Genomic DNA, 57671 nt, shown 5'->3' with positions numbered 1-57671 from the left:
AAAAACATGAAGGATATTTGAAAGGAGATGAAAAAAAGATTTTTGATAAAGTTATGTCTTTAGTTAAATAAATTTATTGATTCTTTAAAACTTTAAAAAATGTATTAAACGAAGTTACAAATTCAATTATGTAGCTTCGTTTTTTTTTATTACTTTGCAGTTATTATTTCATTTCAATTACTACTTCATTAAAACCGATTATGTTTAAAATTTACAAGGTTACCTTATTAATTTTATTTTTTGGATTATTAAATAAAACTTATTCTCAAGAATCTGAAAGTTCTGAAAAAGATACTTTAAAAGTACCCTTAATTGAAATTAAACAAGCTGAATCAAATAATGAAATTGAAGTAACACCAACAATCACGTATTCAATTGCAAATGAATTTAGAGCAGGAGCGGGTAGTCAGTTTGATACAGATAATAATGAGTTAAAAAAAGAATATCTTGAGAATGTATTTAATACAAAATTTAATATCGGAAATTTTAATTTTGGTTTCAAAGCTGAACTAGATAAACCAAGGGAACAAGGTAGAGATACAATTGGAATATCAAGTTATTTTGTTGAGTTTACTAAAGATAATATTAAAGCAAGAGGTGGAAATTTTTATAATTTGATTGGAAGAGGTTTAGTTATGAATACTTACGAAAGCCGTCCAATAGGCTTTAACACTGAAACTCAAGGAGCAAAAGTAGATTATGAAGATGAAAATATTTCAGCGAGTTTATTTGGTGGCATCTTAAGTTATGCACCAATTATTCATAATTCAAGATTTGAAGATTATCTCTTAAGAGGTGGATCAGGAGAATACAGGCCTATATCTGAAATTGCTTTAGGTGGTTCTTATTTAGCAGTTTCAGCTTTGAAAAATAAATTTCTTCAAGTGCCTTATGAAACTTTTTTAAGAGAAGGATATTTGAAAGCAAATTATGATAATTTGTCTTGTTTTTTTAATTATGCTTACAAAAATTCTCCTTTGGATAGTTCTGCTATTTCAGATTTAAACGGAGCACCAATTAATGGTTATGGTATTTACGGCATGCTTGGTTATAATAATGAAGATTTTGGTTTAAACTTTGAATATAAAGATTACAGTTTTGATATAGTTCACCCTGACTTGCAACAGAATCCTCCGTTATCAACTAGGGTATTACCAATTCAACAACCACCAACATTAATACCTGAACATGACAAAGCATTATTAGCCAGAAATCCTCACCAACAGGAAGTAAATGATGAGGTAGGAATTATGGTTTCGGGAAGTTATAATGTAAATGAAAAATTGAGTTTTTCAGGAGTTTTCTCAGCTGGAAGTAGACATTTTGGATATAATCTTGTTAACAATATATTAGTTAAATCTGTTGCTGAATCTAGAATATTACCTTCATTTAGTGATTCAATCTATTCACCTTATTCAGAAATATTTTTGTCATCTGAGTTCAAATTAAACTCTGAATTAAGTTTTATAGGTGGAGTTCAATTGAAGAAAAATTACATTTATACTGAACCTGCTTCAACTCATCCATCTAAAACTGAAAAAAATGAATCAACAACTTTGATGTTGGCTTCTTTTATAGAGTTAAGTGAATCAACAGAACTTCATGCAATATTAGAATTACAACAAGCTTTTGAATCAAAGAAAAAAGCAGTGAAGGATACTGTAATTAATACAATTGAGTTTGATGGACATTTTAATAACATTTATTTAGTATTTGAATATACTGCAAGCTCAAAGTTATCTTTTAATAGTAGAATTGAATATTCAACAGTTAAAAATGAACAAAATCAACAATCTCTCTGGCCAGTTTTAGGCTTCACTTACAGAATTGGCAATACTCATAATTTTGGTTTACAATATGGTTCTGAAAGAGGAGGAGTAGTTTGTACTGGTGGAGTTTGTAGGACTGTAAACCCATTTACTGGATTTAGGGTTAACCTTACTAGCAAGTTATAAATTTTATTAATTCAATTTTTTATTAATGAATAAAAATTTTAGAGTAAGGTTAATTTAAACTTGAAAAGTTTTTTTATCTAGATTATTTATAAAATATGTTAAACAATGATTCAGAATCTTTATTAAATATTAGATTGAAAAAATCTAAAAACTCGTTTTTAGATATTGATACTACTTTACATAATTTTGCATTAATAAATTACTCATTACCAATAGAAAGACTCTTAAAAATTGTTCCTCAAGATAAATTCGATATTCAAGAATTTAACATTAATGGAAAGTTAATGGCTATGTTAAGTGTTGTACCTTTTTATGATTATAATTTTCATTTTAAAAACTTCTTCCCATTTTTTAAGTTTTGTTTTGGACAAACAAATTATAGAGTTTATGTTATTGATAAAGTTACAAAAGAACCATGTGTTTGGTTTTTTGGTACTACATTAGCTTCATATTTAGTTTTCATAGCAAAATTTCTTTGGAAAATTCCTTGGTATTATGCTAGTTATAAGATAAATTGCGAGTACGATTTTTCATTAAATAAATACAAAAATTTTTATTATAAAATTAAATCTGATTGGTGTAGTGCTGATATAGAAATAGAAGACACAGGTGTACCAATAAGACTTGAAGAGGGATTCATTTCTTTAATAGATCAAGAACTAATTTTAACACATCCAGTAAAAGGATACTATTATAGAAGTAATGGTGTTATGGGTACATATTCAGTTTGGCACGAAAAAATTGTTTCTACTATTGGTAAGCCAATAAATTTATATTTTTCAATGTTTGAGAAATTAGGTATTCTAACTCAACAAGAAATGCAAAACCCACATTCAATTTTTATTTGTCCTCAAACAAAATTTGAAGTTTTATTGCCACCTAAAATTGCTTGATAATTACTTTTAGTATTATTTATACAACATTTACTATTAAATTACTTTTTACATAATCAACAATAGAGCATTCAAGAACATCACCAATATCAACTTTCCCAACACCTTCAGGAGTGCCTGTAAAAATTAGATCACCAGATTTTAAAGTAAAAATATTAGATAAATATGATACTATAAATGGGATTTTAAAAATCATGTTTTTTGTATAACCAAATTGTTTTAATTCACCATTCAATTTTAGTGAAATCTTTAGGTTATTGTAATCTTGAATATCAATTTTATCAATAAAACTCCCAACAGAAGCTGACCCAAAAAATCCTTTAGAAATTGACCAAGGGTTACCCTCTTTTTTAGCATTATTCTGAATATCTCTTAATGTAAAATCAATTCCTATAGCAAAAGCATCAATAAAATCTAAAGCCTCTTTTTCAGAAATGTTTTCAGCATCTTTTGAAATCCTACAAACCAATTCAACTTCATAATGCATATCATTTGAAATTTCAGGAATAGAAATTTTATTTGTAATGTTATAACTAGTTGATGGCTTGATAAAAACTACAGGAGTTGATGGTAAATTAGAACCCATTTCTTTTGCATGAAGTGGATAATTTTTACCTAAACAATAAATTGTATTATTCATAAATATATTAGTGTATAATAAAAAAAAATACTAAGTTGCAACATTGAAATAAATTTTTCTTTTTATAAATTAAATAAACAAATCAAAATGAGAAAATTATTATTGATTGCCGTAATTGGGCTTATCAGTACTAGAGTTTTTGCTCAAGTAGAATACTATCAAATGCCTTTCTTGAATGCAGGAACGAATCCTGGAGGATTGAACAATGAATCAGAAAATCCTTATTCAGCACAAACACCAATAGCTGGTTGGACTGTTGTTCTTGATGGTGCAAATGGGGATCCTGTTTGGAGTCCTGAACAAACATTACCAATCTCATTTAAGTTTAACGGTGAAGTTGTAAATAAATACAAAGTATCATCTAATGGAGTTGTTACTTTTTCTACATCAACAACAGTTGCACCACCAGTTGAAAACACAACATTACCATCAGCATCTATTCCAGATAAATCTGTTTGTGTTTGGGGTATTTCTCAATCAAGAGAAGCAGTAAGTGGAACAACAACTTACGCTAGTACAATTCTTAAAAGAACATTTGGATCAAGCCCAAGAAGACAGCATTGGGTTTATTTTAATTTCTTTACAGATGATAATATACCTGAGGGTTGGACATATTGGGCAATTGTATTTGAAGAAACAACTAATAAAATATACATTGTTGATGTTAAAACATTATGTGTTACTGGAGGAGCACTTTGTTCAGAAAATTGTCAAATCACTGCCGGAGTTCAATTTGATTCTAAAAGAGCATTAATGGTTGATGGTTCACCAAAATTAGGCTCAAGAGCAAATAAAACAAATGACTTTACTCCTGGTGATAACTCTTATTGGATGTTTGCTCCTGGAGTTCAACCAGATTATGATATGTCAGGTATTAGTGTTAAAATGAAACCAGTTCTTTTTGTTACAGATAAAGAAACACCTGTAATTGGATATTTCCGCAACCTTGGAGCAAAGCCTGTGACTGAAGTTGAATTAAGTTATGCAATTGATGGCGGTGCACCTATTTCTAAAATAATCGGTGGATTAAATATTGCACCAATGGAATTTGCAACTTTAACTCATCCAACTAATTTTGCAATTACTGGATCTGGCTCTAAAGATATAGAAGTTTGGGTATCAAAAATAAATGGAAGTAGTGATGGCAATCCAGGTGATGACAAAGCAAGCCTTACATTGAATATTAAAGAAATGCCTCCTGAAAGAAAAATTTTACACGAAGTGTTTACTTCTTCAACTTGTCCTCCTTGTAATCCCGGTAACGCAAATTTAAAAAACGTTTTAAATGATCATAGCGATAGAGAATTTACTGTTGTTAAATATCAACAAGATTTTCCAGGAACTGGAGACCCTTACTGTACAAGTGAAACTGTTGCTCGTAGAAATTACTATAAGGTAAATGCTATCCCAAATATGCAAGTAAATGGTGGATGGAATGGTAATGCCCAATCTTATACTGAAGATCTTTTTCAACAATTTTCAGAAGGAGAAAATACATTAAAATTAAATGCAAATTTTTCAATGGTTGGAAATAAAGTTCATGTTGACGTTGATATGACTCCATTACAAGATTTAACAGGAACTCATACATTGCAAGTTTTAATTTGCGAAAAATTAACAACAAAAAATGTTAAAACAAATGGTGAAGTTGAATTTGAAGATGTAGTAAAGAAAATGTTACCAGATCAAAATGGAACTGCATTTACTGGATTAACAAAAGGTACAAAAGTTACTAAGAGTTTTGATTATGAATTTAAAGGTAGCTATAGATTATCAAAAGATGGAGCTTCAGCTAATAGAATTAAATTAGCTACTGAACATTCAGTAGAAAATTTTGAAAACTTAGAAGTTGTTGCATTCTTACAAAACAAAACTACCAATGAAGTAATCCAATCAAATTGGGGTGTTAAGGTTCCACCTGCTGGTATAAATGATAATACAGTTGAAAATCAATTTAATTTATTCCCAAATCCAGTTACTGATGCATTGAATATTGAATTTTATTCTAATACTAACAAAAGAGCAGAGTTTTCCATGTTTAATGTAAATGGAGAGAAAGTTTCAGAAGGATTGTTAAATACAAATGTAGGTCCTAATAAAGCAAATATATCAACTGATGGATTTTCAAGTGGGAATTACACAATTAGTTTAAAAGTTGGTGATAAAACATTTACAAAACAAATAGTTGTGGTAAAATAAAATTTTGGTGATTTAATAAAAAAGCGGGAAGATAATTCTTTCCGCTTTTTTTATATTTTATAGAAAACTATTTTACTTTGTCAATTCAATAAAATTCTTTGATACTTCATTCCAATTTACCACATTCCACCAACTGTTAACGTAATCAGTTCTTTTATTCTGATATTTTAAATAATAAGCATGTTCCCAAACATCAATTGCCAAAATAGGAGTTGTACCCCATTGTGAAAATTTATGTTGATTTTCTGCTTGAAGAATTATTAATCTGTTATCTTGTTTTCTGTAATGTAATATTGCCCAACCACCACCTTCAACAGTTGTTGCAGCAGAATTGAATTGTTTTTGAAAAATTTCAAATGAACCAAAATCCTCAATAATTTTATCCAACAAAACACCATTAGGTTTTCCACCACCACCATTATTTGAAGCTGCCATTATTCTCCAAAAAAGAGAATGCAAAAAATGTCCACCACCATGAAAAGCTGATTGTTTTGACCAATGTTGAATCATTGAGAAATCATTATTTACTCTTGCTTTTGCTAACTCACCTTCTGCTTTATTTAAGCCATCTACATATGCTTGATGATGTTTGTCATGATGTAATTTCATGGTAGTCTCATCAATAAATGGTTCTAATGCATTATAAGCATAAGGCAAAGCTGGTAATTCATGTTTAGTAGTTTTACCAGATGTTTGATTTGTATTGCCTTGAGGGGAATTACCTTGAGGTGTATCTAATAAAGCTGTAGCATTTTTATGTAAAATTGATGTACCAATAATTGTTGCTACTCCAGTTTTAGATAAAAAATCTCTTCTTGATTTTTTCATTTGTTTAAGTAATATATTAGTTTGTAATTTGAAAACTTCTTTCTGCAACTGCATATTTACCTTGGGTAATTTTTCCTTCAGAAGTCAATAATTCTAATTTAATTAAATGGACTCCTTTTCTTGTCCCAGCTAAAATTCTTGGCTTGTTATCATAAATAGTACCTAAATTCTTTCCATCAATACTAACTCTAATCTTAAAGTTAGAATCTGATAGTACAACATTTTTACATTGAAAATCTAAAAGAATATTATTACCTTCATTAATAGAAAATTGTTCTGAATTTGGTGAACAAATGAAAATAAATGGATCATTTAATGAAGTTGAATCAATAATTAAAGAGTCTTTAATTGATATAGAATTTTTTGCTTCAATTGTTTTTTTCTTATCTACAGTTTTAATTTCAACCCCAATTGAATCAGTTATATTAGACTCATTATTTTTAAGACTTTCACCCCAACTTCTGCAAATGAAAGCATTTAGAAAATGACTTCCACCATATATTTTTGGAATTACAATTGAATCAAGTAAATTAGTTTTTTGAATTAATTTACCATCAAAAATGATACACAAATAAGCACCATCTTTAGAATATACAACTCCTTTTGATTGTTCATTTTGAGATGGTAATCCTAATTCAATGCCAGCTGTTTCGAATCTTAAAACCAGATTGTTATATTTATCAAATTTTTTTTCTTTAATTTTCAATTTTACATCTAACAAATCGTTAGTTGATTCAAAAGGTAATAATATAGGTTCATCTAAAACAACATTATTTTTATTTGGTAATTCTTCTTTAGGTTCTTCCGAACAAGATTGCATTACAAATGTAAATAGTATTTGAGTTAAAATTAATGTAAAAATTTTCATAAAGTTGTATTTGTTCAAAAATAAATAATAATTGGTTAAATCAGAAATATTAGATTCAGTTTAAAAAGACAGGAAATAACTGAATTTGAATTAGTGTTTATAATAGATGGTTTTATTAATGTTATTTTAACTCATTAATATTTAAACCATTAAATATATTTTAAATCTTTTTATATTTATTGTTAAGTAAAGTAATCTGTAAAGGTTTAGAAAATTCCATTCAAAATAAAAATTTTAAGTTAGAAAATTATATTCCAGTAATTAAATCAGTTCCAATATTAATAGATATGATGCTCAAAAATTTAAATCAAAAGTTTACATTAACAAATGAAAAATAAAAAGTATTGTATTGGTTGTGGGGCATTATGTGAAAATTCTGATGTAAATTGTAAGAATTGTGGTGAAGAATTATTAACTAATAATGTTGAAATTTCTGATAATATTCAATTATCAAATGAAATAGTAAATGATAAATTAGAATCTGATTCAATTACTAAAAATGTTTCAAATGAATTTAAATCTAATGTACTATCAGTTAAAGACATTTTGTATTTATTTATTGGAATTACATTTTTAAGTTTCATTATTTATTTTGTTTCAACACCTAAGGAAGTGAAAGGTCCTAAACAAGAAATTGTTTCAGAAAGAGATAGTATTGATCCACATTCAAGTATTAATAAAAATCAGGGAACAGAATCAAAAGTTAATGCTACTCCAGGACAATTAAAGCTAATTGAAGATTTAAAAAAATCGTATTTAGGAAATCCAACTGACTCATTAAATTTAAAATTAGCTAATGCGTTATATGATGCTGGAATGTATAATGAGGCATTACAACAGTACAAAAATTATGTTTATAAAAATTCAGATAATTTAGATGCAAGAACAGATATGGCGTATTCTATGTATGAATCTGGTGACTTAGAAGGCTCATTAGAAGAGCATAGAGCAATAATTGCAAAGAATCCAAAGCACCAAATTGCTTGTTATCAATATGCTCTTTTACAAGTTGTAAACAAGAATAAAGATTCAACTTTATATTGGTTAAAAAAAGTGGTTGAAATTAATCCTAAATCTGTTCAAGGAACACGTGCAGCCCAGATTTTATCAGCATTAAAATAAAGTTTTAAATCTGATAAGGTTAACTATTTAATTGAATTTTAAACAAATTTGTTACTACTCTGTAAATTGGTTTATTAAAAATTAAATAAAAGAAAATTAGCCATTCTATAACAATAAAAATTAATTGATTTAGTTCAAAAATGTTAAAATTTTTGTAATATGTTAATGGCGCAATACAACACATCCAAAGCCAAGCATTTCTAAAGTTAATTTTGTTTGATAAGATTGAAATACACAAAGGTGTTATATAATACCAAACATGAACTTTAGCTGAAAATGAAATTTGAATTGTTAAAATAATTAAAATTCTATTTATTAAATCAATCAGAAAATCATTGTCAAGTTTGTAAATATTTTTTTTAAAAGTTATTAATAAAGTAATAACAATTGTTAAAATTGATAAGGTTAATCCTGTGAAATAATTTGAAGGTTTAATATGAAACAAATCTAAACAAAATTTTATTAAGTAATAAACCCCTCCATTAAATTCAAAATAATTTGTAAATTTCTTAAGTACATTTACAGTATTGATAAGTGATTCTAATTCTAATAATGGAATGCAAAGAAACAATGTTGAAACAATCAATACAATTGAAACTAACAGTTTTTTATTCTTATTGAATTTTATAAATAATGGAAAGAGAATAATTGGCAATATTCTAAATGAAACACCAAAAGATAAAAATAGAGCTGATAATGCTCTTTTATTCTTTGAAAAATAATACAAAAAAGCTAACATAGAAAATACCCAAAGCCCGTCAGTATGCCCTTGTCCACAAATTTCAATTATAACTAATGGATTCCATGCATAAAGAATTAGTAAATTATTTGGTTTCTTGATTTTATTTATAATCTTGTATAATAATACAATTGAAAGTAATTCAAATATAAAAAAAATGATTTTTAAAACAAAAAAACCTGACAATAAGTTACTTGAAAATAATTTTCCTATATAGTAACTAATTGCAAAAAAAAACTGAGTTAACGGAGGATAAACTGTATGAAAATTTGGATAAGCTTGATGGTTATACAGTTCATCTTGAAAGATTTTTAATCCTGAATCCGAAGGAACTAATTTGTATGGGTTTACATTATTTACAATTAATCTTCCATCCCATAAAAATCTATAAGCATCATCCGATAATGTTGGGTTCATTGGTAAAACAATTAACCTACTTACAATAGCTATAATAAAAACAAAATTTAAAGTTACATTTATTTTATTCTTGTTAATTATCCAAAAAACAAAATATAAAAAAATAGAACATGATATCATTAAGCTAGAATAGAGATAGAAATCCTTTAAAAGATTGTTGCTAAAATCTAAGCTGATTAAACAGAAAATTAACGTAATAGAATAAAATACTTGATATATATTAAAATTATATTTATTACTAAAAGACATTTATGAAATGATTAATTATGGAAAATTTGGTCATTAACAAAAGTTAAGTTATTTTTGCAACCCTGCCCGAAATATTGGTATGGGTTGAACTACGTTAATTAACAAAAATTATTAATTCTAATCTTTCTATCGTAATTACAATTATTTATTATTGTGGTTTGAAGAAGTTTAAGTATTACAGCTGCGTAGTTTGTTAAAAATAAGACTGTCATACATAAACTATTTAAATAGCAAAATAAATTGATTTAGTTACGAACAAATTTACAAAACTTTTATGCAGGAAACTAATTTAAAAGGCAGAGCACTCAAGTATTTAGTTCATAGTGGTTATACTCCAGAAGAGTATCTTGAGTTAATGAAAATTTACGAACAAAATGTTACTTTAGTTAATCAAAATGATGTAGTTAAAGGGCGTGTTGTATCTGTGGCTGATGGAAATGTAACTGTTGATATTGGTTATAAATCTGAGGCTACAATACCAAGAAGTGAATTTTTAAGTATGCCTGATATTAAAGCAGGTGATGAAGTTGAGGTTATGGTTGAAGCAACTGAAGATAACGATGGAAAATTAAAATTAAATCGTAGAAAAGTTGACTTTCTTCAAGTTTGGGAAAAAGTTCTTAAATTACACGAAACTCAAGAAGTTGTTAAAGTTACTCTTACTCGAAGAACTAAAGGTGGTTTAGTAGCAAATTTACTAGGTATTGATGCATTTTTACCAGGTTCACAAGTTGATGTTCGTCCTGTAAGAGATTTTGATGCATTGGTTGGGCGTGAGTTAGATGTTAGAGTTGTTAAGATAAATCATCCAAATGAGAATGTTGTAGTATCTCATAAAGTATTGCTTGAAGAAGAATTGGCAACACAAAGAGAGGAAATGCTTACAAAACTTGAGAAGGGAATGGTGTTGAAAGGTATTGTAAAGGCAATTGCTGATTTTGGTATATTCGTTGATTTAGGTGGTGTTGATGGATTAGTACACATAACAGATTTATCATGGGGACGTGTTAACCATCCATCAGAAGTAGTTCAATTAGATCAAGAGATTCAAGTAGTTGTTATTGAGTACGATAAAGAAACTAAACGTATATCTTTAGGTATCAAACAATTAATTGCTCATCCATGGGATGATATTGATTCTAAAATTACTATAGGACAAAAAGTAAATGGAAAAATTGTTTCATTAACAGATTATGGTGCTTTCATTGAAATAGAGAAAGGAATAGAAGGTCTGATTCATATTTCAGAAATGTCATGGACACAACATGTAAAGCATCCATCACAAATGTTTAATATGGGTCAAGAAGTAGAATGTGTTGTTTTAGCAATAGATAAAATAGAAAAGAAAATATCTTTAGGAATAAAACAACTTGAAGCAGATCCTTGGGAAATTTTATTACAAAAATATCCTATAGGTTCAATTCAAAAAGCAGTTGTTAAAAATCTAGCTAACTTTGGAGTATTTGCAGAACTTGAAACAGGAGTTGAAGGATTAGTTCATATTTCTGATTTAAGCTGGACAAAGAAACTTCGTCATCCAGGTGAAGTTGTAGCAAAAGGAGATGAATTAGAAGTTCTTATTTTAGGTGTAGATTCTGTTCAAAGAAGAATTGCTTTAGGTCATAAACAAGTTACACCAAATCCTTGGGAAGATTGTGTTGATGATTTTAAAATTGGAACAGATATGAAAGGAACTATTACAAGAATTATAGATAAAGGTGTAGTAGTTGAAATTAAACATGGAGTTGAAGGATATGTTCCAAATTCTCAATTAGCATTTGCTCCTGTTAGAAATGTCTCTCAATTCTTTAGAATTGGGGATATTCTTCCTTTAAAAATCATAGAGTTTGATGCTGAACAAAGAAAGATTATTTTATCAGCTGTTGATGCCTTAAGAAGTTTACCTGAAGACGAACAAGCTGCTTATTTTGTTGAACATCCAGTTCCTCAATCAGATTCAAATGCAAAAAGTGATATCCTTGTTGATTTAGGTGATGCTGCTGCCCCTTTAGAAAGTGAATTTGCTTTTGGTGATTTAGCTGATTTTAAACCAAACTATTCAGATTCTGATATTAATACTTCATTAAAAACTGATGATTTTATTGAAACAAATGTTATTAATGATGTGCCAATATTAAATGAAATTAATGAAGCTCCAAGTGTTGAAGAAATTTCTACTACTCTTAATAAAGAAGAAGTTATCGTAGAATCTCAGGCAGTTGTTCAAGAAGTTGTTAATTCAACTGAATCTGAAGTTGAAGTTGAATCAAATACAATTGTTGCTGAAGATTCTTCTAACAATGAAAAAAATCCTGATATAGAAGGATAAAATTGTTTAAAAAAAAAGCCCCTTGAATTATTTATTCATGGGGCTTTTTTTGCTTTAAAATTTGAAGACTTGAATCAAGGTGACTTAATTAGTAAATATTTAATAATTTTCAAAATAGAATTACAAAAAAAGTAAATCGAGATGAAAAAACAATAGCTGAGAGAATTGTTTGCTTATAGGAAGATAATATTTTAGGATGTAAAATTAATGATAGAAAATCAGTAAAAGTCTATACAAATTAAGCGGTTTTCTATATAATAATTTAACCCGCATATAGAATCAAATACTTGCTACTCGATAAGCTTATGTTATTCAAAAAACAAAATTTCCCAAAAATTAATTAGATTTGTATAAGATAATTATTTATTCCTTAAACTTAATTCAGGACATAACATTATCTACAATTTTTATTTGTAATTTTACCATATGAAAGCACTTATAACCGCTGGTGGAAGAGGTACTAGGCTTCGTCCAATTACTCATACTCAAAATAAACATTTAATCCCAATAGCTAATAAACCAATTTTACAGTATGCTATAGAAGCAGTTGTTAATTCTGGTATAACTGATATTGGAATTGTTGTTTCGCCTGAGAATGGTAATGAAGTTAAAAATTATTTTAAAAATGGTGAAGATTTTGGTTCTAAAATTACATATATCTGGCAAAATGAACCTTTGGGTTTAGCTCACGTTGTTAAGATATCTGAAGAATTTATAAATGGAGAATCATTTGTTTTTTATTTAGGTGATAACATAACTATTGGTGGAATAAATAGATTTGTAGAAATTTTTGAAAAGAATAAATCCGATTGTTTATTAACATTAGCAAAAGTTCCAGATCCAGAAAGATTTGGTGTACCTGAATTTGATGTAAACGGTAAAATAATTTCAATAATCGAAAAACCAACGATTCCAAAATCTGAGTTTGCAGTTAGTGGAATTTATCTTTACAATTCATCTATTTTTAAAGCTGTTAATTCAATTTTACCTTCAAAAAGAGGTGAGTTAGAAATTAGTGACGCTCATGATTGGTTATTAAAGAATAATTATAAAATCGATTACTCTGAAATAACAGGTTGGTGGAAAGATACAGGAATGCCACTTGATTTATTAGAAGCAAATAGGTTAGTGTTGAGTAAACAAGAAGAAAATATTTCAGGGGAGTTTGATCTTGAAAGTGATATTGCTGGTAATGTTGTTATTGAATTAGGTGCACAAGTTATAAATAGTAGAGTTAGAGGACCCGCAATAATTGGTAAGGGATCTAAAATTATTAACTCATATATTGGACCTTATAGTTCCATTGGTAAAGATTGTACATTAATTAATTGCGAAGTTGAATATTCAATTTTGATGGATAAAGTAAAAGTAACAGATATTAACATCAGAATTGAAGGAAGTATTCTTGCAAATGAAGTTGAAATTATTCATTCAGGTAGAAGACCAAAAGTGCAGAGGTTTATGCTTGGAGAAAGAAGTATTGTAGAACTAGTTTAATAATTAATAAGGATGGAGAATTTAAATAGAAGAAGTTTTTTTAAATGGTTAGGAGCGGGTTTAACAGCTTTCCTATCAGGTTTGTGGGGTTGTACTCAAGGCATTAGAGAAAGTCTTCTCACTGTATGGAATGAAAGGGGAGGGGCAAGCGAAGTGTTTAATGCAAAATCAGTTCCTCCAGCAATTCCATTTTCAATCCCCAATAATATTGGAATTAGATTTATTGTTTTTGGTGATTGGGGTATGGGAGATTATAATCAATTGAAAGTGGCTAAGGCAATGAGTTTAACAGCCAAACAATTTGGTTGTGATTATATAATTTCAACTGGTGATAACTTTTATCCAACAGGTGTTACTGGCATTGAAGATGAACAATGGACTAGAAAGTTTACAGATATTTATAAAAAAAATGGGTTGAACCAAGTATTTTATCCAGCTTTAGGTAATCATGATTATTATGGGAATGAAAGAGCTGAAATTGAATATTCTAAAATTAACCCTCAATGGTACTTACCAAATTATTATTATTCTAAATTATTTAATTCAAACGATGGTTCAAATGTAGAACTTTTTGTGATTGATTCGGATTTGGTAAATGCTGAAAATGATGAGTTTACATTAAAACAATCCAATTGGCTGGAACGTCAGTTAAAAGGAAGTAATGCAAAATGGAAAATTGTTGTTGGGCATCATCCAGTATATTCAAACGGTTTTCATAATACTTCTCAAATAATGATAAATACATTTGAAGCATTGTTTGTTAAGTATAATGTAAATTTATATATGTGTGGTCATAATCATGAAGTTCATTTATTAAAACCAAAGAAAGGAGTTACTTACTTGGTTAGCGGTGGTGGATGCACTCATCATAACACTACTTGGAAAGATGATACTGAATATGCTTTAACTAATTTAGGTTATGTTTGGATGAATTTTAATAAGGAATCAATTAATATTCAAATTCATGATTCTGTTGGTAGAGTAAAGTTTGCCCATAAAATAACTTAAAAAATATAATTCATAAATTTGTTAGTACTGAAACAAAATAATAAATTTTGTGTCAATCAATAATTATAAAAAATTTGTTCTATTTTATTAAATATTAAATAATCCAATTATATAATCCTCTTTAATATGCTAAGAAAATTTGGTTGTCTCACTTCAATTGTCTACATGTCAACTTTATTGATATTGAATGCACAAAGTATTCAAACTGATGAAGTTGATAGAAAATCTACTCTAAAAAAACTAGAGGAACAGAAAGATAGGTCATTAAATATTAGAAAACTTATGACAATAAAAGAATCTAATGAATATGAGGACGTAGGTTCTCGTGATTATTGGTTCTATAGTCAAAGAGCTTTCCCATATGAGGAAATACCTGCTGGAGCACATATTAATGCCATGAGAAATACTATTAATATGGAAAAGATTTTAGATGAAAAAAAACTTAAATATTCATTACAAGCAACTAATAACTGGGAGGAAATAGGACCAGTTAATCAGGGAGGAAGAATTCGTGGTTTTGCTATTCATCCAACTAAATCTGGTACTATTTATGCTGGTGGAATTTATGGTGGAGTTTGGAAAACAACTGATGGAGGAGATTCTTGGAAAACAAATTTCGATAAAATGGAATCATTAAATATCTCAGATATTGCAATCGATTTCACAAACCCTGATATTGTATATGCTTGTACTGGTGAATTCCCAATTTCAGTAGCTACTCCTAATACTTATTCAGGAACTGGAGTTTACAAAACAATAGATGGTGGTTTAAATTGGAAAAATATTGGATTATCTAATGTAAGTTCATCATCAAAAATTATTGTACACAAAACAAAACCAAATATTATTTATGTTGGTGGAGTTAATACAAATGCAGGTTTTTATAGATCTATTGATGCTGGATTAACTTGGTCAAAAATTGCAACTGGAATGCAAGTTCAAGATATGGCTGTTAATCCAACAAATAATGATGAAGTTTATATTACTAATAATGGTTCAATAAAAAAATCTGTAGATGCTGGTGTTACCTTTGTCACTTCAAGTTCAGGTGTTTCATCAGGTAATAGAAGTGCTATCACAGTTTGTGAGTCTAATCCAAATATTGTCTATGCTTTGATAGCTCATGCAAACGACACAGCTGATTACGCAGATGTTTATAAAAGTACAAATAAAGGTATTAACTGGACTAAAACTATAACATCTCCTAGAGAAAGTAATACTGGAGGTAGAGGATGGTTTAACGGACAAACATTTCATAATTTTTATATTGCTGTTTATCCGAATGATGAAAATATTCTTTTTGTTGGTGGTATTGATATTTATCGATCTACTAACGGAGGTACATCTTTTTCTAACATGACAGATTATTACAAACAAAGAGATGATCCAAATACTGTACATGCAGATCAAATGACAATGAAATTTGATCCAGATCAACCAGAGGTAATTTTTGCATCAAATGATGGTGGGTTATATGTTTCTGTTGATGGAGGTGATAAATATTCTTCAATTACAACTAAATTACCAATAACCCAATTTTATAGATTAGGTATTGATCAAACTAGAAACTTTCGAGTTTTTGGAGGTTCTCAAGATAATGGTTCGTGGGGAAGTGTTGGAACAACTTCATTCAATAAGAATTGGATTAATATGAGTGGTGGTGATGGTTTTTATACAGTTGTAGATCCTCAAGAACCAGATTTTATTTTTACTGAAACACCAAATGGTGAAGGAATTAGACGAGTTGAAATTGCTTCACCTAAAACAAATTCTACTGGTTTAACTGGAATCGATGATCAAGGTGAATGGGAATCTCCACTAGAAGTTTCGCCAGTTAACTTTGCTATTTATTCAGGTCAAAAGGCATTATGGAGGAGTGAAAGACAAGGTTTCAAAAAATTAAATTCTGGTAACTCAGGAACTATAACTGCTGTTGGACTTTCTCCAATAAATAAAGATTTAATTGCTGTAGCATCAAGAGGAGGTCAGGTAAGGGTATCAAGTGACTATGGTGAAAATTGGAAAACTTCAACTGGTACTCCTTCAAGATTTGCAAGAGATTTAGAATACGATCCTAATGAGTTAAATAGAATATATTACACTGTTTCTGGATATGGAAGTGGGCATGTTTTTAGAAGTGATGATGGTGGAACTAGTTTCAAAAATATTTCTGGGAATTTACCTGATGCTCCTGTAAGTACTATTCAAATAGATCCTAAAAATAATAATCATTTGTTTGTTGGTACCGATGTTGGCGTGTTTGTAAGTTTAGACGGAGGTGGATCTTGGCAACCTTTTAATGATGGTTTAGCAAGGTCACCAGTAACTGACTTAAAAATACATAATTTAAGTAGAAGTCTTATTGCTTGTACTCATGGAAGATCAATGTGGAAAGTTAGTATTGATAATATTGAACCACAAGTTTCTTTCATTTATCCAAATGGTGGTGAACAATTAAGCTCTCCAGGTAAAATGAATGTTAAAGTTTCAGGATTTAATACTCCTATTAAAATTTATATTTCTTATGATGGTGGGTTCTCATTTGACTTGGTTGGAGATAATATTCAACCAACAGGTGATTCAATATTGTTACCATTTACAAAAACAAAAAATGCAAAAATTAAAGTTGTAGAAATTAGCTCAAATAGAGAAATATTTTCTAATAATTTTACTATTAATGCAAAACCAAATTGTTTAAATGTAAGTACTAAATTACACCAGTTAGAAGCTATTGAAATAAGAAAAGATGAACTTTGGGGAACATACGAATCTTCAGATGGTAAAGATTCTATGTTTGTTTATTCAATGAGTAATTTTACTTTAATTAAAAGTTTTCAAATTTCAAACATTGATAATAAAATAATTGATTTAGCTTACAATTCAAGTAAAGACGAATTTTATGGTTTATCAAGCAAATCAGATTTTTCAAACTCAAAAATTTATAAGATTGATACAACAGGGAATCCTAGTTTAATTACTGGTGTAACATCAACTTCACTCAATGGAATTACATTCACTCCTCTTGGCTTAGCTATTACTTCCCCAGGTGAGAATGGTAAGATGTCCATTTTAAATCCTGTTGATGGGTCTGTATTGCAACCAGAAACTGCAATTAGCGGTTTGATTGGGAATAAAAGATTGTCTTTATCGTTTGATGGAAGTTCTTTTATACAAGGAGTAAAAGATAGGTTAAGCAATGCTATTTTTCCAAATGAGCTTCATCAGATTTATGCAAAGAACCCTCCACAGTTTAGGAAGTTTGTTCCATTTGTTATTACTGGAGGTGAATCTCCTGATGTTCTTGGGATTGCATATAATGAAGCAGATAAAAGTTATTTGATTTCCACATTAACTGGTTTGTATAAAGTTGGTTTAACTGATTATTTTGGTAGAGTTGATTTTACTTCAAAAAATGTGAATGCAGGAATTGTAAAAGTAAATTCTATCTCTCCTAATCCTACAAATAATTTTGCAAATTTAAATTTTGATTTGAAAATTTCTCAAAATATAAAAATTAATCTTTATGATAATCTTGGAGTAAAAGTTGCTGAACTATTAAATGATAAAATTGATTCTGGGGTAAAAGATTTAAAGTTCAATACAAGTAGTTATTCAAGTGGGTTATACTTTATTACAATAGAAACTGATTTGCAAAAAGTTGTAAGTTCTTTGGTAATTGTAAAATAAATTTTATAATAATACCAAAACAAAGCCCAATAATTATTTTTATTGGGCTTTATTTTTTAATTCAAAGAAAATGCTCTGCTGTGCCAACTTTCAAATGCTGGTTTTTCCCAAAACAACAATTCATTCGTATTCGAAATTACATTATCAAAAACCAAGGTTCTTGAATTAATAATATTTTCTTTAGCTAAAATTGAAAATTTAATTCTCGAAACTGATTGGATAACATTATTTTCATCTCTATAAAAAATGTTATCTGATGTATTAAAAAAATTGGTTTTTAATTCAGAATCTAAATTCATTATCAAATTCATCAAACTATCAATTGAGCAACCACTTGGATTTACAATTGAATCTTCTGTTGATACCAAAATAAACCTTTTATGTAAAATTTTAAAACTGCTTTTAAGTAATTTACCATGAGTATTCCAGCTATTTATGAAAATTTCTAATTTATTGTTGATATATTCAATTTCTGAAGTTGATAAATCATTATTAGTACCAAATATCCAAAGCCTTGAATCAATTGGAAAAGTATTTAACATTAAAAAAAAAATTAAAGTATTGATGAAGTAACATTACTAAATAAGAAGTTCTAGAGAAATATTTATTATTTCAAAATTATTATATTAAAACAAATAATACAACTTGTTAATTAAAAATTGAAATTTTTAAAAAATGAAAAATAAAAAAACATTTTCTCTTTTGTGATATTTGATTATCTTTGCATTCCAAAAAAATAGGTTAATGGTCAGATAGCTCAGTTGGTAGAGCAAAGGACTGAAAATCCTTGTGTCGGGGGTTCAAATCCCTCTCTGACCACAGAGTGTTAGGTTTTAAGCGGATTTCATAGATTGATGTATCACTTTAGGTGTCATTCTTCTTTTAAAGTCCGTTTTTTTATTTTATTTAAATTATTTTTAATTCTTAAGATTTAGAATTATGACAAATTAATTAGAGTTAAATAATTTCAATAGAAGTTTAAAATGAATTCAAGCTTAATTTGACATAAAAGGTTTTGTTTTCTAAAGAAATATAATTAGTATATTTACTACAATTTAATGACTTTTTGTTTTTGTTTAAGTATAGTTTCTAAATTGTTTGATTCTGCTAATTAGATTAATTTGTTCTTCTTCATTTCCTGTTTATTTTTCACAAATTTCTAATTTGGTAATCTGAGTTTTAATCAACTCCTGAATGATTTTGTGTTTCTCTACATCGGTAGAATACTTACCTGCCTTTTAATTGATTTTTTTGACCTTGTTTTACACTTTTTTTGTGTAAACATATTTTAGGACAAGACAACTCATCTTATTGAAATGGGTGTTGACACAAGTTTTATCCAAAAATTACTAGGTCATGCTCATATTCGTACAACTCAAATTTATACACAAGTAAGTAAAAAAATAATTCAAAATATCAAAAGCCCAATTGATATTATCTAAAATCTTGTATATAAATTATAAATTTAATTTTCTTCTTTGCTTCTCTATGAAAAATTAGTTGAAGATGTTTATTCATAATTGGTTGTATTAGCGTAAAAATATGACCCTCTTTATTAAAGTATTAACTCGGACTATTCCATTTTATATTTTCGGTCAATTTGTTTTATGCTGGTAAAATACAAATTCGTAATTGTTATATTTATTCTCTAATTGGATGGTTCAAATTATATAATAAAATAGGTACTATATTGTAGTGGTTTTTTGTCTGTTTTTCCATCAAATTTTCAATTGTCAAATTCATTGATTGATATTAATTTTAGATTGGCTTACCCAATTAGGTGCTTCATCAATTGTTTGTCTTAGTAACAAATTTAACTGAGCAGAATGATGTTGAATGTGCCTTATGTTATAAATCAAAATTTCTAGTATTGAATAATTTTTATTGTAACTAACCCAACTATCTAATAACTTATCAACAGTAAGAGTTGAAATAAGTTTTTTTGCTTTTTGTCTGCAATGTTCTAAATATAAAATCATTTCCAACTTTGTGTAAGTCCTATCAGGCTTTTTACCTGAATCAAACTCTGAGAATGAGAATGGTGATGGAGGTTTAAATTTATTTGGTTCAGTTGTCAAGTAATAATCAGTCCAAAATAAGCAATGGTAAGAAGTACGCCAAAAATTTAAGGAAGTGTCCCAATGTTGGTCTGGACACATTTTAATAGCATTTTCAAGCATATCAATACTTGCACCGAATTGATTCCAAATTGGTTCATTAATTGATGTTGATTTGTCCATATTTTAATTTTTATATTTTCGTTTTTGAGTAACATTCAAAATTTAAATTAACTTTTTGGAGTATTACATATTGAGTGAAATTAGAAGTAGATGTTTTCAAATTTGCATTAAAGTTTATAAGTATACCAATTGCTCAATTTAGTTCTTCATCCAAAATTTTACTAACCCTTTTAAGTGGTAGTATTATTATCCATCAATTGTTTGTTTTTAGTCAATTGTCCTATAGCAATAACTAAAATAAATACAACTAGCAAAACTAAACTTGCTTTTATGTTTCCTAAATTAAAACCTTCGGATTTTGACATATAGTCGCCCATTGTTGCACCAATTGGATGAGTCAAAATAATAGCGAACCAATACAAAAGTTCTCTTGATATTTTTGTCAAAAAGTAAAGTCCAACTACAACAGCAAGTAAGATTATTAATAGCAAAGTTCCACCGTCAAAACCTAATGGTGTGTTATGTGCAAGTAAATCACCAAATGCCGTACCTAATGTACTTGAAGTTAAAATTGCTATCCAATATAAAAATTCTGTTCGCTTATTCAGTCCATTTTCAATTGTGTTTGTTCTTGAATGATATTTCCAAATTCCAAAAGTTGCAATTAAAGTAATAATCAAAATTATTGTTCCAAATGTATAACCTTGATTTTCTGTAAACCCTAATTGTAAATGAAAAAAGGAACGACTTACGAAATCTGAAATTGTTGTTCCTAATGTGCTTGCCAAAGTTATAACTGTCCAATATATAATTGGTTTCTGACTTTTTGAGTAAATGGAAATTGTTAATGCAATTAGAAATAGTCCAAGTAATGCAATTGTCCCACCACCATAACCCAAACCAAAAGTTTGAGAAATTAAATCTCCTGCTGTTTCTCCCATTGTGTTTGCACTAATTATTAATGCCCAATAAAAGAGATTTATTTTAGGTAAATGTTTCATTTAAAAAGTCTTTAGATTTTCAATTATAAATCAAATCATTTTTTTAACTAATTAATATTAATTAAAATTCTATTTTTCAATCAATTTCTAAATTGAATATAAAGTAAAAATAATATATTGAAATATGAATTTAAACTTCCTATAAATGGCTTTAAATATAATATTTTTTAAAATCTATATTGTACTCTAAGTAAATTATAAGGTTAAAAAGGTATGAGTTAAAGCCACACCCCTCACCCCTCACCCCACAACAAAATACATATCAACTTCACCTTTTCCTTTGGTAGAAATTTTACCTCTGTATTCGCAATTAAATTCATTTTTTATTAAGGAATAAGTGCTACCAGAAATGTTAATTTTGCCTGATTCGCTATTAGCTTCCATACGGCTTGCGGTGTTAACAGTATCGCCCCAAATGTCGTATGCAAATTTCTTTACACCTACAATTCCAGCAACCACTTCACCAGAATTAATACCTATCCGAATTTGAAACAAACCATTACTTTTATTTACGTAATCTCTAATTTCAATAGCAGCTTTTACAACACGTAAAGCATGGTCATTAGAAATGTTTGGCAAACCACAAACAGCCATATAAGCATCGCCAATAGTTTTGATTTTTTCTAATCCATTTTTTTCAATAATGTCATCAAAAGCAGTAAAGTTTTTATGGATTTCAGCAACTAATTCAGAAGGAGAAAGCTGTTGGCTTATGCCAGTGAAATTTACGAAGTCAGTAAAGAGAACAGTAACATCATTGTATTGTTTTGCAACAGCAGAACCAGTTAATTTAATTTCTTCAACAACTTCTTCAGGTAGAATATTAAGTAATAAATCTTCACTTCTTTTTTTCTCAATCTTAACTTTATTACGTTGATTATAAAATACAATAGCAAAAACAATCATACTGAGCAACCCTAATAAAATAGAAATTAAGATAACACGTTGAGTAGTATCTTTTTTATCTTGCTCAGCTTTAGTAAAAGCTTCTTTTTTATCAAACTCATATTGCAAAGCTTTTTGAGTAATTTTTTTATCTTTCTCCAAATTAAAAGTAGAATCCTTAAAAGCAGAATAAAGTTCATAGCTCTCCAATGCACCTTTATAGTCTCCAAGCAAGGATTGAATCTCACTTAAAGTTCTCATAATTTCCTTATCCGAATATACAATTCCCAATTTTTTTGACAGTGAGATTGAACTATCAGTATATGCCTTTGCTTTAAGTAAAACAGCAGTTCTATTACCAGCAAAATGAGTTTTTAAGTAAGTTGAATTAGAATCTTTTGCAATAGATAAATAAACTTCACCTAAAATAAATTGACACCATGAATAACTAAATTTATCTCCAATTTCTTTAGAAAGTTTTAAAGAGTTGAAAAGATTTTCTAAAGATTTCGAATATTCTTTAAGTTCATTATAAGTCTGACCTAAATAACTTACACTTTCTAATTCATGAACTTTATATCCATTTAATTTGCTTTTTGCCAATGATTTATTGTAATATTCTAATGCCTTTGTATAATCTTTTAACTCAAAATATACATAACCTATAGAATTGAGGGAAATGTTTATTAAGAAATTTTCTTCAGTTTGCTCTAAATATTTGATAGCTTTAAAATAATATTCTAAAGCTTTTTGATAGTTTGCAATTTTAAAATATACATTCCCAATGTTTTGTAAAACACCAGCTATATCTTTTTTACTACCATACAATTCCCTTAATTTTAAAGACTTTAACCAAAAGTCTAATGCTTTTGGATAATCGTCAATTTCATAAGACGCAATTCCTAATTCATTAAGTGATTTTGATATTCCTATTTTATTGTCTAATTCAGTATAAAGCTCTAAAGCCTTTAAAGAATATTTGGTTAATAATTCGTTATCTGATTTTTGATAATATAGATACCCTAACCAAACATCTGCATTAGCAATTCCTGTTTTCCAGTTAAGTTTTTCGGCAAGAGATAATGCTTGCTTCCCATATTTTATACCATCATCAGGGTTGATAGGTGAATATGAATTACAAAGGTCTACTAAAAGGTTAACCTTATTAGTATCTTCTTTTACTTTTTGTAATTGGGTTAAGAGAGAATCAATTCTATGTTGTTCTAGCTTTTGAGACTGTGCTTGAATTGATACCCCAACTATAATAACTATGAAAATGGAAATAGATCTCATCGGAATTAAAAATAATTTCTATGAAAATAGCTACATGAATAATTTATTTAATAATTAATTTCATTTGGATATTTAATTTAATTTTTGAATTTGAATAATGGAAAATATAACTTACAGAGAAAAAATTTAATTTTATAAATTTATACAAATAAAAAAATACAATTTAATAATTTGTAAAATAATTCGTTTATCTAATAGTAAAGTTTAATAATATGATAATAAATTAACAGTTAAAATTGTACGAAAATTTAAAAATAGAGATTCAAGAAATAATATTGTGGATATTACCACCATCAAAAACATGGTATAAAAGGTATTATGATATTATATTTTCAAAGGAGTTAATTGGTGAAGGGAGGTGGGGCAAAGGTGATTTGATTTTTGGAGATAAGAATCAAATTGTTGATTTAAATGATGGTATGAAGCCAGTTGTGTCAATAGGTGAGGTATTATATTCTTATAATGAAAAAGAGACTTCGATTTCAATTTCAATACACGAACCAAGTGAAGATGGTATGGTAGAACTTCAAATTAGTGAAGAGTTCTTTGAATTTTTTTCAGATATAAATAAGAAAAATAATTTCATTGAAAAACATAAATGGACATTATCTAGTTGGGAGTTAGGGGAGAATTGTCCTGCTACAAATTCAAAGGTTAGGACTGTATTTATAGACGAAATTAAAAGCCATGCATTAGTTATAAGTTCTGAAAAAAAAATTCTATGGTTGCATAATAAACTTGATGGTATGAATTCAATTATCCCAATTTCATCATATTACAATGCTTTAATGATGAACAAACAAATCCAAGATCCTAATAAGGTATTACACCCTACATTGTTTTTTGTTGAAGTAAATAATTATACAGATTCGGATTTAATTATAGCATTAAATTCATATAATAAGCAACAAAGAAGATTTCCAGTAAACATGATTTCAGATTCATTTTTACCTATAAAACAAAAATCATTAATTAGTAAAATTAAAAATATATTTATAAAATAATATTTCTAACTTATTAATTTAAAGTGATTATTTTTGTCATAGTTTATATTAATGGATTATTCAATTCTATTAAAATCAATTATTCTTAATAATATACAATGAGACGTTTTGCCTTAATAACTTTGTTATGTATGATGATTCCAATTGCAATTCTCTTTGCATATTTAATGGTTGATAAAAACCAAAATATTATACCACCAATTGTTGAAACCCCAACATATTCTTCGATGTTTGAAGATGCAGTCAGGAAGAAAACTGGTGGTAAATTATATTCAAACCTGAATGAAATAGAAAAACAAACTGTATTAGTTTCGTTTATAAATATGCAAGGTAATGATCCTGTTAAAGAGGTTGCATTAAGTAAAATAAATGATTTAACTGATAAAGAATTTGCACTTAAAATATTAAAGCCAGTTATAAATAAATTAGATCCTAACTTATATGAAGTTGCAGTATCATCTGTTAATTCATTTGGAACATTTAATTCAAAAAAATATCTTGATTCATTATGGAATACAGTGTTTGCTGATCCTGCTTCAATTACCCCATTAGCTGGTTATACACAAAGTCAAATTATTGTTTCACCAAAAGATAAAGGATTAGAATTTAACTTTAACGAACAAAGTAGAAATAAGGCTGATTATGCAAATTCTAAGACTAATGAAATGACTCTTTTATTTCCTAAAAATCCTGATTATTTTTTAGCAATTCCAAATTTCGATGATGTTTTACAAAATTTCAAATCAAGTGGATTTTCTAATCAAATTGGCAATTCATCTGCTAAAGAGGACATTTGGGAATATCCTGTTTTTAAATCGATTAAAACATTAAGAGACAGAATTAATAAGGCATTTGGTCCTGCTTCATCATTATTCACATTAGAAGAACTTTTTAGAGATAATTTATTGTTAGCTAATTATAGTAATGATATATTAATTGCAACATATAAAGATAAAAATTTAGAATTTGCTGAAAATGTTATTAAAGCATTTGAAAAAATTGGTAAAAATTTTGGAATTAAAAGATATACAATTGGCGATGCTCAAATTTCTAGTATTGAATCAAGGATAGGAGGCAAGCCATTATGTTTTGGAAGTATAAAAGATTATTTTATTGTTGGAACAAGTATAAGTATTGTTGAAAATTCAGTTCGAACTTTTCAAACTAATAAATCTAATTCATTAGGGATTGATCCAACTTTTAAATATTGTTATTCAAATCTTGACCCAACTGGAGTTAAAGATGTTTTATTTTATTGGTTTAACCCAACAGACTATTTTAAAGTAATTGGATCAAGATCTCAGATGGCGGTTAGGCTTAATATATTAGCACGCATATTGAATAGAACTACTGATTTGCCTGCTAAATATTCATTACAGGGTGTGAACAATGATTTGATAAGCCTTAATTTTAACAATCAATCCCCGAATGATTTGTGGAGATATATTGTAGGTGAAAGAGCTTTAAATAGTAGATTTATTGACTCATTAAAGCAAGTAACAAATGTTAATTTTGAAACTGAAATATTACCTTATTTAACTTCAAGTAGTTGTCTTTCTTATGAAGGGGTTAATTATTTGAATTGGACTGACAATTATGATGCAACAAATTCAGCATATAATGTCACTCTTTCAATTCCATTAAGCCCAAGCACGCCAAAAAAGTTTTATGGTACACTTGCAAAATTCATTGGATCATTATCTTATGGTCAATTGATAGATAAATCTAATGGTGACCTTATAGAGTGGGTTTACAGTGATACAAGCAAGACTTATCAAAAACAAGATTCTTTACTAATTCATATGATGTTAACCCCTTGTTTTGCTGTAAAAAATAACATTTTAATGATTTCAACAAATCCTCAATTATTGGATAAAACTGTTAATAACATCAAGTTGAATCAAACCCAATTATCAACAAATACTTTCTTAACTGGAAAAGTTTTTATTCCAAAATTTGTAGCAAATTCTAAAGAATTTTTAAGTAAATATTTTGAAATAAACAACAGTTACACTAAGAAGGAAATTAAAGAACATATAGATCCATTGTGTAATGCATTAAATCTTTTTAATGCACTAGAAATAGAATTTAAGAATAATAATGGCTTAAAACAAGGTCACGGAAGATTATTTTAGTTTAATCAATAAAATTAATTTACTAATTCTGTTTGTTCAAAGTTATGAATGCTAATAAAAGTTATAAATTCCTTTGGCTTACAATTTCAGCAATTGTTGGTTTTGGTTTGATTTATTTTTTTAAAAAAATTGATTCAGTCCCTAAAGATTCTAAATTAATGTTAACTCCAAGTGTAATAAATGCTGATGGTAATTCATCTGCATTAATTGAGTATATAGTTACATCAAAATTTGGAAGGAAAATAAAATTTTCAGAGTTGAAAAATAGACCAAAATTTCAAATTGTTGAAGGTAAAGATTTAGTTAAAATATTTAGAATGAATGATTCACTTTCTTGGCGTTTGGTTTCTAATTATCAACAAGGAGAAGTAGTAATACGAGTTACATCTGAAGATTTTATAATTCCAAGTGAAGTTACTTTATCCATTGTTCCATCTTTAGCAAGCAGTTCTTCATCTTATCCAGAAGAATTAATACTTAATACTGAAAATGATAAAAAGTCATTTAAATATTGGTTTACAACATTAGCAAAAATGCAGTTTAAAAAAAAAGATGCTCAGTGGACTGCTTTAGATTGTGCTGGGTTAATAAGGTATTCATTTTGTGAGGCTTTAAAAAAACACGATAGTAAATGGTTTTCAGCAAGACAGAAAATTAGTGATGTAGAAATTCAAGATGTGGTAAAGTATAACTATCCAAACATACCAATATTAGGAACCAAAATTTTCCAAATTGATTGTAGAGATAATGAAGATTCAATCATTAGATATAAAGAAAACTGTTACTCAAATTTTGCTGATGCTTCAAGGTTAAAGGACAATAGTTTGAGCTTTATTACTAGATTAAAAAAAAAAGCACAAAAGGCTGATATAATTTTTTATCTAAATGATTCAGACCCAAAATGGCCTTACCATACAATGATATATTTGGGTAATGATGAAGTTATTTATCATAATGGTGGAGAAGGTAATGAAGGGCTAATCAAGCATTTAACACTAACACAACTTAGTAAACATCCAAACAAATTATGGCATCCAAATGAGGAGAATCCTAACTTTCTTGGTTTTTACAGATGGAAGATATTGTAGATATATATATCTATTTAGGTGAATTATTCTTTAATATTTATCTACTATAAATTTATTCTTGATATAAATTTTTGTCTTCATTAAAATCTTCAAATTTACCACCAATAACAGATCTCATTTCCTCAGCATATTTTCTTATCTCATCTTTATTGCCAGCATGAGGAGCAGTAAAAGTATCATGGAAATGCAATTCAGCCGAAATAGGACCAGAAGCCAACATTCTTAAGCCATGCTTAATTAAAGGGGTATCATCATTCCAGTAAATGTTTTTACTTGAATCAGTAGTAATTTCTTTTCCATAAACATCAGTGTAAACAATAGTAAAAGGCTGAACTAAAATATCACTACCTGCTATTGCGCTAAAAAGAAATGCCTTAAATTTACCAGTTTCTATTCCATCACCAATTTTACCTTCAGGACAAAAAACAACCCTAGCACCATGTTTAATTCTATGTCTCATTTCAACAGTTGATTCCATAGCAGACTTAATACTAGTTCTGTTAATAAAAATAGTTCCTCCAATTTGTGCAAACTGCCCAATAATAGCCAAGATTTAATATCATGTTTAGAAACGAAAACACCTCCAATTGAGGAAGCAAAAATTGGAATATCAAGATAAGATAAATGGTTGGAGATAAACACTCCTGCATTTTTGTCTAATTTACCAATATACTTGACTTTAATACCCATAATAAACAACCACATTGCAGGAAGTGCATGGGTAAAGAATTTTACAACAGATTGTTTTGCTCTTGCTCCAAAAATTAAAGAAACAACAATTGATAAAAAAAGAATTGGAAATGTTATTACCGCAGTAATACATAATAACGCGATTTTAATAATCGCAATAAATTGACGGTACAAAAAAGTTGGAAAGTTATTAGTTATGAGTAAAAAATTAAAACTTATTTTTGTAAAAATACAAATACTACATTTAACAATAATATTATTATGAAAAAAATACAACTTCTTAAAATTGCACATGCTCGTTCTGGAGATAAAGGAGATGCAGGGAATGTTGGAGTTATCGCACGCAAGCAGGAATGGTATCAAATTATTAAGGAAGCAGTTACAGAAGAGAAAGTTAAAAAACATTTTGAAGGAATTTGCCATGGGAAGGTTGAAAGGTTTGAATTACCTAATTTATGGGCACTTAATTTTCTACTTAATAATACTCTTGGTGGTGGTGGAACTGTATCATTAAAATTAGATGCTCAAGGTAAAACCCTATCATCTGCAATGTTAAGAATGATGATAGATGTTGAAGATAATTTTGAATTTTAAAAATTTATAAATTATTAAAGGTTTTACAAAATATATTTGAATTCGTTATTTGTAATAATTGTAGAGTTTTTAGGACTAATAAAAATAAAATACAAAAGTGGAAAATATAACTAAAGAAGCTATAGAATTTTTTATTTCAAATAATAATTTGATGTTTGGAGATTTCACTTTAAAAAGTGGAAGGAAGTCACCTTATTTTTTTAATACTGGTTCTTTATGTACTGGAGATCAGCTTTACAAAATGGGCAAATTATATGCTGATTTGTTAAAATCGATTTCTGATTTTAATGAAGCCACTGTAATATTTGGGTCTGCTTACAAAGGTATTCCTCTATCTGTTGCCACTGCAATTGCACTTCAAGGAAGTGACAGAGCTAGTTTGAGGGCTGTTAGCGATAGAAAAGAAGTTAAAACTCATGGTGATAATTCGGCTTTTATAGGCTTAATTAGCAATGGAGATAAAGCTGTAATTGTAGATGATGTAATTTCAAATGGATTAACTAAAATGGAAGCAATTGAAAAGTTGAAAGTTGTTGGATGTTCTACCTTAGGAATTATTATAGCTTTTGATAGATGTGAACCAATTGATTCAACTGGAAAAACTGCAAAGCAAAATTTAGAGGAACTTATTGGTGTGAAAGTTTATTCTTTAATGAATGTTTTTGACTTAATGAAATTCAAACCAGAAGTTTCAGATCTCATTGAAGAACATTTAAACAATTTTAAATTTTAACAGTGTTATCAAAATTAATAAGTAAACAATGAGAAATTTTTAATTTTAAATAGCATAATTTTAATTAAATATTATAGAATTTTACACCTTTAAATTATGATAAAAAATATCATTAAATATAGTTTGGTATTAATATTTTTTTTACCCCTATTAACATTAAATTTATTTTCCCAAAGAAATAGGTTTGATACTAGTAAAGTATATATTTATCCTCCAGAGTTATATCCAAGTAAAAACATAATTGAAATAATATCTGAAAATGGTATTAAAGAAATTCATCCAACATTTTATAGTTTGGTAAATTACAATGGTTTGGATGCAACAACTACTTTAACTAATGAAAAGTTAATAAATATCTCTAACTTACCTACAACAAATTGCTCTAATAAGATTAGACTTGGAGTAAATGTTAATACTGTTAAAGATCGAATAGGTATGGATCTAAAAGTTATAGATTGTAAAAATAGAATTTTTAGATTTAAAATCCCTTTAAACACAGTTTGGAATATTGATGTTAATAAATTACCTTCAATTGAAGCTGGTTACAAAAATTGCAATCAATTTCAGATTAGAACAGATCAAAGTGATGGTATTTTTCTAGATTCAGTAACTGTAGATGATGATAGAGTGGAATTTGCATTGCCAGTTTCTTTACCATATTTCATTAGAGGTGGGGTAAATTTTAACTATGAAGTTTGTTTTAATTCAGAAATTCCAGGAGTTTTTAAATTCCCAGTTATTACATGGATTAGAAGAAAATATAAATTTGAAAATTTAACAAATTATGCTGTTTCTGATACTGGGTTAGCTTTTTTTAGTCCTAAAAAGAATCCAGTTATTGATAGCGTTATTACAGTTCCTAATGTTGTAAAACCAAAAATTATAACTAAAATAGAAGATGAAAAAATAACAAATGACCCTACAAATTTCAGAACAATTTTAATTCCAAATGCAATTATTCCTGAAGCTGGAAAATTGAGTTTAGGTAATTATGATTTTCTTGGATTTACTACTGGATATAGTATAACAAGCAATGTGATGATTATTGCAGCAGGGCTTGTTCCAATGCCAGATGATTGGCAAGGACCTAAAGGTGATATGTTTGGTTCATATTCAATTGGTACTAAAATTGGATTTAAAATTGGTAGTAAATTTAATGTTGCAGGAGGTTATCAGTGGGCTAGAAGCATATTTGATAAGAGCATAACAAAGGATACAACTGATTCAAAAATTAGTTTGAACATTGGTTATTTAGCATTAAGTTATGGTACTGAAAATAGTAGATTCTCTGTTAACATTGGTGACTCTTATAACTACCATGAAACATACATTACCTATTTAGATAGTTCAAATAAATTAGTTCCTAAAATTGAAAGTTATACTAGAGAAACACCATTTTTATCTTTAGGTGGTGATTATAAAATTGGTTCAAATTGGAAAATATGTGGGGAGTTGAGTTACATGAAAAACTTGGATTTAATCCCAGTACTGTTTTCAATAAGATACTTCACAGATAAATATGGTTTCGATTTGGGATTGGGGTTTTTAGGTTTAACTTTAAATGGGGCAACTGCCCCTAAAATTCCTATTGCTCCGTTATTATCTATTGTCTATTTATTTTAACCTTTATTAATTTTTCAACATATCAAATTATTTTTATCAAATATTGTTTTTATAATAATCTTTTATTTGTTTTTACAAAATGATTTATTATCTCAAAGTTCTACTTGGTGGTATCCATTAGGTAATTTAGAAGGAACAAGAACAATAAATTCTCCAACTAAATCGCAGGTCGCAAATGATTTAACAATTAAGTGGAAATCGAGTAGATTAAGCAATTCAAAAGTTTTGTTATCAGGAAGTATAAAGGTTATAGATAATAATACACAACAAGTAATTGGACAAAATGGAGACACTATTGTTATACTAGATTATAGAGGTTATTTAAGTAAGATTGTTAATTACAAGGACTCTTTTCTTTTTGATAGATCTTTTACATATCGGTTGACTGGTTTATTTAATAGTAGATCAGAGTTACCAACCCCAATAAATAAGCCAGATTGTATTGGAATTGGAGTTGAACTTTACCAAAAAAAAGATATATTTTCTGAATCAAGACCAATGTGGTCTTTTATCGCTGATACGAATGGATCGCCATTATATAAAATACAAATTGATTCAACAAAAAATTCCAATTTTGATAACATGTTTGTTGGAATTTATCCAATGTTTGTATATACACCTAAAGGGTCTCAATTCCCAATTTCATTATCGGCTGTATCACAAGATAAATTTAAAAAAAGTGGAAATGATTCTATGATTAATGGTTTTAGATTGTTTACTTTAGATAAATTTTTTAACTCAAATTTTAGTGTTACTCAAAACTGGGAATATCCATTAGCATCTGCAACATATCCAATTACATCAAGTTTTCATATTAGTTTTTTAAACAAATTGTTTGTAGCTTTTCAAACTTCATCATATTCATTTTTACCTCCAATTTTAAAAAAACCTCCATTAGGAAAAGGTGATAGTACTTTTTCAAATGGTATGTATTCTATAGAATTACAATGTGATAGTGTGTTAAACAATAAACCAACATGGGGATTTATATCATCAAGAAAAGTTCCTAATATTGGAGATGAAAATGGGGAATCAATTAGTTATTTTATAAATTTATATAGTAATCCATCATCAATTAATGATACGCTAAAACCATATAAACTTATAACAAAAAATCATAACAATTTAAGTTCTGGTGATCCAAGCCTAATTTTAGTATCTGCTGAAAAAGATGATGGGAGCAATTTTGGATTCTTCAAAGATACTGATGCAAGAAATAAAATGTGGACAGTTGTTACTGGAAATGTTGATGGTACATTACCAGATTCTAAAAAAGATATTTTAAAATTTCCTAATAATAGAGGAGATGAAATAATAGCATCAATTTCAAATAAAAATAATGAAGATGAGTTAAATAATAAACTATATTTGTTTAGAAACAGTATAAAAGCAAAAGGATCAAATCCTGGATCATTCCATAATGTTGTTCAACAAAAATTCTCTGGTAAGCTGCATTGTTCATGTGATATTATTAAAGATGAATATGATAGAATGGAAATAATCACATCAGATAAAGATGTGTTAAATATCTTACAACTAAGGAACTATGATGACGATTCATGTCGTTATAATACTGATTTTCCCCAACCATTTAAATTGATTAAATCTTTTAAATTGGGAAGTACAATTAAAAATGTAATCGTTTCAGATTTAGATAATGATGGTGAAAATGATTTGATTGTAAACACCGAAACCAGTACTTTTTGTATTGGAAAAATTCCAAATGACAAGATTTTTTCTTATTTCAAATCTGAAAAAAATAATTATTGTTGGGGTGATAAGTTAACCTTAAAATGGAATAAAAATTATAGCCTTCCTGAAAGTGGATTTAAAATAAAGCTTAAAGGAAAAGATATAGATTCAACAATTGTTAGTAATTATTCTGTTAATAAATCTAACGATAGCATTAATTTAATTGTACCAGAAATTGAAGGTAATATTAAATATTTCATTCAAGATGAATTCCTTCCAAATCATGTAGATTCAACTATAGAAATACAGATATCTAGACCAAAAATTGAAAAAATTGTGTTTGATAAAAGTCAATATTTTGTTGGAGACAAATTAAAATATAATCTTGAATTAAGTTGTTTAGATTCTATTGTTTCAGAAGTTTCATTTGATAAAATAAATTGGAAATTAATTCCAAAAATAAATTCTAATAATAATAATGAGATTAATGTTGAATCACTTTTAGAACATAATTGCGGAAATGTAGAAAATTATTTTATATACTTTAAGTTATCAGATTCAAAAAGAAAAGCTCTTACTTATTTTGACAGTATTTTAGTTAAAACTTTAAAAAGAGAAATACTAATAGAGCCAAATTCAAATATAGAAACTCGAAAAAGATTTCTTAAATGGAATAAACAAGATTTTTCATGTGAATTTGTTAGTATTAGTATAAAAAATGATACATCTAAAACTTGGATTAAACTTAAAGATGCCCCTACAAATTTAGAAACAACTGAAATTTATTTAGATCAAAATTATATTGGTGATTATTCTTTGAAAATTTGTTGTGAGAATGTAACAACTGAATACTCAATTGTAAAAGCTCCGACTGGTCTTGATGGAGGAATTGAAACTAGTGATATGGTTGCACCTAACCCATTTAACCCATATAAAGATTATCAAGGATGTACAATTGTTTACACACCTAAATCTGATGGTGTTTTAAACTCAATCATATATGATGCGTCAGGAACGATAACTTATAAATTTAATTTTCAAGTACTTGCTAAAAATGGGAAAAAAATTGTATTAAATTGGATAGGAAAAAATTTATTTGGTGATTACGTCGCTGAAGGAACTTATATTTGTATTATAAAAGTAGGTGAAAATGAAAAAATTGTTTTGCCAATAATAGTTCAATCAAATTGAAAAATTCTAATTACATATTATCACTTTTCTATGAAGTAATTTTAGTTTTAATTTTATTGGTTTTTAATACTAATAATTTAAGTGCTCAGCATGCAATCCAATCAAGGTTAGGTGGTGGAGAACCAGTTAAAAAAGAACTTTCATCAAGTGTTAGTAGATCTTTGCTAAATGAAACAATAACTTTAAAATCTATTTTACCAGAGAATATTGTTGATGCAAAAATTTCTATTTATAATATGTTAGGTAATTTGATTGATGAACGTAACGTAATGGCTAATGAAAAGAATGAACTAACAGCTTCCTTTTCAACAAAGGGTTTTCCAAATGGTCCATATATAGTGATTCTTTTTGCTGATAATCAAAAGTCTGTTTCAAAAGTTATGATTTCTAGATAGTTTTCTAATTGATTTAACAAGCATTATTAACTAATAATTTCTTTTCAACAATGAAAATACCCGGTTTTTCATTTTGGGCTTTAGCAACCGGAGCCATAGTATTTTTACTTCTCATTGGTGTAGGAATGGAAACTCCTACTGCTATAATTATCTCATCAATTTGGTATATATTAGGTGTAGGTTCTGCTTATGCTATTTATAAGTACCACCATCCAGAATTAGATGTTGATGAGTTCTCATTTATTCCAAAAGGCTATAATGGTCCTGCACCTGAAGGTATGTGTGCAGTAACTTTTACAAACCAAGCAAGAGTCGCGTATATAACTAAAGGTGCTAACTTACGTGAAGCTGCTAAAAAGCAATTTTTTCCAATTCACTTTGGAGTGACTACAGTTACAAACTGCTTTGGAAATGGATTTTGTGGTACTTGTAGAATTACTCCAGATTCTAAAACATCAAAAAATTTAAGTGATGTTACTTGGAAAGAGAAATTTACTTTAGGTTCTGATGCTGGTAAAATTAGATTAGCTTGTCAATGTTATGTAAATAATGATTGTATTATCAGTAATAATATTGCGAAAGAATTTTCAGAAAGTCATAAATTTACAGTAATAAATGGAGCTCTAATTGGTCTGTTTTCATTAATAATGTTAGGTGTGCTTTTATGGATGGGTGGGGATATGATTAGTTTATTCTAAGTAAAAAAATATATTTAAAGAAAAATCCCGAATGTATAAATCAATCGGGATTTTTTGTTTAAAGTTTAATTGTACCGCGTACGAGAATCGAACTCGTGCTACCGCCGTGAGAGGGCGGCGTCCTAACCGCTAGACGAACGCGGCGATATATATATTATGTAGTTTTTTTAGATTCGATTTAAATTTTTTAAATATAGATATTAATTGTTGCCCCGTTAGGTTTCGAACCTAAACTCTTCTGATCCAGAGACAGACGTGTTGCCAATTACACTACAGGGCAAATTTAAACTTTGCATTTAAACAAAGTTAAGCAACAACTAATAATTTTCAAAAATTATTTTTCTTAAAAATGAAGGAAATAATTCCACTCACAATTTTTGCTTTTATCGCTGGATTTATCGATTCTATTGCAGGAGGTGGTGGCTTAATTCAATTACCAGCTCTTCTTGTTTTATGTCCTAATTATTCATTGCCACTAATTTTTGGTACAAATAAATTTTCTTCAATTTGGGGAACTCTTTTAGCTTCATATAAATATTCAAGGCATTTAAAAATAAAAATTAGTTTAATTCTTCCACCAGCAATAGCAGGTTTTGTTTTTTCCTTTATTGGAGCAAAAGCAGTTTCAATTTTATCAAAAGAATATTTACAACCGGTTATAATAATTCTACTTATAAATGTTGCAATATATACTTTCATAAAAAAAGATTTTGGTAAATTAAATATTCAAAAAAAATCACCAAAAGATGAAAAGATAATAATATTTCTATCAGGAGTAATTATTGGTTTTTATGATGGTTTTTTTGGACCTGGTACTGGAAGTTTTTTAATATTTATATTTGTTACTTTACTTGGATATGATTTTATTACATCTTCTAGTTCAGCAAAAATTATAAATTTATTTACAAATTTATCTGCGGTTTTGTTTTTTGCATTTTCGTCAAATATAAAGTATGACATAGCAATTCCAATGGCTATATCTAATGCTACAGGATCATTCTTTGGTTCACGATTAGCTGTGTTAAAAGGCAATTCATTTATTAGGATATTCTTTTTAATTATTATTTCAGCTTTAATTATAAAATTATTAATAGATACAATTATTAAATAAATTATTCAAAATACATTATGATTATCTATGAAGTCAATTTAATTGTACAGAAAAGTATTGCAACAGAATATAAAAGTTGGCTTAGTTTGCACATTAATCAAATATTACAAATTAATGGTTTTGTCTCTGCCAATTGGTATCAAATTGAATATGATGATGATTTAAATGAACACTGGTCAATTCAATACAAATTACATAACTTTTCAGATCTTCAAGATTATTTGGATAATTTTTCTAAACAATTTAGAGAAGATGGGCTAAAAAGGTTTGGAAATCAATTTACTTCAACTAGAAGAGTTTTAAAATTAATAGAAAAATTTAATTTACTAATGTAAAGTCAAAAACTCAATTTAGAACAATTTAAGACTTAGAAGAATATTTAAATAATAATAACCGAAATCAACTTTGTAAAATAGTTGATTTCGGTTTTTTTGTATAATAGTAAATCCAATTATTCAAAAAGAATCTATTATATAATATTAAAATAAAATTAATATCAGTTCTTTTTATAATCAAAGTAAAATTAATATCAAAAACAAATAATCAAAATAATAAATCACTCAATAACTCTTTTACTTCATTTACTAATTTGCTTTATATGTAAATTATCAAGTATTATAAGTTGCATCATAGTGAATTGTTCTTTTTCTATAAAGTATAAATGCAATTAACAAAATACAACAATAATTATTTAACAAAAAGTATGAAACAAAAGACCGCAAAAACCGTATTTACGGTTGCTTTACTTTCTTCTTTGTTTCTTTTACCAGTGTGTGGACAGTATTCTACTCCACAAAAAAATTCTCAGGTTAAAGGAAACTCTAGAACTAATTTGTTTATTGAAAACAAAGGTCAGTGGGGAAGTAAAGCATTGTTCTTAATACAAGAGCAGGGATTAGATATGTGGGTTACATCAAAAGGGATGGTTTATGATGTTTATGGAATTTCTAATTCAAATGGAAAAATTAAAAGAACTGGTGATGTAGTTGAAATGAATTTTTCAGGAAGTAATGAACCTAGAGTAAAAACTTTAACTCAAAAAGATTTCAAGTTTAATTACTTTATTGGAAATAATCAAACTAATTACATTAAAGATGTAAAAGTGTTTGAAGAAGTTCAGCTTCAAAATATGTATGAAAAAATTTCCTCAAGATATTATAGAGAAAATGGTAAAGTTAGATATGATATAATTTTAGATCCTGGTGCTGATCCATCTAAGATAAGAATGTCTTTCAAAGGTAATGAAAAAATTGGTTTACTAAATGACAAGTTAAATGTAATTACAAAACATGGTGTAATTTCTCAAGATGGTCTATTTGCTTATCAAGTTATTGATGGTCTAAATCAAAAAGTAAATTGTAAATATAAAATTAATAATGATGGAAGTATTGGTTTTAACATATCAAATTACAATCAAAACCTTCCTGTAATTATTGATCCACTTGTTTCCTCATCGTATATTGGTGGAGTTGGAAATGACTTTGCAAATTCTATTGCAACTGATGGTAACTACAATACATATGTATGTGGTACAACTTATTCTCCAAGTTTCCCAGTTACTTCAGGAAGCTACGATCAAACAAAAGATAATAATTATGATGTATTTGTTTCAAAATTTAACTCAATAGATGATAATTTAATTTATTCAACATTTATTGGTGGGAATAGTTCCGAATCTGGCTTAGGAATAGCTATAGATAATAATGGTGATGCATTTGTTACAGGTAACACAAGTTCAAACAATTTTCCTGTATCATTAACTGCTTATGATAAAACTCAAAATGGAGGATCTGATGCATTTATTGCTAAGTTAAACCCAAATGGAAATGAATTATTATACTCAAGTTACATTGGGGGTGCTAAAAATGATGAGGGGACTAGTATTTCAATTGATAAAAATAATTGTCCTTATGTTGCTGGTAAAACTGAATCTATAGATTTTCCAACTTTAAATGGATATGATAATTCATTCAATAGTGGTGGTGATGATGGATTCATTTCAAAATTTAGTAATACTGGTAACAATTTGATTTATTCAAGTTATTTAGGCGGATCTGATCGTGATGTAATTAGTTCAATTAAATTATTTGGAAATGAAGCAATTGTAACGGGATATACTTATTCAACTAATTTCCCAGTTTCTTCAACAAGTTATGATCAAACCTCAAATGGATATAGTGATGGATTCATTACAAAATTAAATGCTGCGGGCAACAATATAATTTATTCTACTTTATTTGGTGGTGAAGGATATGATGAAAGTAAATCATTAGTTTTAGATGGAAATGGGTCTGCTATTGTTTGTGGGAGAACATCTTCTTCAAACTTCCCAACTACCGCAGGTGCATTTGATAATTCTTTAAATGGTGCTGAAGATGCATTTATTTTAAGAATAAATGCTAACGGAACTTCTTTAATTTATTCTACATTTATTGGGGGTTTGAAAGATGAAGTTGCAAATGGAGTTAATTTAGATCAGAATGGAAATGTTTATATTGTAGGTCAAACAAATTCTGTTAATTTCCCTACAACTCCAGATTCTTACTTAAGTACCATACAAGGTGGAACAGATGGATTTATTATAAAGTTAGATTCAAATGCAACTGCTCTTAAATATGGAACATATTTTGGGGGAACTAAAGAAGATGTAATGACTTCTATTGCTTTGACTAATTGTGGTATTCCTAAAGTAATTGGTTTTACTACTTCAGATAATTTTCCAACTTCATTAAATGGTTATGATTTAACTTTTAATGGTGAATATGACGCATTTATTTCAACAGTAAATTTAAGTTCATTAAAATTACTAACACCTCAACCTGGAGAGCATTTATGCACTAATTCTTTTTATGAAATTAAATGGAAAAGTAGTAATGTCTCATTTGTAAAAATTGAATTATCAACTGATGAAGGAAGAACTTTCACTTCAGTTATTTCACCTAGTACAGCAGGAGATGATGGTGTATTCAAATGGAATATTCCAATTAGTCAATCTGGTGGAAATAATTTTAGAATTAGAATCAGTGATTTATGTGGGAGCAATTTAAGAGATACAAGCATAGCAAATATATTTATTGATGCTCCTATAAAAGTTGTTGCAAGCCCATTGGGACGTAATTCGTGTCAAGGTGAAACTATTAAGTTATTAGTGAGAGCAACTGGCATAGACTTGAAATACCAATGGAGAAGAAATGGTGTTAATATCGATGGGGCAACAGATTCAGTTTTTCAAATTAAGAATGCATCTATTAGTGATGAAGGTAAATATGATGTTATTGTTATAAATAATTGTGGAACCGATACTAGCAAAGTTGCAATTATAGGTGTAATGGTAACTCCAGTTATAACAAATATTCTAAAAGACGATAAAGTTTGTCTGGGTCAGCCAATGTCACTAAATATTAGTACTTCTGGTAGTGGATTGTCATATCAATGGAGAAAAAATGGAGTATTAATTTCTGGAGCAACTGATTCAGTTTATATAATTAAATCTGTAAAATTAAATGATGCTGGCAAGTATGATGTAATTGTTGGGAATGGTTGTGGAAGCTCAGTTACAAGTAATATAGCAAATATTATTACTGGAAATGCTAAAGTAGATGCACCTTCACTTATGGATTTTGGTAAAGTTTCAATTGATTTGAAATATAGAGATGTTGATGTAATTGTTAAAAATTCAAACATTGAAGCTATTAAATTTGAGAGAATTGAATCATTAACCGAACCATTTAGTGTTGTTTTAGTATCACCTCAAATACCTGCAATGATTGCACCAAATCAAATATTATTATTAAGGGTAAGATATACTTCAACTGGTGTTTCAGGGACTTTTAATGATACTTTAAAAGTTCATACATCATTACCTTGTAGTGGATTAATAAATGTACCACTTAAAATAACTGTGGGAGATTTGATAGATACTAATGGAACTCAAGGAGTTAGATTACAAATGCCTAAAATGACTATTAGCGTTAAACAAGCAACTCCAGTTGGAATTCCAATAGTTTACGCATCACCATCAGAAAAACCAGAAGGTGCTACTTCACTTGAAATGGATATTGCTTTTAATCCAAAAGTTATGATGCCTTCCGATTTGGAAATTGCTTCTACTTTTAAGGAAACATCAAAACCAGATAGTGCAATTGTACATGTTAAAATTTCTCCAGTACCAATGACTGGAACATTAGGAAAGATAAATATGTATCCATTGTTAACCTCAGATTCATCTTCAATGTTTAAAGTTGTTTCATATCAATGGGAGGGAGTAAATCCTGTTACAACTATTATTGATGGTGAGATTAAATTGAAGGATGTATGCACTCATGGAGGTATTCGCGATGTATTTATTCCAGATGGTGTTGGTCCAAAACTTTTGAAAATTGCACCTAATCCAGCTGTTCATAATTTGAACATTGATTTTATACCGACTGAATCTGGTGAAACTACAATTTCAATGTACAATTTACATGGATATGAAGTTGATAGAGTTAAAGATTTTGTTGATATGACTAATGGATCTAATACAGTAAGAAGTGTTCAGTTTAATGTTAGTAATTTATCAAGTGGAGTTTATATGATAATTGCAAGAAGTAGATCTGGTGCAACTCGTGATATGGTAACGGTTGTTAAGTAATTTTATCAAAAAAAATTAAAAAATAATAATGAAATATAAAAAACTTATACGCCGAACAACAACATTTGCAATATGTTTAACGGCATTTATTAATGAAGGACTTGCACAAAAACCTACATCGGTTTATCCAAAGTCAACAAATACTCAAACTCCTGTAAAAAATGAAAATGAAAAACAATGGAAATTAACTTCTAAAATTGAAGATGAAGAAAATGTTCAAAGTAGATTACATGGAGTTTCGTTAGGCATTCATGCAGGAATTAATGTAAATACACATAGTACAAATTTTAATTCTTTAAGTGGAGTTCCAAATTGTTGCACTAGCTATAATACTGGGTTACAAGGAAATGGAATAGCAGCTGGGATTGTAGTTGATTTGCCTATAACTGAACTTTTAGGAGTTCAAGTGAAAGGAACATATTCAGATCTTTCTGGAGAAACTACTATAAGAGAATTTATTGGTCAAAAGTGGATTGACAACAAACCAATGCCGGTTAACGTTAATCATAATTTGATTTCTGATATTAAAGTTATTTCAATTGACCCAATTTTGAATATTAGACCTTTTAAGTATCCACTTGATTTTAATGTAGGTTTGTCTTTTGGAAATGTAATCACTCATAATGCTATTCAAAGTGAAGTTATAGCTACTCCAAATTTTTTGTTTACAGATACAACTAGCTCAAGAAACAATTACTCTGGTGAAATTCCAAATGCAAACAATTTTTTTAGTGCTGGAATTTTAGGAGTAGGTTATGAAATTATGTTATCTGAAAATCTATTTATCCAACCAGAAATTCAATATTCACTTCCATTTACAAATGTTGCAAATGGTTTAGATTGGAATGCAGCTTCACTTAGATTTGGTAGTGCATTAAAGTTTTCATTTGGTGGGATTTCTCCATTAGATTTTGATGGTGATGGAATAACAAATGAAGAGGAATCACGTTATGGCACTAATCCAAAAGATATAGATAGTGATAATGATGGACTTAGTGATGGAGATGAAATTAAAAAATACTATACAAATCCAAGAAATCCAGACACAGACAATGATGGCTTGATTGATGGTAAAGAGGTTAATTTCTTTGGTACTATGCCAAAAAATGCTGATACAGATTCAGATGTATTGTTTGATGGTGACGAAATTAATATTTTTAAAACTGATCCAAAATCTGCAGATACAGATAATGATGGTTTAGATGATGGTAAAGAAATTCGAACATATCTAACAGATCCATTAAATCCAGATACAGATGGAGATGGTCTTACTGATGGTCAAGAAGTTACTAGAAAAACTGATCCAAAAAAAGTTGATACTGATGGTGATGGATTAGAAGATGGACGTGAAGTCTCTATTTTCGGAACTGATCCAACAAAAGTTGATACAGATGGAGATAAATTATCTGATGGACAAGAAGTAAATACTTTTAAATCTGATCCACTAAAAAAAGATACTGATGGTGATGGTGTAATTGATGGTGATGATTTGTGCCCATTAATTGTTGGAACAATTGCCAACCAAGGATGTGTTAACAAACCTGTTACTGAAAAAGAAATTAATCCATTAGATAAAAAAGGATCTAGGTTAAGCTTTAATGAAATATATTTTTTAGTTAACTCAGATAAATTTGATATGGAAAGACAAGGGACAATTAATGATTTAACAAAATTAGCTGAATTCTTAAAACAATGTGATCAACAAAAAGTTGTTATTGAAGGGCATACTTCTAAAGATGGTAAAGCAGAACAAAACCAATCATTAAGCGAAATGAGAGCAGAATCAGTTCGTAGATGGCTTATTGATCAAGGTATTGAAAATACTAAGATTCAGGGTATAATTGGTTATGGAAGTAGAAGACCAGCAGTTTCAGAACCAGACCCAAAATCAGCATCTACTAAATCAATGGACAAAGTAAAGCTAGATAATATCAGAAAGAAAAACAGAAGAATAACTGTTCAAGTTATTAAAGGATGTGATTAAGTTTAATATTATTAGGTTATAATTTTCCGATATTTTCTTTGCGGTCTTTATCGGAATCAAAAAGGAGAATTTTATAGGGGAGAGTTCCTTATATCAGTCTCCTTTTTTTATTTTAAAGCTAATTTTAAATTTGAATAAACTAAAATTAACTATTACTTTTGTTTTTTAAGAATGATTATCTTTCATTAGGTAATTAGCATGTATATTAAAACTAAATTATAATAATTGAATTCTTTTGTTGCATATATTGAGTCGCCAATAGGAATATTAGAAATTAAAGGGAATGTAACTTTAGTAAATTCTGTTCTTTTTGTAAATAATAAAGGTTTGGAAAGCGATGATTTACCATTTAACATTTTAGAATGTAAAAGGCAACTAAGAGAGTATTTTGATGGTTCGAGAAGAATTTTTACTATAAATGCTGAACAGAAGGGTAGCCCTTTTCAACAGATTGTATGGAGACAGCTACGTGAAATTCCTTACGGTAAAAAAATTAGTTATTTACAAATTGCAAAGCAAATTGCTAATGAAAAAATTGTTAGAGCTTTAGGGAATGCAAATGGAAAAAATAAGATATTTATATTAATTCCTTGTCATAGAGTTGTAGGAACAGATGGTTCATTAGTTGGTTACGCAGGGGAACTTTGGCGTAAAGATTGGCTATTAAAACATGAGGCAAGGTTTGCATTTGGTATGAATTCTTTGTTCGATTAAAAAATTAATTCTAGTATATTTTAGAAATTTAATTGTGAAATATAAACTATATTTAAAGTCCCAGTAAGATTTATATTTAAGTTCTTACTGGGATTTTAATATAAATCAAATTAAATTTTCTTAATCTATGATAAATATATTGTTAATTTTATTTTAAAATGTTTAAGTATTAATTACGAATTTAATTCTGTTAAGTGTACTTAATTTTGTGTTATAAATATTTAAGTTAAATCTAAAGTGATAGAAAAAAAAAATATTAAATCACGGGTTACTACAAGAAAAAGTAAGAATAAAGTAGCTGAAATCGATTTGAATAATACAACTTCTGATTCAAACTATCTTCATCCAAAAACTACATTATCAATCCGTAAAGCTAGAGTTCATAATTTAAAAGATATATCAATAGATATTCCAAAGAATAGATTAGTTGTTATAACTGGAGTATCAGGTTCTGGTAAATCATCCTTAGCTTTTAATACTATTTATGCTGAAGGACAAAGAAGATATGTAGAATCTTTATCTTCTTATGCAAGGCAGTTCTTATCAAGAATGACTAAACCTGATGTTGAAAGCATTACTGGGTTAGCTCCTGCAGTTGCCATAGAGCAAAAAACTTCTATAAAAAATGCTCGTTCAACTGTTGGTACAGCAACTGAAATATATGATTATTTAAGATTATTATTTGCAAGGATTGGTAGAACATATTGCAAAAATTGTAATATTGAAATAGTAAAAGATTCTCCAAGAACAGTACAAAGTTATATTCAAACATTAGTTCAAAATTCAAGGTTCTATATACTTTTTCCAATCGATATACTTTCTAATCTTACAATAGAACAAGAGTTCGAAAGGCTTAAAGCAAAAGGTTTTTTTAGAATTATTAAAAAAGGAGAAACGCAAATAATTGATTTAAATGAAGAAGAGAATATCAATATAAGTAGAGAAGATATTCTAGTTTTAGTAGATAGAATTGTTTTAGATTTAGAAGAATCAACTTTAACCAGAATTGCGGATGGAATTGAAATTGCATTTAGAGAAGGGGATGGAATAGCTATTATTGATACTTTAGATAAAGTTCTAAAAAGGTTTAGCACTAGGTTTGAATGTAGCAATTGTGGTTCTCTTTACAAAGAACCTACAATTCAAATGTTTAGTTTTAATAATGCAATTGGGGCATGTAAAAAATGTGAAGGTTATGGTAAAAGTTTTGGTGTTGATTATGATTTAGTTATTCCAGATAAAAGGAAATCAATAAGTGAAGATGCAATTCATCCAATCTCAATGCCTTCTTTATCTAAGTACAAAAACGAACTTCTCAAAATGTGTAGAAGAGAAGAAATCAATATTGATGAACCATTTTCATGGCTTACAAAGGGTGAGCTTGACTTAGTTATGAATGGAACAGAAGATTATATTGGTGTTACTCCATTAATGAAAAAATTAGATAAAGATTCTAGTTCAAATATGCAATCAAGATTCATGGCTGCTAAATATAGAGGTTTAACTACATGTAGTAATTGTGAAGGTTCTAGGTTATCTGAAGAAGCAAATCAAGTATTTATTAATAATTATAGAATTTCCGATGTTGCTCAAAATACAATAGAAAATGCAATCATTTGGTTCAACAAATTGAAAATCTCGAATACTGATCTTGAAATTTCTATTAGGATTATTGAAGAAATTTCAAAAAGATTAAGTTATTTAAATAACGTTGGAATAGGGTATTTAACTTTAGATAGATTAAGCCATACTCTTTCTGGAGGAGAATCGCAAAGGATAAATTTAGCAACATCTATTGGCTCTGCACTAGTAGGTGCTATGTACGTTCTAGATGAGCCATCTATAGGGCTTCATCCTAGAGATACCCATCGACTGATTGATACATTAAAAAAGCTTAGGGATATTGGGAATACTGTTATTGTTGTTGAACATGACTCTGATATAATTAGTAAAGCAGATTTTGTTATAGATATGGGACCAAAGGCTGGAGAGAAGGGGGGTGAAATTGTTTCATTTGGTACTCCACATGAGATTACAAATTCTGGTTCTTTAACAGGTGAGTATCTTAATAATAATAAAAAAGTTGGGTTACATGAAAAACGAAAAATTGAAAATCAACTTTTTATTTCATTAGAAAATGTTAATATAAATAATTTAAAAAATGTAAATGTAAAGTTCCCTTTAAATCAATTAGTTGTAATTACAGGTGTTTCTGGTTCTGGTAAATCATCATTAATTCATGGTGCTCTTTTCCCTGCAATTGCTTATCACATGGGGTTGCAAGGTAAAATGCCAAACTCTGTTGAAGTCATATATGGATATGAGAAATTGAAATCTGTAGAGATGATTGATCAAACTCCAATTGGTAGAACTTCAAGATCTAATCCAGCTACTTATGTTGGTGCTTTCGATGTAATTAGAGATATTTTTAGCAACACAAATTTTGCAAAAAGCAATGCATGGAAAAGTGGTTACTTCTCATTTAATGTACCAGGTGGTAGATGTGAAGTTTGTCAAGGTGAAGGAACTATAACAGTTGAAATGCAGTTTTTAGCAGATTTAAAATTACAATGTGAATCTTGTAAAGGTAAAAGATTTAAATCTGAAGTTCTAAAATGCGAGTTGAATGGAAAAAATATTGTTGATGTTTTGAACATGACTGTAAGTGAAGCTTTAATATTTTTTAAAGAATTTAAAAGAGTAGTTAATAGATTAAAACCCCTTGAAGATGTTGGTTTAGGGTATGTTAGGCTAGGTCAACCAGCAACAACATTGTCTGGTGGTGAAGCTCAAAGGGTTAAAATTGCAACTCAACTTGCAGATTCTTCAAGTAGTATTACAACAGGTATGTCATCAAATAACAAAACACTTTTTATATTAGATGAACCTACCACAGGATTACATTTTGATGATATAAATACATTAATGATTTCATTCTATTCACTTTTAAATGCAGGTCATTCCGTAGTAATTATTGAACATAATCTTGAAGTAATAAAAAATGCAGATTGGATTATTGACATTGGTCCGGAAGCAGGTGATAAAGGTGGTGAAATACTTTTTGAAGGTAAACCTGAAGATATTGTAAATTGTGAAAAAAGTTATACAGGACATTATTTAGAATTAAATTCCAATAAATTTAAAAATTAGATAATGAATATAAAATTATTTCCATTTTTGAAGCCTATAAAAAAAACATTTCACCCTCCTTCAGATAAATCAATTACTCATAGAGCATTATTTTTTGGTGCTGTTAATAAAGGTAGAACAATTATTAAATATCCTTTGATAAGTGGTGATACAAAATCAACAATAAATGTATTAAAAAAATTAGGAATTAAAATAATTTTAATTGGAAATTATTTAATTGTTGATAACAAAAATAATTTTGTAAGTCATGAAGAATACATTGAACTTGACTGTGGAAACAGCGGAACTACAGCTAGATTATTATGTGGATATATTTCTACTCGAAATGGAAATTTTGTTATTACAGGTGATGAGTCACTAACAACCAGACCAATGAAAAGAGTTGTGGATCCACTAAAGAAGTTAGGAATTAATATACGTTCAACAAATAATTCTTTACCAATTTATATTGAAAATTCTTCATTAACTAAATATGAAAATATATTATCAACATTCGATGTTTCTTCTGCTCAGGTATACACATCATTAGTATTAAGTTCATTATATACAAATTGTAAAATTCAAATATTTAGAACTAAGCCAATGAGAAATCATACTGAGCTAATGCTAAAGAATTTTGATATTAATGTAGAAAAGATAAAATCAGATAATGTTGAATATGATTTAATTTCACCAAAAATAATTAGTGGAAATTATAGTATTAATGTTTGTGGAGATCCTTCAAGTGCTGCATTTCTTATTGCTTTAGGTTTGTTAGTTAAAGGATCAGATATTTATATTGAAAATGTAAATGTAAACCCAACAAGAATAACTTTTGTAAATGTATTAATCAAAATGGGAGCAGATATATCTATTATTAACACATATGTTGTTAGTAATGAATTAATTGGAAGTATTCATGTTAAGTACACAGAAAATTTGAATGGAATTGTATTAAATGACTCAAATAAAGTTTCTGAAATGTTAGATGAGATTCCTATATTTTCTTTAATAGCAACTCAAGCAAAAGGTACAACTAAAATTGAAGATGTTGGAGAACTTAGATTTAAAGAAAGTGACAGAATTAAATCAATTGTTGAATTGTTTAAAAGCCTAGGAGTAACTATAATTGAACTAAGTAATGGGTTGAAAATTGAAGGAGATCAAACTATACTAGGTGGGGTAGTAGAATCTAACAATGATCATAGAATTGTGATGACTGCTGCAGTAGCAAGTTCAATTGCTATAAATGGAATCGAAATTAAAGATTCACATATTGCAGAAGTATCTTATCCAAATTTTTTTGATATATTTAAGAATTATGATTAAAAATGATCTGATTGATTTCTAAACAAAATATTAAAAGTTGTCAATGAACCATAACATCTAGTAATATAGCTTTGCAATTCAATTTTTTCTGATTCGGAAAATTTATCATGAGAATTAATTTTTTGTTCTAAAACCCTTAGATTATTTCTCATCATAACAATTTTATGAAAGAAAACTTCAATATCAATTTCTTTTGGTTTTAAATCTAAATTTGAGGATTGAATTATTAATTTACCATTTTCCCATCTTGAAAGTAATAAATCAGAAACAGATTCAACCTCAATTCCTAATCTTGAAATTATCGAATCAACAGTTTTGGAAATAATTAATTCAATTGGTTCTTTTAAAGATGTTATCTCTATCATTGTTGTGGCAGGTGTAATACCACTTGATTCTGGAGAAATAATTTTTCTTCCAAAATCAAATGTAACATCAGCAGTTAGTCTTGACAAACTTTCAACAATTCCTTCACCATATGTAGGATGAATTATTTTCATTCCAATTCTTAATTCTTCAATTTGCATAATACTAATTAAAATTTTAAAATAATAATTTCAACTTTACAAATTAACTTTCCCTAAGCATTACACCAACATCATTTATAAGTTTTGCATGGAATTCAGGTTCTTCGCTATTATAATATCCTCGAATATGACCTTTCTTATCCACTAGAACAAATTTCACAGAGTGAATAAAGTCATCACCATCAACTGCAGTAGAATCTTTTTCTAAAGTCATTTTAAAACCTTGTTTGGCAAGTTTCTGTGTTTCATCATAAGTCCCTCTAACAAAGAGCCAATTATCTTTAGCTCCCATTTTGTCAGCATAAGCTTTTAAAAGCTCTGGAGTGTCTGTTTCCGGGTCAACAGTTATAGAAACTAATTTTACATCACCTTTTGTTTTTGAGATAGACTTTTGTATTTCAGCCATTTTCTCAGACATAAGAATACAAGGACCATGACAAGTTGTAAAAATAAAATTTACAACCCAAACTTTACCCTTTAACTGATCAGGACCAATTGTACTTCCATTTCGTTCTTCAAAATTAAATTTAGGTAAAGCACCAAAATCGGTTAATTTATTTTCATTAGCAATTCTATCTTCTTGTACACTTTTAAGCCAAACAAATCCGGCCAAAGAAAGAGCAGCAATAAATGAGAAAAGAAATATAAATACTCCTTTTGAGTTAGTTTTTTGTTCAACAGTATTTTCCATAAAAGTTTAGACGAAAAAATAATTTATATATTTCACTTTCAAATCACTAAAATTGTACAAAAATTTGACAAAAAATATTTGACGAAAAATATTTGACAAAAAATATGGAATTATATGAGAATTTATGAATTTTTACAAAGTTAATAAAAACTATTAAACAACTATAATTCAAGAAGGATCAAGACTATTTAATTGAATTTTAATAATTTGTTCTAAGGTAAAAAAAAAATTTAATAAAATTCTTTAAATAAATTAGTCACTTTGTTATTTTTGCGGCTTATGTCAGAATACAACCAACAACTAGTATCAGTACCTCAACATATTGCTCAATTATCAGCATATACACCAGGGAAATCTCCAGAAGATATTGAAAGAGAATTTGGTATAAAAGGTACTATCAAATTAGCTTCAAATGAGAATCCTATAGGAGCTTCACCAAAAGCAATTAAAAAAATAAAAAATTCGCTTGCAAATCTAGAACTATATCCAGATGGTGGATTGTCATTAAGAAAAAAAATTGCTGATAAATATGTTATTAAATTCGAAAATGTAATTTGTGGTTCAGGAAGTGAATCTGTTTTATCTTGTGCTTTAAGAGCATTTTTAGATGAAGAAGATGAAATATTATCATCTTCGGGAACATTTATTGGTTTTCAAGTTTTAGCCAAAATGTCAGGGAAAAAAACTCATTTAATACCACAGAAAAATTATACATTTGACTTAAACGGAATTTATAAAAAAATAAATGATTCAACAAAAATTATCTATTTATGTAATCCTAATAATCCTACAGGCACAGCTTTTACAATAGATGAATTAGAGGGTTTTATGACAAAAGTGCCGAATAATATTTTAGTTATTTTAGATGAAGCATATTTTGAATATTCAAATGGTTGGCCAGATTACCCTGATTCTATGCATTACAGATGGGATAATGTTTTAACACTAAGATCTTTCTCAAAAGTATATGGTTTAGCTGGTATTAGAATTGGATATGGTATGGCACATTCTGATATTATAAGTAAACTTATGAAAGTGAAGTTACCATTCGAACCAAGCAGCCTTGCTAGTGCAGCTGGAATTGCTGCTTTAGATGATAATGAATTCTTGCAAAAGTCGATTGAACTTAATAGGTTATCTTTGAAATATTTTCATTTTCATTTTGAAAGATTAGGTTTAAAATACACTCCAAGCATTGCTAATTTTGTAATGATTGATTTCAATGTTTCAGAATTAGCACATAAAATTCATTTTGGATTATTGAAACAGGGAATAATAACAAGACCTTTAGATGCATTTGGTTTGCCACATTGTATAAGAATATCAACAGGCACATTAGAACAAAATGAGAAATGTATTGCTGCTTTAGAAGCAGTTTTGGAGCATGAGCATTTTCATTAAAAAAATGAAAAATATTTTCAAGTTTTATTTAAAGAATTTAAGTACGATTTGGAATAATTAAAAAGTTTTTTCTTCGTAAATTTTAATTGATAGTTTTATATATTTTATAATTTTAAATTAATATGTCTGTAAAAAAAACTCTTTCAACTAACACTCATTTAAGTTTTAATGAAACTGTTGAAAGGAATTTTATTCGTGCTGCTGAAACTACTAATTATCCCAAAGGGTTACTTGATCAAATTCGAGTGTGTAATTCAGTTTACATGGTTAGATTCCCAGTAAGAATTGGAAATGAAATAAAGGTTTTCACTGGTTGGCGTGCACAACATTCACATCATCGATTACCAACAAAAGGTGGAATAAGATATGCATCTTATGTAAACGAAGATGAAGTTGTTGCTTTAGCATCATTAATGACTTATAAATGTGCTATAGTTGATGTTCCTTTTGGAGGAGCGAAAGGTGGAATTGCAATGGACCCAAAAAATTATACTGTTGATGAGATAGAAAGAATTACACGTAGATACACAATGGAGCTTATTAAAAGGAATTGTATTGGTCCCGCAATAGATGTTCCAGCCCCAGATTATGGAACAGGTCCACGCGAAATGGCTTGGATGGCTGATACTTATCAGGCAGTTTGTCCTGGTCAAATTGATGCTTTAGCATGTGTTACAGGAAAGCCAGTTTCACAAGGTGGGATTAATGGCAGAACTCAAGCAACTGGAAGAGGACTATTTTTTGGAGTAAGAGAGGCTTTAGCAAGTAAAGAAAGTGCAAAATATTTTGGTTTAAATCAAGGATTAGATGGAAAGAAAATTATCGTTCAAGGACTTGGAAATGTAGGTTATTGGTCAGCTAAAAACTTACAAGAAGGTGGTGGAGTAATTGTTGGAATTGCTGAGTATGAAGGTGGAATATATGATAAAAATGGATTAGATATTGATGCAGTTTTTAATCATAGGAAAGATACAGGATCGATATTGAATTTTAAAAATGCAAAGAGTTTTAAAGTTGGATCATTGTTATTAGAACAAGAATGTGATATATTAGTTCCAGCAGCATTGGAGAATCAAATCACAGCTGAAAATGCTCATAAGATTAAAGCTAAAATGATTGCAGAAGGTGCTAACGGACCTGTCTCTGCTGAGGCTGAAGATATATTATTAAAAAGAGGAATATTTATAATTCCAGATGCATATTTAAATGCAGGTGGAGTTACTGTAAGTTATTTTGAATGGTTGAAAAATATATCTCATGTTGGTTTTGGTAGAATTGGCAAAAGACATGATGCTAATTCAAAATCAGCTATTGTAACAGCTGTTGAAAGGCTTACAAAAGGGACTTTAAGTCAGGCTGAAAGATCAGTTTTAAATCATGGTGCAGATGAATTTGATTTAGTTGATTCTGGCTTAGAGGAAACTATGATAAATGCATACAATGATTTATTTGAAACTTATGCATCAAGAAAGAAAGTTAAAGAATTAAGAACTGCTTCTTTTGTATTGGCTATAGACAGAATAGCACAGTCTTACATGGAGTTAGGTATTTTCCCTTAAAATTTATTTATTAATTAAAAAGCATTCAATAATTTCGATTTTGAATGCTTTTTTTTATAAATTTCAAGTTAATTAAAGTGGGATATTTCCATGTTTCTTTTGTGGGTTTGTATCCTTTTTATTCTCTAATATTTTTAAAGCATTAATTAAAATTTGTCGAGTTTTTGCAGGTTCAATTACATCATCTATGTATCCATGTTCAGCAGCTAAATAGGGATTTGCAAATTTATCCCTATATTCAATATCCCTCAATGAAAGAGCAAGTTCTGGGTTTTCTGATGAAGAAATTTCTTTTTTAAATAAAATTTCGGCAGCTCCTTTACTTCCCATTACTGCAATTTCAGCCGTAGGCCAAGCGTAATTAAAATCACCTCTAATATGTTTACTATTCATTACATCATAAGCACCACCATAAGCTTTTCTGGTTATAACTGTAATCTTTGGCACTGTTGCTTCACAAAATGCATAAAGTAATTTAGCACCATGTTTTATAATACCCTTCCATTCCTGATCTGTTCCAGGTAAAAAACCTGGTACATCTTCAAAAACAACTAAAGGGATATTGAAACAATCACAGAATCTTACAAACCTAGCCCCCTTAACTGAAGCATCTATATCTAAAACACCTGCCATTATTGAGGGTTGATTTGCAACAATTCCTATTGATCTTCCAGATATTCTTGCAAATCCAATTACAATATTTTGAGCAAAATCTGGTTGAATCTCAAAAAAACTTTTTTCATCTGAAACACGATTAATTACTTCTTTAATATCATATGGTTTATTAGGATTTTCTGGAACTATTGCGTTTAAAACGTAATCTTCATTTGAACTCTCAAAATCATAATTAATTAATGGTGTTACTTCCTTATTATTTTGTGGAATATAAGATAACATTTTTCTTATTGAAAGTAATGCAGTAACCTCGTCTTCAGCAGTTAAATGAGCTACTCCAGACTTTACTGAATGAGTTTCTGCTCCACCAAGTTCCTCCTGTGTAATCTCTTCATGAGTAACAGTTTTCACAACATTAGGACCAGTTACAAACATAAAACTAGTTTGTTTAGTCATCACAATAAAGTCAGTAATTGCTGGTGAATAAACTGCACCACCAGCACAAGGACCCAATATTGCACTAATCTGAGGAATAACTCCTGATGCTAAAGTATTTCTTAAGAAAATATCAGCATACCCACCTAACGATACCACACCTTCTTGAATTCTAGCACCACCACTATCATTTATCCCAATAACTGGAGCTCCAATCTTCATAGCTAAGTCCATTATTTTACAAATCTTTTTAGCATGTGATTGAGATAATGAACCTCCAAAAACTGTAAAATCCTGTGAGAAAACACAAACTAACCTTCCATTAATTTCACCTGTACCAGTTATAACTCCATCACCATAAGGGCGTTGTTTTTCTAAATCAAAATCATGGCTTCCATGCCTAACAAAAGCATCTATTTCAATAAATGAAGAATCGTCTAATAAAATTTCTAATCTTTCCTTAGCTGTTAATTTTCCTTTTTTATGTTGATCTAAAGTTCTTTTTTCTCCTCCACCTTGTTGAGATTCTTCCCTAATACGATTTAATTTTTCTATTGGTGTTTCAAGTGAAATATTATTATCCATAGTCTATAGTTTATGTTAAAAAATAATTTAAAAAAGATTGATTGTGAGGAGTAAAATACAAATTTTATGAATAATAATACAACATCAAAGTTTATAATTACATTTGAATTCTAATAAAATCCAAAAGCACCAGGGTAAATTCCAGCATTGAATTGGTAAACTAATTCACCAGAATTATTATATCTATAGATTTTACCTAATCCAGAAGCTAATGCATCAATTTGTGCAACATAAATTTCTCCGTTTGGTGAAATATCAATTGCAGTTGTATTTTTTATATTATTAACAAAATTAGAAATCTGTGAATTCTGTGAAAATAAATTTATAGCAAGAACACCATCAATTCCTAATATATAAGCTTTTTGATTTACACTATCAATACAAAAAGGATGTCTTAAACTTAAACTTTGTTTAAAAAACCAAGTTCTTTCTTTATCAAAAGTTAAACCATTATATTCAATGAATTCACTAGATGAATTATCTATTGAAACTGATTGGATATAAAATTTACCATTTGATTTTAGAAATATTAATTGAGTAGGATTTATACTCGTTGGAACATTTTTTATTAGAGATAAATCATTCAAATTATAAATTGAAAAAGTACTAGCATTTACTTCCTTTTGCCTCAAGTTTCCATAACCAGAATTTAATACTATTAGTTTGTTATATACAATTGCCATAGCTTCTGGTGCTGGTGGAGTATTTACTATTTTAGTAATTTCATATTTATTTAAATTAACTTCAACTAATAAATCACCATTATTACATGTAACAAAAACTATAGAATCGTTCTTTTTTAATATTCTATTTGGAAATGAATTTTTGGGAAAAGTTATTAAACCTTTTGTTAAACCATCTGGTAAACTTATTACTTGGAGAACCCCTGATCCAGCTACTGGTACAATACATTTATCATTAACTATACAGATATCATTAGCTAAATCTCCTAATTTTAAAAATGAATTCTTATAAGTGAAATAATTTTGGATAACTACGTTATCATTAGGATTATAATAAGTTAAACTTGCAATTTCTTTTCCTTTTGGTCCTTCATTTACTACTAGAACACCATTATTAAAATCTGTTGTAGGAATTAAATCATTGTTAAATAATGGGTCTTTTACACAACCTATTAAAATTATCGAAAAAATGATTAGGTGAAATATGTAATGTAATGAATGTTTTAATTTAATCATATTATTGAAAAATATCAGTTGTGAAAATAAGAAACATTTATTTAATTAGAAATCAATACTCATATTATAATTGCTAATTTTGTGTAATAACAAAAACATTATATATTAAATTTGATTCTTTTTAAAGATATAATTCCTAAAGGATTAATTGTAAGTTGCCAACTTGACAATAAAGAACCATTTTATACGCCACAACATTGTGCTTTGTTTGCTGTTGCAGCTGAAAAAGGAGGTGCAATAGCTGTTAGAGCTGATGGTGTTTTAAATATACAGGAAATTAGAGCTTCCTCCAAACTTCCTATTATTGGTTGTATTCGTGAAAAACAATTAGATGATCAAATTGTCTCTACTCCAAATGTGTCAGCTATAGATAAATTGATAAGATCTGGTTCAAATGTTATTGCAATTGATGCAACAAAAAGAATTCGACCAGATTTATCAACTGGTTCAAAATTTTTTAAAGATATTAGAGATTTATATCCAAAATTAATTTTGTTAGCTGATATATCTACATTCGAAGAAGGTGTGTTAGCAGCTGAAGCTGGTGCGAACGCAATATCAACAGTACTTTTCGGTAGAACGCCAGAAACAATTGAACTAGCTCATTCAACACAAGAATATTTTAAGTTAATAAATAAATTATCCATAACAGTTAAAGTACCAATTTTAGCAGAAGGGTTTATTTTCACAATTGAAGAAGCAGTGGAAGCTATTAAAAATGGTGCATATTCATGTATAGTAGGTGCTGCAATAACAAGACCAAGGATTATATCACAATTGTTTTCAGATTCAATTTCTAGAGTTATAAATTGATTTTATTATTATTTTAACTGCATAAAACAAGTTAACAATTATATGAGAAAAGATAATATCAAACGAATTGCATCAGGAATTATCATATCAAATCTCTTAGGGGTTCTTATGGTATGGCTTGGAATTGTTCTTGTAAAAAGTGAACAAATAGATAATAATTCAATTTATATTACTTTAGATTTTATTTTAACTCCAATAATCATGGGTTTAATAACTCCTTTTTTTTGGGAAAATAAAAATGAAGAAAATACTTTGAAAATAAAATTTTTTAAAGATATTGATTTGTTATTAATTACATTTTTAATTGCTATTGCCTTATGTTTTCTGATTTTAAAAGAAGGTGCTATTTGTTTGCTAATTGTTTCTCCAATAATATTAGCAATGATGATGTTAGGGCAATACTTTGGGAAAATAATTTTGATAAAAAGAAATAATAAAGTTAATGTTAGTTTTATTCTAATGTTCTTATTGCTATTTATTTATGATGCATTTGCAATTCATAATTTTCAAACATCAGTTTCAGATTCTATTATTATAAATTCACCTGTTGAAAAAGTTTGGAAGAATGTGGCAGCATATGATTCTATTAATGAACCATCAAAGTTTTGGATGTTTGATATTGGCTTACCTATGCCAATTGCAACCACCGTAACTGGATTTGCTCAAGGAGAAAAAAGAAATTGTATTTTCAGTAATGGAGCTGTTTTTAATGAATATATGGATGAATATATTCCAAATCAAAGACTTACTTTTAGGATTACTTCACAACCCAAAGACCCTGAAATTATTGGACATTTAGAAATTCAGAAGGGGCAATTTGTTTTAAAAGATAATGGAAATGGTTCCACAACATTAACAGGTACTAGTTGGTATAAATTAAGAGTATATCCTGCATGGTATTTTAATTATTGGGCTGAAAGTATAACAAGAAATGTTCATTTAAGAGCAATGGAACATATCAAAAATTTATCAGAAAAAAATGTACTTTAATCTAATTGTCAAACATTTTTCTTTTTTAAAAAATATTCCTTTAATTCCTTTGGTGTTTGACCTATTATTGATTTTATATAGTTTTATTTTTCGTAATAATATTTACAATTTAATTTCAAAATTAGAAACTGAGTTGTTAGAATGGAAAAATGTAAAAAGAGTACTACATAAATATGGAGGTTTACAATTCAACATAAATAATAAGGAATTGTGCCATCTACATGGGAATGGACTTGTTGATATGATAGTTAAAAATGATGATTATTTAGGAATACTGAATGATGGAATAGCAACAAAACATCATATTTTTAAAGATTCAAATTGGA

At 28.3% G+C, this 57671-nt stretch carries 45 protein-coding genes and 3 tRNA genes (2 of these 48 only partly in view); 32 read left to right on the top strand and 16 right to left on the bottom strand.

Translation table 11 applies throughout. The annotated features are described in order from the left end of the window. The 3 genes from IPP08_07555 to IPP08_07545 all read left to right on the top strand — a co-directional run. Positions 1–71, top strand: partial view of a TlpA family protein disulfide reductase gene (locus tag IPP08_07555; GenBank protein ID QQS65636.1) — the 3' end only. 379 nt of this gene lie to the left of the window's left edge; 71 of the gene's 450 nt are visible here — the last part of the coding sequence; the start codon falls outside the window, past its left edge; the stop codon is at positions 69–71. A 129-nt stretch (positions 72–200) separates the two neighbouring features. Continuing rightward, a complete protein-coding gene (locus IPP08_07550) occupies positions 201–1955 on the top strand; it encodes a hypothetical protein (GenBank protein QQS65635.1) in 1755 nt (584 codons plus the stop codon). Positions 1956–2050: 95 nt separating this feature from the next. Then, positions 2051–2848, top strand: a complete 798-nt coding sequence (locus tag IPP08_07545) for a DUF2071 domain-containing protein (protein ID QQS65634.1) — start codon at positions 2051–2053, stop codon at positions 2846–2848. 19 nt (positions 2849–2867) lie between these two features. Here the strand turns inward: IPP08_07545 and IPP08_07540 are convergent, their stop codons facing one another. Next, positions 2868–3488: a fumarylacetoacetate hydrolase family protein gene (locus tag IPP08_07540; GenBank protein QQS65633.1), complete on the bottom strand. Its 621-nt coding sequence runs from the start codon at positions 3486–3488 to the stop codon at positions 2868–2870. An 87-nt stretch (positions 3489–3575) separates the two neighbouring features. Between IPP08_07540 and IPP08_07535 the strand changes: the two genes are divergently transcribed. After that, positions 3576–5687, top strand: a complete 2112-nt coding sequence (locus tag IPP08_07535; protein QQS65632.1) for a T9SS type A sorting domain-containing protein — start codon at positions 3576–3578, stop codon at positions 5685–5687. Between the two features lie 72 nt (positions 5688–5759). Here the strand turns inward: IPP08_07535 and IPP08_07530 are convergent, their stop codons facing one another. Both IPP08_07530 and IPP08_07525 read right to left on the bottom strand, forming a co-directional pair. After that, entirely contained in the window at positions 5760–6569 is an 810-nt protein-coding gene (locus IPP08_07530; protein ID QQS65631.1) for a superoxide dismutase, read from the bottom strand. Beyond that, positions 6532–7383: a hypothetical protein gene (locus tag IPP08_07525; GenBank protein ID QQS65630.1), complete on the bottom strand. Its 852-nt coding sequence runs from the start codon at positions 7381–7383 to the stop codon at positions 6532–6534. Before IPP08_07525 ends, IPP08_07530 begins: the two co-directional genes overlap by 38 nt. A 327-nt stretch (positions 7384–7710) precedes the next feature. On the opposite strand from IPP08_07525, the gene IPP08_07520 reads away from it, so the two are divergent. Further along, positions 7711–8505 carry a hypothetical protein gene (locus tag IPP08_07520; GenBank protein QQS65629.1) on the top strand — a complete coding sequence of 265 codons (795 nt, stop codon included), beginning with the start codon at positions 7711–7713 and terminating at the stop codon, positions 8503–8505. 19 nt (positions 8506–8524) lie between these two features. Here the strand turns inward: IPP08_07520 and IPP08_07515 are convergent, their stop codons facing one another. Next, a complete protein-coding gene (locus tag IPP08_07515; protein ID QQS65628.1) occupies positions 8525–9661 on the bottom strand; it encodes a hypothetical protein in 1137 nt (378 codons plus the stop codon). 523 nt (positions 9662–10184) lie between these two features. Between IPP08_07515 and rpsA the strand changes: the two genes are divergently transcribed. From rpsA to IPP08_07495, 4 genes are all read left to right on the top strand, one after another. Next, on the top strand, positions 10185–12239 hold the full coding sequence (gene rpsA, locus IPP08_07510) for a 30S ribosomal protein S1 (GenBank protein QQS65627.1): 2055 nt from the start codon (positions 10185–10187) through the stop codon (positions 12237–12239). 426 nt (positions 12240–12665) lie between these two features. Further along, positions 12666–13736 (top strand): glucose-1-phosphate thymidylyltransferase, encoded by a 1071-nt coding sequence (locus IPP08_07505; GenBank protein QQS65626.1) that lies wholly within the window; start codon positions 12666–12668, stop codon positions 13734–13736. A gap of 12 nt (positions 13737–13748) precedes the next feature. Continuing rightward, positions 13749–14744: a metallophosphoesterase gene (locus IPP08_07500; protein QQS65625.1), complete on the top strand. Its 996-nt coding sequence runs from the start codon at positions 13749–13751 to the stop codon at positions 14742–14744. A gap of 126 nt (positions 14745–14870) precedes the next feature. Then, positions 14871–18431 carry a T9SS type A sorting domain-containing protein gene (locus IPP08_07495; protein ID QQS65624.1) on the top strand — a complete coding sequence of 1187 codons (3561 nt, stop codon included), beginning with the start codon at positions 14871–14873 and terminating at the stop codon, positions 18429–18431. A gap of 56 nt (positions 18432–18487) precedes the next feature. Here the strand turns inward: IPP08_07495 and IPP08_07490 are convergent, their stop codons facing one another. Beyond that, positions 18488–18973, bottom strand: coding sequence for a hypothetical protein (locus tag IPP08_07490; protein QQS65623.1), 486 nt, complete (start codon positions 18971–18973; stop codon positions 18488–18490). 204 nt (positions 18974–19177) lie between these two features. Between IPP08_07490 and IPP08_07485 the strand changes: the two genes are divergently transcribed. Both IPP08_07485 and IPP08_07480 read left to right on the top strand, forming a co-directional pair. Then, positions 19178–19250, top strand: a tRNA-Phe gene (locus tag IPP08_07485). 497 nt (positions 19251–19747) lie between these two features. Beyond that, positions 19748–19873 carry a tyrosine-type recombinase/integrase gene (locus tag IPP08_07480; protein QQS65622.1) on the top strand — a complete coding sequence of 42 codons (126 nt, stop codon included), beginning with the start codon at positions 19748–19750 and terminating at the stop codon, positions 19871–19873. A gap of 297 nt (positions 19874–20170) precedes the next feature. On the opposite strand, the gene IPP08_07475 is transcribed toward IPP08_07480, so the two are convergent. The 3 genes from IPP08_07475 to IPP08_07465 all read right to left on the bottom strand — a co-directional run bounded on the left by IPP08_07475 (position 20171) and on the right by IPP08_07465 (position 23790). Then, positions 20171–20671, bottom strand: coding sequence for a DinB family protein (locus IPP08_07475; GenBank protein ID QQS65621.1), 501 nt, complete (start codon positions 20669–20671; stop codon positions 20171–20173). Between the two features lie 170 nt (positions 20672–20841). After that, positions 20842–21552: a hypothetical protein gene (locus IPP08_07470; GenBank protein ID QQS65620.1), complete on the bottom strand. Its 711-nt coding sequence runs from the start codon at positions 21550–21552 to the stop codon at positions 20842–20844. 300 nt (positions 21553–21852) lie between these two features. Next, positions 21853–23790, bottom strand: coding sequence for a tetratricopeptide repeat protein (locus IPP08_07465; protein QQS65619.1), 1938 nt, complete (start codon positions 23788–23790; stop codon positions 21853–21855). A gap of 236 nt (positions 23791–24026) precedes the next feature. On the opposite strand from IPP08_07465, the gene IPP08_07460 reads away from it, so the two are divergent. The 3 genes from IPP08_07460 to IPP08_07450 all read left to right on the top strand — a co-directional run bounded on the left by IPP08_07460 (position 24027) and on the right by IPP08_07450 (position 28017). Further along, entirely contained in the window at positions 24027–24794 is a 768-nt protein-coding gene (locus IPP08_07460; GenBank protein QQS65618.1) for a hypothetical protein, read from the top strand. Between the two features lie 98 nt (positions 24795–24892). Then, a complete protein-coding gene (locus tag IPP08_07455) occupies positions 24893–26929 on the top strand; it encodes a hypothetical protein (protein QQS65617.1) in 2037 nt (678 codons plus the stop codon). Between the two features lie 44 nt (positions 26930–26973). Then, positions 26974–28017 (top strand): DUF1175 family protein, encoded by a 1044-nt coding sequence (locus IPP08_07450; GenBank protein ID QQS65616.1) that lies wholly within the window; start codon positions 26974–26976, stop codon positions 28015–28017. 52 nt (positions 28018–28069) lie between these two features. On the opposite strand, the gene IPP08_07445 is transcribed toward IPP08_07450, so the two are convergent. Then, positions 28070–28567, bottom strand: coding sequence for a 1-acyl-sn-glycerol-3-phosphate acyltransferase (locus IPP08_07445; protein ID QQS65615.1), 498 nt, complete (start codon positions 28565–28567; stop codon positions 28070–28072). Beyond that, positions 28474–28881: a hypothetical protein gene (locus IPP08_07440; protein ID QQS65614.1), complete on the bottom strand. Its 408-nt coding sequence runs from the start codon at positions 28879–28881 to the stop codon at positions 28474–28476. Before IPP08_07440 ends, IPP08_07445 begins: the two co-directional genes overlap by 94 nt. An 87-nt stretch (positions 28882–28968) precedes the next feature. Between IPP08_07440 and IPP08_07435 the strand changes: the two genes are divergently transcribed. The 6 genes from IPP08_07435 to IPP08_07410 all read left to right on the top strand — a co-directional run bounded on the left by IPP08_07435 (position 28969) and on the right by IPP08_07410 (position 35633). Continuing rightward, the gene (locus IPP08_07435; protein QQS65613.1) at positions 28969–29301 is read left to right on the top strand and encodes a hypothetical protein; all 333 of its coding nucleotides are present in this window, start codon (positions 28969–28971) and stop codon (positions 29299–29301) included. A 97-nt stretch (positions 29302–29398) separates the two neighbouring features. Continuing rightward, entirely contained in the window at positions 29399–30034 is a 636-nt protein-coding gene (gene pyrE / locus IPP08_07430; GenBank protein ID QQS65612.1) for an orotate phosphoribosyltransferase, read from the top strand. Positions 30035–30130: 96 nt separating this feature from the next. Continuing rightward, positions 30131–31657, top strand: a complete 1527-nt coding sequence (locus IPP08_07425) for a hypothetical protein (GenBank protein QQS65611.1) — start codon at positions 30131–30133, stop codon at positions 31655–31657. 66 nt (positions 31658–31723) lie between these two features. Then, positions 31724–34540: a hypothetical protein gene (locus IPP08_07420; GenBank protein QQS65610.1), complete on the top strand. Its 2817-nt coding sequence runs from the start codon at positions 31724–31726 to the stop codon at positions 34538–34540. Then, positions 34537–34935, top strand: a complete 399-nt coding sequence (locus IPP08_07415) for a T9SS type A sorting domain-containing protein (protein ID QQS65609.1) — start codon at positions 34537–34539, stop codon at positions 34933–34935. Before IPP08_07420 ends, IPP08_07415 begins: the two co-directional genes overlap by 4 nt. Before the next feature lie 50 nt (positions 34936–34985). Then, on the top strand, positions 34986–35633 hold the full coding sequence (locus IPP08_07410) for a 2Fe-2S iron-sulfur cluster binding domain-containing protein (GenBank protein ID QQS65608.1): 648 nt from the start codon (positions 34986–34988) through the stop codon (positions 35631–35633). A gap of 72 nt (positions 35634–35705) precedes the next feature. On the opposite strand, the gene IPP08_07405 is transcribed toward IPP08_07410, so the two are convergent. Both IPP08_07405 and IPP08_07400 read right to left on the bottom strand, forming a co-directional pair. Continuing rightward, positions 35706–35777 (bottom strand) — tRNA-Glu (locus IPP08_07405). Positions 35778–35840: 63 nt separating this feature from the next. Continuing rightward, positions 35841–35913 (bottom strand) — tRNA-Gln (locus tag IPP08_07400). Positions 35914–35982: 69 nt separating this feature from the next. On the opposite strand from IPP08_07400, the gene IPP08_07395 reads away from it, so the two are divergent. The 7 genes from IPP08_07395 to aroA all read left to right on the top strand — a co-directional run bounded on the left by IPP08_07395 (position 35983) and on the right by aroA (position 48533). After that, positions 35983–36744, top strand: a complete 762-nt coding sequence (locus IPP08_07395; protein QQS65607.1) for a TSUP family transporter — start codon at positions 35983–35985, stop codon at positions 36742–36744. A gap of 17 nt (positions 36745–36761) precedes the next feature. After that, positions 36762–37079 carry a DUF4286 family protein gene (locus IPP08_07390; GenBank protein QQS65606.1) on the top strand — a complete coding sequence of 106 codons (318 nt, stop codon included), beginning with the start codon at positions 36762–36764 and terminating at the stop codon, positions 37077–37079. Positions 37080–37447: 368 nt separating this feature from the next. Further along, on the top strand, positions 37448–41377 hold the full coding sequence (locus IPP08_07385; GenBank protein ID QQS65605.1) for an SBBP repeat-containing protein: 3930 nt from the start codon (positions 37448–37450) through the stop codon (positions 41375–41377). A gap of 28 nt (positions 41378–41405) precedes the next feature. Further along, on the top strand, positions 41406–43361 hold the full coding sequence (locus tag IPP08_07380) for an OmpA family protein (protein QQS65604.1): 1956 nt from the start codon (positions 41406–41408) through the stop codon (positions 43359–43361). Positions 43362–43586: 225 nt separating this feature from the next. After that, the gene (locus tag IPP08_07375) at positions 43587–44075 is read left to right on the top strand and encodes a methylated-DNA--[protein]-cysteine S-methyltransferase (GenBank protein QQS65603.1); all 489 of its coding nucleotides are present in this window, start codon (positions 43587–43589) and stop codon (positions 44073–44075) included. 363 nt (positions 44076–44438) lie between these two features. Then, positions 44439–47225, top strand: coding sequence for an excinuclease ABC subunit UvrA (gene uvrA / locus IPP08_07370; GenBank protein ID QQS67851.1), 2787 nt, complete (start codon positions 44439–44441; stop codon positions 47223–47225). 3 nt (positions 47226–47228) lie between these two features. Then, complete coding sequence (gene aroA, locus IPP08_07365; GenBank protein QQS65602.1) at positions 47229–48533, top strand: 3-phosphoshikimate 1-carboxyvinyltransferase; 1305 nt, start codon at positions 47229–47231, stop codon at positions 48531–48533. Here the strand turns inward: aroA and IPP08_07360 are convergent. After that, on the bottom strand, positions 48530–49057 hold the full coding sequence (locus tag IPP08_07360; GenBank protein ID QQS65601.1) for a hypothetical protein: 528 nt from the start codon (positions 49055–49057) through the stop codon (positions 48530–48532). The genes aroA and IPP08_07360 overlap by 4 nt on opposite strands. A gap of 43 nt (positions 49058–49100) precedes the next feature. Beyond that, positions 49101–49748, bottom strand: a complete 648-nt coding sequence (locus IPP08_07355) for an SCO family protein (protein ID QQS65600.1) — start codon at positions 49746–49748, stop codon at positions 49101–49103. A 279-nt stretch (positions 49749–50027) separates the two neighbouring features. Between IPP08_07355 and IPP08_07350 the strand changes: the two genes are divergently transcribed. Continuing rightward, positions 50028–51149 carry a histidinol-phosphate transaminase gene (locus tag IPP08_07350; protein QQS65599.1) on the top strand — a complete coding sequence of 374 codons (1122 nt, stop codon included), beginning with the start codon at positions 50028–50030 and terminating at the stop codon, positions 51147–51149. Between the two features lie 122 nt (positions 51150–51271). After that, positions 51272–52708 (top strand): Glu/Leu/Phe/Val dehydrogenase, encoded by a 1437-nt coding sequence (locus IPP08_07345; GenBank protein QQS65598.1) that lies wholly within the window; start codon positions 51272–51274, stop codon positions 52706–52708. Between the two features lie 72 nt (positions 52709–52780). Here the strand turns inward: IPP08_07345 and IPP08_07340 are convergent, their stop codons facing one another. Both IPP08_07340 and IPP08_07335 read right to left on the bottom strand, forming a co-directional pair. Next, positions 52781–54343 carry an acyl-CoA carboxylase subunit beta gene (locus tag IPP08_07340; protein ID QQS65597.1) on the bottom strand — a complete coding sequence of 521 codons (1563 nt, stop codon included), beginning with the start codon at positions 54341–54343 and terminating at the stop codon, positions 52781–52783. 110 nt (positions 54344–54453) lie between these two features. Next, a complete protein-coding gene (locus tag IPP08_07335; GenBank protein QQS65596.1) occupies positions 54454–55542 on the bottom strand; it encodes a hypothetical protein in 1089 nt (362 codons plus the stop codon). Positions 55543–55653: 111 nt separating this feature from the next. On the opposite strand from IPP08_07335, the gene IPP08_07330 reads away from it, so the two are divergent. The 3 genes from IPP08_07330 to IPP08_07320 form a co-directional block, all read left to right on the top strand. After that, a complete protein-coding gene (locus IPP08_07330; GenBank protein ID QQS65595.1) occupies positions 55654–56355 on the top strand; it encodes a putative N-acetylmannosamine-6-phosphate 2-epimerase in 702 nt (233 codons plus the stop codon). Positions 56356–56397: 42 nt separating this feature from the next. Continuing rightward, positions 56398–57345 (top strand): hypothetical protein, encoded by a 948-nt coding sequence (locus tag IPP08_07325; GenBank protein QQS65594.1) that lies wholly within the window; start codon positions 56398–56400, stop codon positions 57343–57345. Between the two features lie 133 nt (positions 57346–57478). Next, positions 57479–57671, top strand: the 5' portion of a protein-coding gene (locus IPP08_07320; GenBank protein ID QQS65593.1) for a DUF5519 family protein. The gene runs 77 nt beyond the window's last position; 193 of the gene's 270 nt are visible here — the first part of the coding sequence; the start codon lies at positions 57479–57481; its stop codon lies off the right edge, out of view.

This window comes from Chlorobiota bacterium, from assembly GCA_016700335.1.
GTDB lineage: Bacteria > Bacteroidota > Ignavibacteria > OLB7 > OLB7.
This window is presented reverse-complemented; position numbering and strand designations above follow the sequence as displayed.

Excerpts from the sequence above, each read along its gene's own strand:
- IPP08_07550 (QQS65635.1), top strand. The coding sequence starts at position 201 with ATGTTTAAAATTTACAAGGTTACCTTATTAATTTTATTTTTTGGATTA.
- IPP08_07545 (QQS65634.1), top strand. The coding sequence starts at position 2,051 with ATGTTAAACAATGATTCAGAATCTTTATTAAATATTAGATTGAAAAAA.
- IPP08_07540 (QQS65633.1), bottom strand. The coding sequence starts at position 3,488 with ATGAATAATACAATTTATTGTTTAGGTAAAAATTATCCACTTCATGCA.
- IPP08_07535 (QQS65632.1), top strand. The coding sequence starts at position 3,576 with ATGAGAAAATTATTATTGATTGCCGTAATTGGGCTTATCAGTACTAGA.
- IPP08_07530 (QQS65631.1), bottom strand. The coding sequence starts at position 6,569 with ATGCAGTTGCAGAAAGAAGTTTTCAAATTACAAACTAATATATTACTT.
- IPP08_07525 (QQS65630.1), bottom strand. The coding sequence starts at position 7,383 with ATGAAAATTTTTACATTAATTTTAACTCAAATACTATTTACATTTGTA.
- IPP08_07520 (QQS65629.1), top strand. The coding sequence starts at position 7,711 with ATGAAAAATAAAAAGTATTGTATTGGTTGTGGGGCATTATGTGAAAAT.
- IPP08_07515 (QQS65628.1), bottom strand. The coding sequence starts at position 9,661 with ATGAACCCAACATTATCGGATGATGCTTATAGATTTTTATGGGATGGA.
- rpsA (QQS65627.1), top strand. The coding sequence starts at position 10,185 with ATGCAGGAAACTAATTTAAAAGGCAGAGCACTCAAGTATTTAGTTCAT.
- IPP08_07505 (QQS65626.1), top strand. The coding sequence starts at position 12,666 with ATGAAAGCACTTATAACCGCTGGTGGAAGAGGTACTAGGCTTCGTCCA.
- IPP08_07500 (QQS65625.1), top strand. The coding sequence starts at position 13,749 with ATGGAGAATTTAAATAGAAGAAGTTTTTTTAAATGGTTAGGAGCGGGT.
- IPP08_07495 (QQS65624.1), top strand. The coding sequence starts at position 14,871 with ATGCTAAGAAAATTTGGTTGTCTCACTTCAATTGTCTACATGTCAACT.
- IPP08_07490 (QQS65623.1), bottom strand. The coding sequence starts at position 18,973 with ATGTTAAATACTTTTCCAATTGATTCAAGGCTTTGGATATTTGGTACT.
- IPP08_07480 (QQS65622.1), top strand. The coding sequence starts at position 19,748 with ATGGGTGTTGACACAAGTTTTATCCAAAAATTACTAGGTCATGCTCAT.
- IPP08_07475 (QQS65621.1), bottom strand. The coding sequence starts at position 20,671 with ATGGACAAATCAACATCAATTAATGAACCAATTTGGAATCAATTCGGT.
- IPP08_07470 (QQS65620.1), bottom strand. The coding sequence starts at position 21,552 with ATGGGAGAAACAGCAGGAGATTTAATTTCTCAAACTTTTGGTTTGGGT.
- IPP08_07465 (QQS65619.1), bottom strand. The coding sequence starts at position 23,790 with ATGAGATCTATTTCCATTTTCATAGTTATTATAGTTGGGGTATCAATT.
- IPP08_07455 (QQS65617.1), top strand. The coding sequence starts at position 24,893 with ATGAGACGTTTTGCCTTAATAACTTTGTTATGTATGATGATTCCAATT.
- IPP08_07450 (QQS65616.1), top strand. The coding sequence starts at position 26,974 with ATGAATGCTAATAAAAGTTATAAATTCCTTTGGCTTACAATTTCAGCA.
- IPP08_07435 (QQS65613.1), top strand. The coding sequence starts at position 28,969 with ATGAAAAAAATACAACTTCTTAAAATTGCACATGCTCGTTCTGGAGAT.
- IPP08_07425 (QQS65611.1), top strand. The coding sequence starts at position 30,131 with ATGATAAAAAATATCATTAAATATAGTTTGGTATTAATATTTTTTTTA.
- IPP08_07410 (QQS65608.1), top strand. The coding sequence starts at position 34,986 with ATGAAAATACCCGGTTTTTCATTTTGGGCTTTAGCAACCGGAGCCATA.
- IPP08_07395 (QQS65607.1), top strand. The coding sequence starts at position 35,983 with ATGAAGGAAATAATTCCACTCACAATTTTTGCTTTTATCGCTGGATTT.
- IPP08_07390 (QQS65606.1), top strand. The coding sequence starts at position 36,762 with ATGATTATCTATGAAGTCAATTTAATTGTACAGAAAAGTATTGCAACA.
- IPP08_07385 (QQS65605.1), top strand. The coding sequence starts at position 37,448 with ATGAAACAAAAGACCGCAAAAACCGTATTTACGGTTGCTTTACTTTCT.
- IPP08_07380 (QQS65604.1), top strand. The coding sequence starts at position 41,406 with ATGAAATATAAAAAACTTATACGCCGAACAACAACATTTGCAATATGT.
- aroA (QQS65602.1), top strand. The coding sequence starts at position 47,229 with ATGAATATAAAATTATTTCCATTTTTGAAGCCTATAAAAAAAACATTT.
- IPP08_07360 (QQS65601.1), bottom strand. The coding sequence starts at position 49,057 with ATGCAAATTGAAGAATTAAGAATTGGAATGAAAATAATTCATCCTACA.
- IPP08_07355 (QQS65600.1), bottom strand. The coding sequence starts at position 49,748 with ATGGAAAATACTGTTGAACAAAAAACTAACTCAAAAGGAGTATTTATA.
- IPP08_07350 (QQS65599.1), top strand. The coding sequence starts at position 50,028 with ATGTCAGAATACAACCAACAACTAGTATCAGTACCTCAACATATTGCT.
- IPP08_07345 (QQS65598.1), top strand. The coding sequence starts at position 51,272 with ATGTCTGTAAAAAAAACTCTTTCAACTAACACTCATTTAAGTTTTAAT.
- IPP08_07340 (QQS65597.1), bottom strand. The coding sequence starts at position 54,343 with ATGGATAATAATATTTCACTTGAAACACCAATAGAAAAATTAAATCGT.
- IPP08_07335 (QQS65596.1), bottom strand. The coding sequence starts at position 55,542 with ATGATTAAATTAAAACATTCATTACATTACATATTTCACCTAATCATT.
- IPP08_07325 (QQS65594.1), top strand. The coding sequence starts at position 56,398 with ATGAGAAAAGATAATATCAAACGAATTGCATCAGGAATTATCATATCA.